At 69.3% G+C, this 54,471-nt stretch carries 59 protein-coding genes and 1 tRNA gene (2 of these 60 running past the window's edge); 19 read left to right on the top strand and 41 right to left on the bottom strand.

The features are described 5' to 3' along the window. Both KBY95_RS04400 and KBY95_RS04405 read right to left on the bottom strand, forming a co-directional pair. Window positions 1-39 carry the start of a TrkA family potassium uptake protein gene (locus KBY95_RS04400; protein WP_254963602.1) on the bottom strand. It extends 1,086 nt beyond the left edge of the window, so 39 of the gene's 1,125 nt are visible here — the first part of the coding sequence; the start codon lies at window positions 37-39; its stop codon lies beyond the left edge, outside the window. A 9-nt stretch (window positions 40-48) separates the two neighbouring features. Continuing rightward, complete coding sequence (locus KBY95_RS04405; RefSeq protein ID WP_254963603.1) at window positions 49-891, bottom strand: glycosyltransferase family 9 protein; 843 nt, start codon at window positions 889-891, stop codon at window positions 49-51. A gap of 37 nt (window positions 892-928) precedes the next feature. Between KBY95_RS04405 and ispD the strand changes: the two genes are divergently transcribed. After that, window positions 929-1,678, top strand: coding sequence for a 2-C-methyl-D-erythritol 4-phosphate cytidylyltransferase (gene ispD, locus KBY95_RS04410; RefSeq protein ID WP_254963605.1), 750 nt, complete (start codon window positions 929-931; stop codon window positions 1,676-1,678). Window positions 1,679-1,686: 8 nt separating this feature from the next. Beyond that, the gene (locus KBY95_RS04415; RefSeq protein ID WP_254963606.1) at window positions 1,687-2,349 is read left to right on the top strand and encodes a CpcT/CpeT family chromophore lyase; all 663 of its coding nucleotides are present in this window, start codon (window positions 1,687-1,689) and stop codon (window positions 2,347-2,349) included. 40 nt (window positions 2,350-2,389) lie between these two features. Here the strand turns inward: KBY95_RS04415 and KBY95_RS04420 are convergent, their stop codons facing one another. Beyond that, the gene (locus KBY95_RS04420) at window positions 2,390-3,313 is read right to left on the bottom strand and encodes an LD-carboxypeptidase (RefSeq protein WP_254963608.1); all 924 of its coding nucleotides are present in this window, start codon (window positions 3,311-3,313) and stop codon (window positions 2,390-2,392) included. Between the two features lie 6 nt (window positions 3,314-3,319). Continuing rightward, a complete protein-coding gene (locus KBY95_RS04425) occupies window positions 3,320-4,213 on the bottom strand; it encodes a 4-hydroxybenzoate polyprenyltransferase (RefSeq protein ID WP_254963610.1) in 894 nt (297 codons plus the stop codon). 134 nt (window positions 4,214-4,347) lie between these two features. On the opposite strand from KBY95_RS04425, the gene KBY95_RS04430 reads away from it, so the two are divergent. After that, complete coding sequence (locus tag KBY95_RS04430; protein WP_254963611.1) at window positions 4,348-6,015, top strand: Ppx/GppA phosphatase family protein; 1,668 nt, start codon at window positions 4,348-4,350, stop codon at window positions 6,013-6,015. On the opposite strand, the gene KBY95_RS04435 is transcribed toward KBY95_RS04430, so the two are convergent. The 8 genes from KBY95_RS04435 to petC form a co-directional block, all read right to left on the bottom strand. After that, complete coding sequence (locus KBY95_RS04435; RefSeq protein WP_254963613.1) at window positions 5,990-6,778, bottom strand: helix-turn-helix domain-containing protein; 789 nt, start codon at window positions 6,776-6,778, stop codon at window positions 5,990-5,992. The genes KBY95_RS04430 and KBY95_RS04435 overlap by 26 nt on opposite strands. Window positions 6,779-6,920: 142 nt before the next feature. Further along, window positions 6,921-6,992, bottom strand: a tRNA-Val gene (locus KBY95_RS04440). 119 nt (window positions 6,993-7,111) lie between these two features. After that, on the bottom strand, window positions 7,112-7,771 hold the full coding sequence (locus tag KBY95_RS04445; protein ID WP_254963614.1) for a hypothetical protein: 660 nt from the start codon (window positions 7,769-7,771) through the stop codon (window positions 7,112-7,114). Window positions 7,772-7,879: 108 nt separating this feature from the next. Further along, window positions 7,880-8,464 carry an alpha-ketoglutarate-dependent dioxygenase AlkB gene (locus KBY95_RS04450; RefSeq protein ID WP_254963615.1) on the bottom strand — a complete coding sequence of 195 codons (585 nt, stop codon included), beginning with the start codon at window positions 8,462-8,464 and terminating at the stop codon, window positions 7,880-7,882. Further along, window positions 8,461-9,225 carry a precorrin-4 C(11)-methyltransferase gene (gene cobM / locus KBY95_RS04455; protein WP_254963617.1) on the bottom strand — a complete coding sequence of 255 codons (765 nt, stop codon included), beginning with the start codon at window positions 9,223-9,225 and terminating at the stop codon, window positions 8,461-8,463. The genes KBY95_RS04450 and cobM overlap by 4 nt, the downstream gene beginning before the upstream one ends. Beyond that, window positions 9,222-10,082: a prolipoprotein diacylglyceryl transferase gene (gene lgt, locus KBY95_RS04460; RefSeq protein ID WP_254963730.1), complete on the bottom strand. Its 861-nt coding sequence runs from the start codon at window positions 10,080-10,082 to the stop codon at window positions 9,222-9,224. Before lgt ends, cobM begins: the two co-directional genes overlap by 4 nt. Beyond that, entirely contained in the window at window positions 10,079-11,020 is a 942-nt protein-coding gene (gene petA, locus KBY95_RS04465; protein WP_254963619.1) for a cytochrome f, read from the bottom strand. The genes lgt and petA overlap by 4 nt, the downstream gene beginning before the upstream one ends. A gap of 58 nt (window positions 11,021-11,078) precedes the next feature. Continuing rightward, window positions 11,079-11,639, bottom strand: a complete 561-nt coding sequence (gene petC, locus KBY95_RS04470) for a cytochrome b6-f complex iron-sulfur subunit (protein ID WP_254951030.1) — start codon at window positions 11,637-11,639, stop codon at window positions 11,079-11,081. A 126-nt stretch (window positions 11,640-11,765) separates the two neighbouring features. Between petC and KBY95_RS04475 the strand changes: the two genes are divergently transcribed. Then, on the top strand, window positions 11,766-12,095 hold the full coding sequence (locus tag KBY95_RS04475; protein ID WP_254963620.1) for a DUF3067 family protein: 330 nt from the start codon (window positions 11,766-11,768) through the stop codon (window positions 12,093-12,095). A 9-nt stretch (window positions 12,096-12,104) separates the two neighbouring features. On the opposite strand, the gene tatC is transcribed toward KBY95_RS04475, so the two are convergent. Further along, window positions 12,105-12,863: a twin-arginine translocase subunit TatC gene (gene tatC, locus KBY95_RS04480; protein ID WP_254963622.1), complete on the bottom strand. Its 759-nt coding sequence runs from the start codon at window positions 12,861-12,863 to the stop codon at window positions 12,105-12,107. Further along, complete coding sequence (locus KBY95_RS04485; RefSeq protein WP_254963624.1) at window positions 12,860-14,563, bottom strand: NFACT family protein; 1,704 nt, start codon at window positions 14,561-14,563, stop codon at window positions 12,860-12,862. Before KBY95_RS04485 ends, tatC begins: the two co-directional genes overlap by 4 nt. A gap of 60 nt (window positions 14,564-14,623) precedes the next feature. Between KBY95_RS04485 and gmk the strand changes: the two genes are divergently transcribed. After that, window positions 14,624-15,199 (top strand): guanylate kinase, encoded by a 576-nt coding sequence (gmk, locus tag KBY95_RS04490; RefSeq protein ID WP_254963625.1) that lies wholly within the window; start codon window positions 14,624-14,626, stop codon window positions 15,197-15,199. 89 nt (window positions 15,200-15,288) lie between these two features. Here gmk and psaJ read toward each other — a convergent pair whose 3' ends face one another. After that, window positions 15,289-15,405: a photosystem I reaction center subunit IX gene (gene psaJ / locus KBY95_RS04495; protein ID WP_015110760.1), complete on the bottom strand. Its 117-nt coding sequence runs from the start codon at window positions 15,403-15,405 to the stop codon at window positions 15,289-15,291. An 11-nt stretch (window positions 15,406-15,416) separates the two neighbouring features. Next, complete coding sequence (locus tag KBY95_RS04500) at window positions 15,417-15,926, bottom strand: Photosystem I reaction center subunit III (protein ID WP_254963627.1); 510 nt, start codon at window positions 15,924-15,926, stop codon at window positions 15,417-15,419. A gap of 73 nt (window positions 15,927-15,999) precedes the next feature. On the opposite strand from KBY95_RS04500, the gene tsaD reads away from it, so the two are divergent. Together tsaD and KBY95_RS04510 are read left to right on the top strand one after the other, a co-directional pair. Next, a complete protein-coding gene (gene tsaD / locus KBY95_RS04505; RefSeq protein WP_254963628.1) occupies window positions 16,000-17,055 on the top strand; it encodes a tRNA (adenosine(37)-N6)-threonylcarbamoyltransferase complex transferase subunit TsaD in 1,056 nt (351 codons plus the stop codon). A 39-nt stretch (window positions 17,056-17,094) separates the two neighbouring features. Continuing rightward, window positions 17,095-17,292, top strand: coding sequence for a high light inducible protein (locus tag KBY95_RS04510; RefSeq protein ID WP_254963630.1), 198 nt, complete (start codon window positions 17,095-17,097; stop codon window positions 17,290-17,292). Between the two features lie 4 nt (window positions 17,293-17,296). Here the strand turns inward: KBY95_RS04510 and KBY95_RS04515 are convergent, their stop codons facing one another. Further along, window positions 17,297-18,376: a type IV pilus twitching motility protein PilT gene (locus tag KBY95_RS04515; RefSeq protein WP_254963631.1), complete on the bottom strand. Its 1,080-nt coding sequence runs from the start codon at window positions 18,374-18,376 to the stop codon at window positions 17,297-17,299. A gap of 239 nt (window positions 18,377-18,615) precedes the next feature. On the opposite strand from KBY95_RS04515, the gene wecB reads away from it, so the two are divergent. Next, on the top strand, window positions 18,616-19,737 hold the full coding sequence (gene wecB / locus KBY95_RS04520; RefSeq protein WP_254963633.1) for a non-hydrolyzing UDP-N-acetylglucosamine 2-epimerase: 1,122 nt from the start codon (window positions 18,616-18,618) through the stop codon (window positions 19,735-19,737). Here the strand turns inward: wecB and KBY95_RS04525 are convergent. Beyond that, on the bottom strand, window positions 19,734-20,930 hold the full coding sequence (locus KBY95_RS04525; RefSeq protein ID WP_254963635.1) for an efflux RND transporter periplasmic adaptor subunit: 1,197 nt from the start codon (window positions 20,928-20,930) through the stop codon (window positions 19,734-19,736). The genes wecB and KBY95_RS04525 overlap by 4 nt on opposite strands. Window positions 20,931-21,010: 80 nt before the next feature. On the opposite strand from KBY95_RS04525, the gene ychF reads away from it, so the two are divergent. From ychF to KBY95_RS04560, 7 genes are all read left to right on the top strand, one after another. Next, window positions 21,011-22,102 (top strand): redox-regulated ATPase YchF, encoded by a 1,092-nt coding sequence (gene ychF / locus KBY95_RS04530; protein WP_254963637.1) that lies wholly within the window; start codon window positions 21,011-21,013, stop codon window positions 22,100-22,102. 10 nt (window positions 22,103-22,112) lie between these two features. Further along, entirely contained in the window at window positions 22,113-22,991 is an 879-nt protein-coding gene (locus KBY95_RS04535; RefSeq protein ID WP_254963639.1) for an NAD(P)-dependent oxidoreductase, read from the top strand. Window positions 22,992-23,127: 136 nt separating this feature from the next. After that, a complete protein-coding gene (locus KBY95_RS04540) occupies window positions 23,128-24,111 on the top strand; it encodes a glycosyltransferase family 2 protein (RefSeq protein WP_254963732.1) in 984 nt (327 codons plus the stop codon). 109 nt (window positions 24,112-24,220) lie between these two features. Beyond that, a complete protein-coding gene (locus KBY95_RS04545) occupies window positions 24,221-24,955 on the top strand; it encodes an ABC transporter ATP-binding protein (protein WP_254963640.1) in 735 nt (244 codons plus the stop codon). Beyond that, window positions 24,952-27,582 (top strand): FtsX-like permease family protein, encoded by a 2,631-nt coding sequence (locus tag KBY95_RS04550; protein ID WP_254963641.1) that lies wholly within the window; start codon window positions 24,952-24,954, stop codon window positions 27,580-27,582. The genes KBY95_RS04545 and KBY95_RS04550 overlap by 4 nt, the downstream gene beginning before the upstream one ends. A 14-nt stretch (window positions 27,583-27,596) precedes the next feature. After that, window positions 27,597-28,748: a lipocalin-like domain-containing protein gene (locus KBY95_RS04555; RefSeq protein WP_254963643.1), complete on the top strand. Its 1,152-nt coding sequence runs from the start codon at window positions 27,597-27,599 to the stop codon at window positions 28,746-28,748. Between the two features lie 34 nt (window positions 28,749-28,782). Beyond that, a complete protein-coding gene (locus KBY95_RS04560; RefSeq protein WP_254963645.1) occupies window positions 28,783-29,004 on the top strand; it encodes a hypothetical protein in 222 nt (73 codons plus the stop codon). On the opposite strand, the gene KBY95_RS04565 is transcribed toward KBY95_RS04560, so the two are convergent. Beyond that, on the bottom strand, window positions 28,978-30,132 hold the full coding sequence (locus tag KBY95_RS04565) for an MFS transporter (RefSeq protein ID WP_254963646.1): 1,155 nt from the start codon (window positions 30,130-30,132) through the stop codon (window positions 28,978-28,980). The genes KBY95_RS04560 and KBY95_RS04565 overlap by 27 nt on opposite strands. Before the next feature lie 56 nt (window positions 30,133-30,188). Here KBY95_RS04565 and KBY95_RS04570 point away from each other — a divergent pair, with 56 nt between their 5' ends. Further along, window positions 30,189-31,769 carry an alpha/beta hydrolase gene (locus tag KBY95_RS04570; protein ID WP_254963648.1) on the top strand — a complete coding sequence of 527 codons (1,581 nt, stop codon included), beginning with the start codon at window positions 30,189-30,191 and terminating at the stop codon, window positions 31,767-31,769. Window positions 31,770-31,795: 26 nt separating this feature from the next. Here the strand turns inward: KBY95_RS04570 and KBY95_RS04575 are convergent, their stop codons facing one another. The 3 genes from KBY95_RS04575 to KBY95_RS04585 all read right to left on the bottom strand — a co-directional run bounded on the left by KBY95_RS04575 (window position 31,796) and on the right by KBY95_RS04585 (window position 35,282). Then, complete coding sequence (locus KBY95_RS04575) at window positions 31,796-32,815, bottom strand: ABC transporter permease (RefSeq protein WP_254963649.1); 1,020 nt, start codon at window positions 32,813-32,815, stop codon at window positions 31,796-31,798. Further along, window positions 32,812-34,395 (bottom strand): ABC transporter substrate-binding protein, encoded by a 1,584-nt coding sequence (locus KBY95_RS04580; protein WP_254963651.1) that lies wholly within the window; start codon window positions 34,393-34,395, stop codon window positions 32,812-32,814. The genes KBY95_RS04575 and KBY95_RS04580 overlap by 4 nt, the downstream gene beginning before the upstream one ends. A 104-nt stretch (window positions 34,396-34,499) precedes the next feature. Further along, the gene (locus KBY95_RS04585; protein ID WP_254963652.1) at window positions 34,500-35,282 is read right to left on the bottom strand and encodes a hypothetical protein; all 783 of its coding nucleotides are present in this window, start codon (window positions 35,280-35,282) and stop codon (window positions 34,500-34,502) included. Between the two features lie 183 nt (window positions 35,283-35,465). Between KBY95_RS04585 and KBY95_RS04590 the strand changes: the two genes are divergently transcribed. Then, window positions 35,466-36,293: a hypothetical protein gene (locus KBY95_RS04590; protein ID WP_254963653.1), complete on the top strand. Its 828-nt coding sequence runs from the start codon at window positions 35,466-35,468 to the stop codon at window positions 36,291-36,293. Between the two features lie 24 nt (window positions 36,294-36,317). On the opposite strand, the gene KBY95_RS04595 is transcribed toward KBY95_RS04590, so the two are convergent. The 11 genes from KBY95_RS04595 to KBY95_RS04645 form a co-directional block, all read right to left on the bottom strand. Next, window positions 36,318-37,634: a homoserine dehydrogenase gene (locus KBY95_RS04595; protein ID WP_254963655.1), complete on the bottom strand. Its 1,317-nt coding sequence runs from the start codon at window positions 37,632-37,634 to the stop codon at window positions 36,318-36,320. 33 nt (window positions 37,635-37,667) lie between these two features. Beyond that, on the bottom strand, window positions 37,668-38,087 hold the full coding sequence (locus KBY95_RS04600) for a SufE family protein (RefSeq protein WP_254963656.1): 420 nt from the start codon (window positions 38,085-38,087) through the stop codon (window positions 37,668-37,670). Window positions 38,088-38,104: 17 nt separating this feature from the next. Next, window positions 38,105-38,578 carry a hypothetical protein gene (locus KBY95_RS04605; protein WP_254963658.1) on the bottom strand — a complete coding sequence of 158 codons (474 nt, stop codon included), beginning with the start codon at window positions 38,576-38,578 and terminating at the stop codon, window positions 38,105-38,107. 7 nt (window positions 38,579-38,585) lie between these two features. Beyond that, a complete protein-coding gene (locus KBY95_RS04610; protein ID WP_254951071.1) occupies window positions 38,586-38,726 on the bottom strand; it encodes a hypothetical protein in 141 nt (46 codons plus the stop codon). A gap of 105 nt (window positions 38,727-38,831) precedes the next feature. Continuing rightward, complete coding sequence (locus tag KBY95_RS04615; RefSeq protein ID WP_254963660.1) at window positions 38,832-39,452, bottom strand: 5-formyltetrahydrofolate cyclo-ligase; 621 nt, start codon at window positions 39,450-39,452, stop codon at window positions 38,832-38,834. After that, the gene (gene ruvC / locus KBY95_RS04620) at window positions 39,449-39,931 is read right to left on the bottom strand and encodes a crossover junction endodeoxyribonuclease RuvC (protein ID WP_254963661.1); all 483 of its coding nucleotides are present in this window, start codon (window positions 39,929-39,931) and stop codon (window positions 39,449-39,451) included. The genes KBY95_RS04615 and ruvC overlap by 4 nt, the downstream gene beginning before the upstream one ends. A 10-nt stretch (window positions 39,932-39,941) precedes the next feature. After that, a complete protein-coding gene (gene bchI, locus KBY95_RS04625) occupies window positions 39,942-41,027 on the bottom strand; it encodes a magnesium chelatase ATPase subunit I (protein ID WP_254963663.1) in 1,086 nt (361 codons plus the stop codon). Beyond that, window positions 41,024-42,481: a DUF3370 domain-containing protein gene (locus tag KBY95_RS04630; protein ID WP_254963665.1), complete on the bottom strand. Its 1,458-nt coding sequence runs from the start codon at window positions 42,479-42,481 to the stop codon at window positions 41,024-41,026. The genes bchI and KBY95_RS04630 overlap by 4 nt, the downstream gene beginning before the upstream one ends. Then, complete coding sequence (locus KBY95_RS04635; protein ID WP_254963667.1) at window positions 42,478-43,542, bottom strand: serine hydrolase; 1,065 nt, start codon at window positions 43,540-43,542, stop codon at window positions 42,478-42,480. The genes KBY95_RS04630 and KBY95_RS04635 overlap by 4 nt, the downstream gene beginning before the upstream one ends. A 47-nt stretch (window positions 43,543-43,589) precedes the next feature. After that, a complete protein-coding gene (locus KBY95_RS04640) occupies window positions 43,590-44,333 on the bottom strand; it encodes an RNA methyltransferase (protein ID WP_254963668.1) in 744 nt (247 codons plus the stop codon). Further along, window positions 44,330-44,722, bottom strand: coding sequence for a cytochrome c (locus KBY95_RS04645; RefSeq protein ID WP_254963670.1), 393 nt, complete (start codon window positions 44,720-44,722; stop codon window positions 44,330-44,332). The genes KBY95_RS04640 and KBY95_RS04645 overlap by 4 nt, the downstream gene beginning before the upstream one ends. A 108-nt stretch (window positions 44,723-44,830) precedes the next feature. Between KBY95_RS04645 and petG the strand changes: the two genes are divergently transcribed. Continuing rightward, window positions 44,831-44,944: a cytochrome b6-f complex subunit V gene (gene petG / locus KBY95_RS04650; protein ID WP_015110794.1), complete on the top strand. Its 114-nt coding sequence runs from the start codon at window positions 44,831-44,833 to the stop codon at window positions 44,942-44,944. Window positions 44,945-44,985: 41 nt separating this feature from the next. Here petG and rsmD read toward each other — a convergent pair whose 3' ends face one another. The 7 genes from rsmD to KBY95_RS04685 form a co-directional block, all read right to left on the bottom strand. Beyond that, window positions 44,986-45,603, bottom strand: coding sequence for a 16S rRNA (guanine(966)-N(2))-methyltransferase RsmD (gene rsmD, locus KBY95_RS04655; protein WP_254963671.1), 618 nt, complete (start codon window positions 45,601-45,603; stop codon window positions 44,986-44,988). Then, complete coding sequence (hisH, locus tag KBY95_RS04660; RefSeq protein WP_254963672.1) at window positions 45,600-46,223, bottom strand: imidazole glycerol phosphate synthase subunit HisH; 624 nt, start codon at window positions 46,221-46,223, stop codon at window positions 45,600-45,602. The genes rsmD and hisH overlap by 4 nt, the downstream gene beginning before the upstream one ends. Continuing rightward, window positions 46,220-47,278 (bottom strand): LOG family protein, encoded by a 1,059-nt coding sequence (locus KBY95_RS04665; RefSeq protein WP_254963674.1) that lies wholly within the window; start codon window positions 47,276-47,278, stop codon window positions 46,220-46,222. Before KBY95_RS04665 ends, hisH begins: the two co-directional genes overlap by 4 nt. Window positions 47,279-47,315: 37 nt before the next feature. After that, window positions 47,316-47,639, bottom strand: coding sequence for a thioredoxin (gene trxA, locus KBY95_RS04670; RefSeq protein WP_015110798.1), 324 nt, complete (start codon window positions 47,637-47,639; stop codon window positions 47,316-47,318). Window positions 47,640-47,921: 282 nt separating this feature from the next. Next, window positions 47,922-49,085 (bottom strand): GuaB3 family IMP dehydrogenase-related protein, encoded by a 1,164-nt coding sequence (locus tag KBY95_RS04675; protein ID WP_254963676.1) that lies wholly within the window; start codon window positions 49,083-49,085, stop codon window positions 47,922-47,924. 72 nt (window positions 49,086-49,157) lie between these two features. After that, a complete protein-coding gene (locus KBY95_RS04680) occupies window positions 49,158-49,730 on the bottom strand; it encodes a CAAD domain-containing protein (RefSeq protein WP_254963677.1) in 573 nt (190 codons plus the stop codon). A 71-nt stretch (window positions 49,731-49,801) separates the two neighbouring features. Beyond that, on the bottom strand, window positions 49,802-50,956 hold the full coding sequence (locus tag KBY95_RS04685) for a homocysteine biosynthesis protein (protein ID WP_254963679.1): 1,155 nt from the start codon (window positions 50,954-50,956) through the stop codon (window positions 49,802-49,804). Window positions 50,957-50,989: 33 nt separating this feature from the next. Here KBY95_RS04685 and gyrA point away from each other — a divergent pair, with 33 nt between their 5' ends. Continuing rightward, complete coding sequence (gyrA, locus tag KBY95_RS04690; RefSeq protein ID WP_254963680.1) at window positions 50,990-53,653, top strand: DNA gyrase subunit A; 2,664 nt, start codon at window positions 50,990-50,992, stop codon at window positions 53,651-53,653. A 15-nt stretch (window positions 53,654-53,668) separates the two neighbouring features. Here gyrA and KBY95_RS04695 read toward each other — a convergent pair whose 3' ends face one another. Continuing rightward, window positions 53,669-54,471, bottom strand: the 3' portion of a protein-coding gene (locus KBY95_RS04695) for a hypothetical protein (protein WP_254963681.1). Its footprint extends 208 nt past the window's final position; only the last 803 of its 1,011 coding nucleotides appear in the window; its start codon lies off the right edge, out of view; it ends in the stop codon at window positions 53,669-53,671.

Here is a 54,471-nt window from a genome sequence, read left to right on the forward strand (position 1 = left end):
GGGGGGGCGCTTCCTGCGGGCGAACCACAGGCGGCTCATGGGCGCCGCTCAGCCCAGGCCGAGGGCCTTGAGGACGTCGCTGGAGGGGAGGTCAAGCAGGTGGCCGGGGGAACCCAGCCCTTGTACTCCGCTGCGGGCCGGCAGGCTGTCGCCCCTGCGACCCAGGGCCACCACCGGTGTGCCGCTGAGCAGGGCCAGTTCGATGGTGACAGGATCGCTGGCCAGCACCACGTCGCTGGCGGCCACGAGGGCGGCCCGGTCGGGCAGATGGGCCGAAGCCGCCGGAGTCACCTGCAGGGAGCGCAGGCTGGGAAGGGTGGCGGCGATGCGGCCGGGCAGCTCCTGCCAGGCCGAGACAGGCCAGTCGTCCGGGCCGCCGCAGGGGGCCAGCAGCAGCATCGGCCCGTCGCCGGCCGGCAACGTGGCGACCGCTTCGTCGAGGGCGTCCTTCGACAGGCTCAGGCGGAAGGCAGCGGCATCCAGGCTCACCCCGATCGGCCGCAGGTAGGCCTCCAGGGCCTGGGCCGGCCAGAGACCCTCGGGCACCTGCACCTTCTCGGTGGCGGAGAAGCCCCCGGCCGCCATGCGGTTGGGGATGTGGCTCATCGAGAGCATCAGATCCACCTGACGGCCGCTGGCCAGGTTGATGCAGGCCTGAAAATCGGGCTCCCGCACGCATCCGAGCAGGTTGGCCCAGTCGGCCAGGGTGGCGCCATCGAAGTTGAAGGGAAGCACCTTCTCCACCGCCGGCAGCAGTTTCCAGAGGGTGATCAGTGACGGATGGCAGGCCACCTGAATCTGGAAGTGGAGTTGCTCGGCGATGGCCGCCACAGCGGGGAGCGCCTGCAACTGGCTGGCGCCATCGCCCGGGATCAGAAACAGTGCTCGCATCGGGCGTTGGGTCGGGCGGGCCTGGCGGCCTGATTGTATGGAGGAGATTCCAGTGTTCCGCCCGGGCGGGCCATCGCTTGTGCATTTGCTGATCGCCGCCGCCGGCAGCGGGCGCCGCATGGGGGCCGCCACCAACAAGCTGCTGCTCCCCCTGGCCGGCCGCCCCGTCCTGGCCTGGACCCTCGATGCCGCCCTGGCCTGCGGGGCGATCCGCTGGATCGGGGTGATGGGCCGGCCGGAGGATGAGGCGGCGATCAGGGCGATCCTGGCCGCCAGCGAGCCCCGCCGCTGCCAGGCCGAACCGGTGGCCTGGATCGTCGGGGGCGACACCCGCCAGGAGTCGGTGCGACGCGGCCTGGAGGCCCTGCCAGCCGATGCGGAGGCGGTGCTGATCCACGACGGCGCCCGCTGTCTGGCGGAACCTGATCTGCTGGAGCGCTGTGCCACGGCCCTGAGGCAGGCCGTGGTGGAAGGAGCCGGCATCATCGCTGCCACCCCGGTGACGGACACCATCAAACAGGTGGATGGCCGAGGCCTGATCACCGCCACCCCCGAACGCAGCGGCCTCTGGGCGGCCCAGACGCCCCAGGGTTTCGGCGTGGCCCAGCTGCGGGAGGCCCACGGGCGGGCTGAGCGCGAGGGCTGGAGCGTCACCGACGATGCGGCGCTCTACGAGCGGCTGGGGCTGCCGGTCCGGGTGCTGGAGGCGCCGCCTTCCAACATCAAACTCACCACCCGCTTCGATCTCACCATCGCCAGCGCGGTGCTGGCGGCCCGCGGCACCTGAGGCCAGCCATGGACAGCGCCGCCCAGCTCGAGACGATCGCCGCCTGCTGGCAGGGGGCCTTCCACAACCAGCGCCAGGTGGCCGCCACCCTGGCCAGGGGCGGCCAGGTGGCTCCCGAGCTCACCCGGGAGTTGCGCACCCTGGAGGTGGAGCGGTTGGAGGCGCCCCAACTCGGTGCGGTGGTGCTCTATTTCCAGGAGTTCCGCGCCAGCGCCCCACAGTTGGCGCACCGCCAGCGGGTGGTGGTGCTGCGGGTGGATCCCCAGCGTGGGGTGGTCCGGGCCGAGCAGCTGTTCTTCCAGGGCGGGCCCACCTACGACCGCCCGCCGCTCGGGACGGTCCGGGTGCAGACCCTGGGGCCGGAGGCCTTCGATCGCCATCCGGGCTGTGATCTGTTCTTCGAGGCGGAGCCAGCCCACGGCCGTTTCCGCGCCCGTATGGATCCCGGCGCCTGCCGCTATCGGCATCCGCAGGATGGTGAGGTCTGCGCTGATTTCGAGATGCTTCTGTATCCCGACCAGCTCTGGTACCGGGACCGCAGCCTGCGCCTGGCCGATGGCTCGGTGCGGGGCGAGGTCGACGGCTTCAGCTGGCTGCTGTTTGACCGCGCCGACGGGGGTCTGGGGGCCGACCTGCCGGCGCTGATGCGGCAGCAGGGTCTGTGGGGGTGAGTCAGGAGCTGAAGGATGGGCAGCAGATCGGCCCACGGCCTTAACCGATGAGGCTCAGACGCCCCCGGTCGCCGTCGATCCGGGCGTGGACCCCCAGGGGCAGGGCGGCATTGACGTCGCCGTGGCCCACCGGCAGACCGGCCAGCACGGGGATACCCAGATCGGCGGTCCGCTCCCGCAGCACCTGCTCCAGGCTGAAGTGGGGCGCGTCGCCGCCGGTGTCCTGGGGGTCATCGCAGCCCTCGAAGCTGCCGAAGCCGATGCCCCCCAGGCGCTGCAGGGCGCCGCAGAGGCGCCAGTGGGTCAGCAGGCGGTCGATGCGGTAGGGCGCTTCCCCCACGTCTTCGAGGATCAGGATCGCCCCGTCCAGGTCCGGCAGATGCGGGGTGCCCAGCAGGTGGGTCGCCACGGTGAGGTTGGCGGCCAGCAACGGCCCTTCGGCCTGGCCGCCCCCCCAGCTCTCCCCCTCCAGGTCGCCCAGGGGCTCGCCGAACAGCAGGGCCCGCAGCCGCTCCTGGCTCCAGGCCGGCTCGGCCGCCAGGGTGGTGAGCAGGGGGCCGTGGATGGCGCCCCCCCGGCCCATCGCCAGCCGGTGCCAGAGCAGGGAGGTGACATCGGAGAACCCCAGCAGCCAGCCGCCTGCCGCCTCCAGGGGGCGCTCCAGTAACCGGGCCGACCCCCAGCCACCCCTCACGCAGGCCAGCAGCGCCGGGGGCACCCCGGGGTCGTCGCTGGTGGGCCGCAGATCACCGGCCCGCTCGGCGTCCCGGCCCGCCAGGTAGCCCCAGCGGCGCGCCGGCAGCCGGGTGGGATCGTCATCCAGCTCCAGGCCCCAGCTGGCCAGCACCGCCAGTCCGGCCTGCAGCCGCTCCAGGTCGGCCAGAGCGGAGCTGGCGGCCACCAGCCTCACCCGGTCGCCGGGCTGGAGGGGAGGTGGCTGGAGGGGGGGAGGTCCGGCGGCCATGGCGGATCAGGCGCTGGTGGAGAGGATCACGGCCAGCAGCAGCAGTGCGCCAAGCCACACCTGGACGGCGAAGTGGCGGCCGTAGGCACTGCGGGGCAGGTCGGGGCGACGCAGCCGGGCTGCCTGCTGCTGCATGGCCAGGGCGGCGACGGCCCAGGGCAGCCAGAACGGCAGACCCGCCCGCCCCTGCAGCAGCACCGCCAGGGCCAGGGCCGCGCAGGTGAGTCCGTAGCAGAGGGCCACCGCCAGGGGCGCCTGGGTCCCCAGGCTCAGGGCACTGCTGCGCACCCCGAGGCTCCGGTCGTCGTCCCGGTCGCTCATGGCGTAGACGGTGTCGAAGCCGAAGGTCCAGCTCACTGCCGCCAGCCAGGTGAGCAGCAGGGGCCAGCCCCCCAGCGCACCCCGCAGGCCCCCCTGGGCGGCCGCCCAGGGGATCAGCACGGCGAAGCCCCAGCACAGGGCCAGCACCAGCTGGGGATAGGCGAACCAGCGTTTGGCGGAGGGGTAGAGCAGCACCAGGGGCAACGTGGCCAGGGCGAGCCCCACGCACAGCACCCTGCTGGTGGCCGGCAGGGCCAGCAGGGCCGCCAGGGCCACCACCAGGCAGAGCAGCAGCAGGACGGTGGCGGTGCCCACCCCGAGGCGGCCATCGGCCAGGGGCCGGTGGCGGGTGCGCTCCACCAGGGGATCGATGCGCCGGTCCCAGAGATCGTTGGCCACGCAGCCGGCGCCGCTCACCGCCAGGCCTCCCAGCACGATCCAGCCCACCAGCAGGCCTGATGGCGGCACCACAGGTCCCAGCCACAGGCCCCAGCCGGAGGGAATCAGAAGGATGAGCCTGCCGCTGGGCTTGTGCCAGCGCAGCAGCTCCAGCCAGGCCTGGGCCCGGCCTGGCGCCATCGGAACGTTCACCGCCTGCAACGGTTGTATTCCGGCACCCTATCCAACTCCTGAGGGCGGCGTTCCCACGCCCAGTGGCAGAGAGGCCCATGCCCAGTGGCAAAGTAGCGCCGCCGCTGCCCGGGCCCACCCCCATGCCCCCGATCCCCGATCCGGCGTCAGCCGCGTTGGCTTCGGTCCCCGCCACGTCCAGCACCGCGGAACGGCGGGTGGCGGCCATCGACATCGGCACCAATTCCATCCACCTGCTGGTCGCGGCGATCGATCCGGTTCTGCGCAGTTTCTCGGTGGTGCTGGCGGAAAAATCCACCACCCGTCTGGGGGAAAGGGACCCGGACTCCGGCGACCTCACACCCGAGGCGATGGAGCGCGCCTACCTGACCCTGCGCCACTGCCGGGACCTGGCCACCAGCCATGGGGTGGAGCAGATCGTCACCGCCGCCACCAGCGCTGTGCGGGAGGCTCCGAACGGCCGCTCGTTCCTGCAGGGGCTCCAGGACCAGCTGGGGCTGGTGGTGGATCTGGTGAGCGGGCCGGAGGAGGCCCGACTGATCTACCTGGGGGTGCTTTCGGGCCTCTCCTTCGGCGATCAGCCCTACTTCATTCTCGACATTGGCGGTGGCTCCACCGAGCTGGTGCTGGCGGATGGCCGCGATGCCCGCGCCCTCACCAGCACCCGCATCGGAGCGGTGCGCCTGCAGCGGGAGTTCTGCCGGGAGGACCCCCTGACGCCGGCCCGCCGTGGTTTTCTCAAGGCCTACATCCAGGGGGCGATGGATCCGGCCGTCGCCGAGGTGAAACGGGAATTGCGGCCGGGGGAGAAGCCGGTGCTGGTGGCCACCAGCGGTACGGCCATGGCGATGGCGGCCCTGGCCTCCGCCCAGGACCCCAATCCGCCCTTGAAGCTCGACGGCTACCGCCTGAGCCGGGCCCGCCTCGATGGCATCGTCGAGCGGCTCGTGGTCATGACCCCGGAGCAGCGCCGCGCCCTCACCGCCATCAACGAACGGCGGGCGGAGATCATTGTTCCCGGCGCCCTGATCCTCCAGACCACCATGGAGATCCTCCAGGTCCGGGAGCTGGTGGTCTGTGAGCGGGCCCTGCGGGAAGGTCTGATCGTCGACTGGATGCTGCGCAACGGCCTGCTCGTCGATCGCTTCAGCTTTCAGAGCACGATCCGCCGCCGCACGGTGCTGCACCTGGCCCGCACCTATGGCGTGGACACGGGCCGGGCCGACCGGGTGGCCAGCCATGCCCTCAGCCTCTACGACCAGACCCGGGGTCTGCTTCACGATGACGACGGCGACGGCCGGGCCCTGCTGTGGGCGGCGGCCCAGCTCCATGCCTGCGGTAAGCACGTCAACATCGCCGCCTACCACAAGCACACCTGGTACCTGATCCGCCACGGGGAGCTGCTTGGTTATTCCGAATCCGAGCACCTGATGGTGGCGGCGATCGCCCGCTACCACCGGCGCGGCCTGCCCAAGAAGCGCCACGAGTCGTGGCAGCTGATTGAGGCCGGCCAGCACCGTCACACCGTGTTCACGATGGGGCTGCTGCTGCGGTTGGCGGCTGCCCTCGACCGCAGGCCCGCCCCCGGCATTGAGGCCATCAGCGTGTCTGCGGACGCGGAGCGGACCGCTCAGACCCGAGGCTTCACGATCAGCCTGCAGCCGCACGCGCCGCAAGCCGGTGAGCCCCCCCAGGACCTGAGCCTGGAGGAATGGAGTCTCCGCTCCTGCGCCGATCTGGTGCTGGAGGCCACGGGCCTGAGGCTCACGGTGCGGCAGGCGACGCCTTGAAGCTGCGCCACACCACCTGATCGATCCGTCCCAGGGACCGGGGACCCTGGCTGCCGGCGGTGGCGGTCACCAGGTCTGGACGGCCGGCCAGCACCTTGAGGCCCTGCCCCATGGGGAAGCGCTTCTCGCCAGTGAAGGTGCCGCGGAACAGCGTGACCCCGTTGGCGTTGCGGACCTCCAACCAGCTGGGCTGGTTGCTCTGCAGCACCAGCGCCTCAGGGGCCTCCTGGGACGGTGCCCCAGCGGCCAGAGCCTGCTTCGGAGCCGTGCTCAGGCCCTGGGCCGTGTTCTGGTTGGTGGCTGCGGCCGGTGATGGGGCCCTAGACGCCTGGGGGGAGAAGATCTTCCCCTGCAGGGCAGCCATTGCGACGGCGCCGGCCCCCAGCAGCAGCGCAGCCGCCCATAGCCAGCCGAGGGGCCTGCCTTGGCTGGAGGGGGCGGCGGGGGTCCCTCGCAGGAGGGGCGTCATGGGGAGCTGGCGCCGCTTGACGCGCATCAAGCGGCTCCCCTGCAGATCGCTGATCTGCTGGCTGACATCGATCCCAAGGGCGCCAGCTACGCGTTTGGCCTGGGCCACCACGAACACCGCTTCCGGCAGGTGCGTGTGGTCCCCCGCCTCGAGTGCCGTCAGCTGCTCGGTTCCAAGCCGTAGCCGGTTGGCCAGCTCCTCCAGGCTGAGGTTCTGGTCGCGACGTGCCTTGCCGAGCGTTTCGCCCAGCTGGACGAGTTGCGGGATCGGTGCGCTCCAGTCCTCTGCGGCCATGGTTGCGGCAGGAGATTTGCACAAGGGCACTGATTCTTGAAGCGCTGCATGGCCAGCAGTATGACGAGCGGAGCCGTAAGCGACCAGCGATCAATAAGTTGCTTGGTAGTGTGCTAAGAAGCGAAAAACTTATTGAAAGACATGGGCGATACTGGATTCGAACCAGTGACCCCTTCCGTGTGAAGGAAGTGCGCTACCGCTGTGCTAATCGCCCATCGTTACTGTCGGCACCTCGGCATCGCCTGAAAGAGAAACTTTCTGCGGCAGGGGTTTCGACCAGGCCCAATGGCCTGAACCCTCCTACACGGTCGCCGATCACACTGTCAAATCCCCTCAGCCGGCGCTGTCGCAGCCGGCGCGCACCCGCTGGAGTGCCATGGGGTCGAACTCGATGCTGGCGGGGGCGGTGAACAGATCGGGCTGGAGCTGTCTGAGGGCCTGGGCGTCCCGGTCGAGCTGCCCTTGGGCGGCTGCGATGCGTTCGACGCGCTGCTGGCGCCACTGGGCTCGCTGGGAGGCCACCTGCTGTTCCCAGGCGCCGAGGGCGGCCTCGTAACGGTCCCGGTCGAGCCGCTGGTCTTCGGGGCGATAGCGGGATTCCTTGCCTGCATCCAGGGGCTCGGGTGGCGCCTCACTGGGGCGGAAGGAGCTGTTACGGGCTGCCGCCAACGCCTGTTCTGCGTTGCGCAGGCTGGCCATCAGGGTGTTGATTTGCCGTTGGCGGTTGCGGCAGCTCTCCAGGGCTTCCCTTCGGGCCGCAGCCGCCTGCTCGTCAGCCGCCTTCTCGGCCGCCAGGCTGGAGTCGGAGCCAGGCAGGCAGCGGACGTAGCTGAGAGCTGCCATGGGGGGATTGCCGGCGGCGGCGCTGAGTTTGCGGCAGCGCTCCCGGCCGGCTTCGCTCACCCCGGTGAACTGACAGCCACCGCTCAGCAGGGTCACGCCCAGCAGCACCGGCAGGAGGCGCCGGTGTCGGCTACCACGGGAACTGGCCATCGCCCTCGGAACTCCGCTCAGAGGTACACGGTCTCCATTGTTGCCGTCCTGCCGGCGCCCGGAGGCCCGCCGCGGCCGCCCTCCGTGGCGGCACCAGCACCCCCGTTTTCAGGCCGGCCATCGCACCAGCCGAAAGGTCAGGTTGAGCCGGGCGGCGTCAACCTTCAGGCGCCGCGGCAGCCCGTGCTGCCAGTGCCGCTGGGTCGGTGGATCCATCAGCAGCAGATCCCCGTGCCCCAGTTCCACCGCCAGCGTGGGGGCCGTGTCCCGCTGGCGGGGACGGAAGCGCAGGGTGCGGCTGGCCCCCAGACTGAGGGAGACGATGCAGGCGTCCGGATCCAGCTCAGGCTCGTCATCGGCGTGCCAGCCCATGGCATCACGGCCGTTGCGGTAATAGTTGAGCAGCAGGGAGTTGAACTCCTGGTCCGCGGCTGCCGCAACGCGCCGGCGGATGGCGCTGATGAGCGGTGTCCAGGATTCGATGGTGTTCTCCAGCCCGGAGTAGCGGTAGCCGCAGCCAGGATCCGCCATCCAGCAGGTGAGACGGGGCATTGCATGGCGACGCCCGTACACGGTGATGCACTCCTGTTTCCAGGGCACCTCCCGCTGCAACTGCTCCAGCCAGCCATCGGCTTCGTCGGCGCCCACCCAGCCCCGCCAGTGGCGCAGGCAGGGCTGGCTGGACGGAGTCACTCGGCTCCGCCGCGGAACAGGTGGTTGTGGCTGGCGGAATAGAGCAGGGATCGGGACTCCTCAGCCGCCCGCAGCGCCGGGCTTACCACATAGAGAGTGGTGCGGATCAGGTTCCGCTCGCGGCTGACCCGGGCCATGCTCTCCAGGGGCACCACCGTGAGCCACTGGTCGGGCCAGCTGACCCGATAGCCGATCGCCACCGGCGTGTCTGCCGGGTAGTGCAGCAGCAGCTCGCTCTGCACCTCCTCCACGTGGCGGGCGCTGAGGTAAAGGCACAGGGAGGCCTGCAGGGCGGCGAGTCGGGCCAGGGATTCGCGCTCCGGTACGCCGGTGCGGCCACCTGCCCGGCTCAGCACGATGGTCTGCACGCGGCCGGGAATGGTCAGCTCGGCGCCGAGGGCGGCGGCGGTGGCCTGGTAAGCACTCAGGCCCGGCACCACCTCCACCGCCAGGCCAGCGTCGGCCAGCCGGCAGATCTGCTCCTGCAGGGCGCCGTACAGGGAGGGATCCCCGTCGTGGAGGCGCACCACCCGCCGACCCTGCCTGGCCCGTTCGACCACCACGGCCATCACCTCCTCGAGGGTGAGCGTGCTGGTGCGGACCGTTTCGCACGCGCTTGGTGCCAAGGCAGCGATCTGGGGATTCACCAGGGAATCGGTCCAGACCAGCACCTCGGCGGCCTCAATGGCTCTGGCGGCCCTCAGGGTGAGCAGGTCCGGGGCCCCGGGGCCCGCTCCGACGATCTGAACAGTGGCTGTCATGCGGTCAGGCCGGAGGGATCAGGGAGTGGACGTTTGAAGCGGTAGAGCCAGAGCAGACCTGCCCCTCCCATGGCGATGAGCAGCAGGCTCATCAGCTGGGCCATGCGCAGGCCACCGGCGCAGAAGGGCGGCTGGGAGAACAGGCAGAGGGGATCGAGCCGGAGCCCCTCGATCCAGAAGCGGCCGGCGCTGTAGGCCATCAGGTAGACGCAGCTCAGGGCTCCGGCCGGCAGCCGCAGCCGGCCCTGGCTGCCCAGGCGGAACAGGAGCAGCAGCAGGACGCAGACCGCCAGGTTCCAGAGGGACTCATACAGAAAGGTGGGGTGAAAGGAGGCCTGCTCCAGGAACTCGGGCGGTCGGTTGGCCATCGGAATGGTCAGGGCCCAGGGGAGGTTGGTGGGCAGGCCGAAGGCCTCCGAGTTGAAGAAATTGCCCCAGCGGCCGATCGCCTGGCCCAGGGCCACGGCGGGAACGAGCACATCGAGCAAGGGCCAGAAGGCCTGGCGACGCCAGCGGCAGAAGAGCAGGGTGACCAGCGTCCCCCCGATCAGGGCACCGTGGATGGCGATGCCCCCCCGCCAGATGGCGAAGACATCGAACCAGTTGTTGTGGAACTGGCGCCACTCCAGCGCGACGTAATAGAGGCGGGCGCCGACCACGGCACCGAGCACCATCAGCGGCAGAAGATCGGCGATCAGGGCGGGCTCGATGCCCCTGATGCGGCCCAGGCGGGTGGCCAGGAGCAGGCCCAGCAGCACCGCCAGGGCGATTAGCAGGCCGTACCAGCGCACAGAAACGGGACCCAGCTGAAAGAGCAGGGGTCCCGGGGAGGTGAAGAGGCCGAAAAGAACGCTCAGAAGCCCTCCGCCGCCTGGACCTTCTCGACCTGGCGCTTCTTGAGCACCAGCATGATCTGGGCCAGGGCCACGGCGGCGAAGAAGGCCAGCAGCCCGTAAATGCGGACCGGGTTCTGGAGCACCACTTCGGCGTCTATCTGACCGAAGCCGCCGACGTTGGGGTCGTTGGTGATCGGGGCACCGGCCTCGACCGCGTCGCCAAGCGCAACGGTGAGGCTGGGCCCTGCGGGCACGGTTTCGGTGACGGTGCCGCCTGCACCGGTGATCTCCACCACCGTGGCTCCGTTCTCACCGGCGCTGATGGCGCTGACCGTGCCGGCCGCAGGGGCGGTGTAGACGGTGTTGTTGGTCTTCTCACCCTCGACGGTCACCTGGCCGCGGCCGCGGTTGGCCCCCACATGCACCTGGTACTTGCCGAAGTGGATGGCGCTGTCGGTGGCGGGATCAGGGGACAGGATCGGGAAGACGATTTCCTGGTGCTGGTCACCCGGGAGGGGGCCGACCAGAAGGATGTTGGGCTGGTCGTCGCTGTACTGGGTGTAGTAGACGCCGGCGGTTTCCTCCTTGAGCTCGTCGCTGAGGCGGTCCTGGGGGGCCAGGGTGAAGCCGTCAGGGAGCATCACCACAGCGCCCACGTTCAGACCGGCGGGGCTGCCGTTGCCGGACACCTGCTGCACCGAGGTGTCGTAGGGGATTTCCACCACCGCCTTGAAGACCGTGTCGGGGAAGACCGCCTGGGGCACTTCCACCCGGGTGGCCTTCTTGGCCAGATGGCAGTTGGCGCAAACGATCTTGCCGGTGGCTTCACGCGGGGAGGCGTAATTCTGCTGGGCCCAGAAGGGGTACGCCCAGCTGGGGCTGGCTCCCAGGAGCAGCGCGCCCACCGAAAGGCTGAGGGTGAGCAGGGTGCCGAACAGGGGAGAGAGGAAGCGGCGCATGGGGGTGGAGGTGGCGGGCGTCGGAGAGGGAAGCGGGGGAGAAAGATTCAGGCGCCGATCAGGCCCACCAGGCCTTCTCGCCGGTGCGGAAGTCGGTTTCGGTCCAGGGGCTGAGAAACACGTTGTCGTTCTCGACACTGACGTGGGCCAGGGCCAGGGAGAGGGGGGCGGGTCCGCGCACCACCTTGCCGGCGGCGTCGTACTGGCTGCCGTGGCAGGGGCAGATGAACCGATTGGCGCCGCTGTTCCAGGGCACGACGCAGCCCAGGTGGGTGCAGATGGCGTTGATGCCGTAGTCGCCGATGGCCTCGCCACCCTCCACCAGCAGGTAGGTGGGGTCACCCTTGAGACCCTGCACCAGGCTGCGGTCGCCTTCCTTGTGGGTCGCCAGCCAGCCGGTGGCGGTGACGCTGTTGCCCAGCTCGTCCTTGGCGGTGACGCCGCCACCGCTGCCCGCGGCCTTCGGCGGGATGAAATAGTTCACCACGGGATAGAGGGCACCCAGGGCCACCCCAGTGACGGAGCCGAAGGTCAGCAGGTTCATGAACTGCCGGCGGCCCATCCCGGGCACATCAGCCGCTCCGCCGCCGTTCGAGGAGGCCGCAGGAATCTGGGTCATAGGGAACGGCGCGGTGTGACCGATTGACGTGGCGCCCATTATGAACCTTGCCCTTCCCGGGCCGGGTCTGAGTCGCGCCTGCCGCAGGCCGGCTGCAACATGCTGTTGTGGAGTGTGCCTGCCGCCATGACCTCAGCTGAGCCGCTTCGCCGGGAGGAACTGATGGCGTTGCTGCGGAGCCGCTGGCAGGCCACCTATGACCTGCAGCTTGTCCAGCGTCGCGGCCGCCTGTATCTGCATGTGATGTGGGGCTACCTGGAGCAGCAGTCCTTCCCGCTCAGCCCCGAGGCCTACGAGGAGCATCTCGAGGCGCTGGTGGGCTCCCTCAATGGCCTTGGCGTGGCGGCCCAGGTGCGCCACTGGCTGCAGACCACCACCGACAAGCCTCGCCTGGGCAAGGCCCTCTCCCTGCCCCTGGAGCTGCCGGCGGGACGCGCCAGCGAGTTCATGCTCTGAGCCGGCGCCTCAGGTGGAGGGCGACGGGGAGGGCCGCAGTCCCTCGGCCAGGGCCACCAGCGCCACCCCCAGCAGGTAGAGGGCCGTGATCGCCCCGGTGAGCAGCAACATCGTGATCGGATCGGTGGAGGGCGTCAGCACCGCCCCAGCCAGGGCCGCCGCCAGCACCACCCAGCGCCAGGCGCCCAGCATCGTGCGCCAGTCGATCAGGCCAAGGGCGCCCAGCAGCAGCTGCAGCACCGGCAGCTGGAAGGCCAGGGCCGTGGCCACCATCAACAGCAGCACGAAATCGAGGTAGCGCTCGATCGACCAGATCGGCTCGACCACGTCGGCGCCGTAGGACACCAGGAAGCGCAGGGCGGCCGGCACCAGGGCCCACCAGGCAAAGGCCAGACCAGCGGCGAAGAGCACCGTGGAGCCGGCGACGGCGGGGGCCACCAGCCGCCGTTCCCGCCGGCTCAACCCCGGCAGCACGAAGGCCAGGATCTCGAACAGCACGTAGGGCAGGGCCAGAGTGAGCCCCGCGTAGCCGGCCACCTTCAACGACACGAACAGGAATTCACCGGGGGCCAGCTGCAGGAAGCGGATCCCTTCCGCCGGCACCTCCAGCAGCTTCACCAAGGGCCGCACACCCACCAGGCAGGCGGCGGCACCGACCACCACCGCCAGCAAGCTGCGCAGCACCCGCCGGCGGAGCTCCTCAAGGTGCTCCACCAGGCTCATCTGCACCTCGCCGGGGAAATTGTCCTCGGGGATGGAGTCGCTCATGGCCGTTCCGATCCCGGCAGCCTAGGGGGCTCCACCAGGAGTCCAGCGGCCCGCTCCGGCACCGCCCACATCACGTCGCCGCCGCGGTGGCGCACCGTTCCGGGGCCGGCGCCGGCGATGCGTTGCAGATCCCCGGTCGGCACCATCACCACCGCCACCCGGCCGTTGGCCCGGCCGCGGCTGAAATGGGCCGCCAGGTCGGCCGCCTCCCGCAGGTCCTCCTCGCTGGGGGTGCCCTCAGAGCCCTTGAGCACCACATGGCTGCCCGGGCACTCCTGGGCATGGAACCAGAGATCGCCGCGCCGGGCCTGCTGCAGGCTGATCCACTCGTTCTGACGATGGTTGCGGCCCACCTGCAACCGCAAGCCACCGCTGCTGCGCAGCTCCAGGGGGCTCGGAGCGCTGCCGGCCGGACCGCGCCGCGTGCGCCGGGAGGAGCCCGCTCCCTTGCCGTGGCGGGAGGGGAGCAGGGCCGGCAGATCCTCCTCGACGGCGGCGAGCTGCGCCTCGTTTTCCGCCTGCTCGACAAAGGTGAGGCTGGTGTCAATGGCGGCCAGCCGCTGCTGATGCAGCTCCAGCCTGGGGGTGATCGCGGCCACCGAACGGCGCAGCTTGCGGGCCCGGCGGTAGAGGCGCTGGGCTTCGTCGATTGCCTCCCGGGAGGGCGCCGGCTGGCTCAGCAGGCCATCGGCCCGGCGCTGCATCGCCTCGCTGCCGGGCACCGCCTCCAGCAGGCTCTGCTGCTCATCGGCATTGCGACGTTCCCGGACGGCGGCGTTCTGGAGGCGTTGCCGCAGGCTCGCCCGCCGCTGCTCCAGCTCCCGACGCCCCAGCCGATCGGTGTAGTAGCTCGCCAGGCCCCGGTTGATCGCCCAGGAGCTGGGCGAGGCGGCCGTTGCAACGGGATCCCAGCAGCGGTAGTCGCTGGGGCCGCCCCAGGCCAGGGCGAAGCGCTCCTGCTCCACCGTCTCCAGCCAGAGGCGCCAGCGCTGCCAGAGCCCCTGCCACTGCTCCGCCTGCAGGGTCTGCACCGGCAGCGGCAGCCAGGCGTCCGCCAGCTGGCGGGCCAGGGCCGGACCGACCCCCTGGTAGGCGCCCATCAGTGCCTGGCCCACCGTCTGGGGCAGCAGGCTGAGGCGCCGGCTCCAGGAGGCGAAATCCTCCTGGAGCCGGGGAGGTTCACCGGCCATGGGCGGCGGCGGCCCGTAGGCATCCCCGGTGCCGATCGGCCGCAGGCGCGAGCGGTCCTGGCGGACCTGGCGGGCCAGGGTGATCACCCGCCCGTCCTCGTCGAGCAGGAACAGGTTGCTGTGGCGCCCCATCACCTCAAGCACCAGCTGCCTGGCGATCGGCTCACCGGGCCTGGGGGCGAAGCCCAGGGTCACCACCCGCTCCCAGCCCAGCTGCTCCAGGCTCACCAGGGCCAGACCCCGCAGGCCATGCTGCAGCTGCTGGGCCAGGGTGCTGCCATCCCCCAGCCGCAGGGGCGGGTCGATGGCCAACAGGCGTGGGGCCTCCGCCAGCCAGCTGAGTTCCAGCCAGAGGGTTCCCTGCAGGCTGCGCAGGCCGAGCTGCAGCCGATGGGCATCGGGCTGCTGGGCCTTCTCAAAGCGACTGGGCAGCAGGCCGCGGCGCATCTCGACCAGCACGGCGCGCAGGCTGGTCACATCCATGGCCTGGATGGGCAGGGATGGGGCCATCGCCTCCACTGTCGCTTCCGTGCGGTCCACCCCTACTGTGCGCCCCAGCGCCAGCGATCCATGTCCTCCCCCCCCCGCCCCGGTCGGCTCACGGTGATCACCGGCCCCAGCGGGGTGGGCAAGGGGACCCTGGTGGCCAGGCTGCTGCAGCGCCATCCCGGGATCTGGCTGTCGGTGTCGGCCACCACCCGATCGCCCCGCGCCGGGGAGATCGACGGCCAGCACTATTTTTTCCTGACGCGGCCCGACTTCGAGCAAAGGGTGTCCAGTGGGGGCTTCCTGGAATGGGCCGCCTTCGCGGGGCACCTGTACGGCACCCCGAGGGACCCAGTGGAGGAGCATCTTGCCCAGGGCCAGCCGGTGCTGCTGGAGATCGAGCTGGAGGGGGCCCGCCAGGTGCGGTGCACCTTCCCGGCGGCTTTCCAGCTGTTGATCAAGCCGCCCAGCTTCGAGGAACTGGAGCGCCGCATCCGGGGCCGCGGCACCGACGCTGAGGAGGCGATCCAGAAGCGCCTGGCCCGGGCCCGGGTGGAACTGGAGGCCGAGGCCGAGTTCGATGCGGTGCTGGTCAACGGCGACCTTGATCTGGCCTTGCAGGAGCTGGAGGCGCTGCTGGGATGTCGCGACGCCGTCTGACACCCCAGCCAGGGGAAAGTGCCGCCATGAAAACGGCGGCCCGTCCAAGTGCCGCCGGGGGGAATTGGGTCAGACCTCTGGTGCAGGCTTCAGAGGGGATGGATGATCAGATCGGGGAAGAAGCGGAAGACCTCGATCGTGATGCCTGCGGTCAGGGTGAACCAGACGGCGGCCACGACGGGTGCGGTGGTGAGGAATTTTTTCATGGCTATTGGAATCAGCGGGGTGAAACGGTCACTTTGGAGTCGGACTCCACCATGGCTCCGCTGGTGAACTCCTTGAGGGCCGCCAGGGGCCAGACAGCGGCAGCCAGGGTGGTTTTGAACGCCAGGGGCAGATCGATCTGGATCTCCCGCATGGTGGCGTCCTTGCTGCCGCGGATGGCGATCAGGTAGCCACGGCCGGCCCAGCCGATCGTGCCGGCGATGTACAGAAAAAGGAGGCCCGGGATCGTGAAGTCGCCGGCGTGGCTCCAGCGGCCGTCCGTGATCAGGTGGGGCAGGCCGTCGGTGCCACAGAGGGCCTGCCCGTAGTACGCGAACCGGGCCTTGGCCTGATCGGTGCTGGCAGCGGCGGCGCGCTGCTGGAAGCGGGGGGTCTCGCTGCAGGGGGTGAGTCCGCCGATGTCGGCCTGGGCCGAAGGAGCGAAGCCGAAGAGCAGGAACGCCGAAGCGAGCAGGGCGAAAAGCCTGCTGGCGAACGGACGGCTGGAAAGAAGACGGCGCATGGAGAGGGGCCGCGGTGGAACTGCCGCGGGGCAGGATGGCTCGTGCGGACAGTAGGGGAGCTCTTCAGGGCGCATGAGCACGGTTCTGGCCCTCGAAACAAGTTGTGACGAGTCGGCGGCGGCGATCGTGTCCGGACGGCGGGTGTTGGCGGGGGCCGTCGCTTCCCAGATGGAGGAACATGCCCGCTGGGGTGGGGTGGTGCCGGAGATCGCCTCCCGCCGCCATGTGGAGGCGTTGCCGGGCCTGATCGCCCAGGTGCTGGAGGAGAGCGGTCTGGCCATGGCCGACCTCGATGCCATCGCCGCCACGGTCGCCCCCGGCCTGGCGGGGGCCCTGCTGGTGGGGTCGGTGACGGCCCGAACCTTGGCCCGACTGCATGCCAAACCGTTCTTGGGTGTGCACCACCTGGAGGGCCATCTCTGCTCGGTGCACCTGGGTGACCCCCTGCCGGAGGGGCCCTACCTGGTGCTGCTGGTGAGTGGTGGCCACACCGAGCTGGTCAAGGTGGAGGCTCCGGGGAGCTACGCCCGCCTGGGCCGCAGCCGCGACGATGCCGCCGGAGAATGCTTCGACAAGGTGGCCCGGCTGCTCGGGCTGGGCTACCCGGGCGGGCCGGCGATCGAGGCGGTGGCCGAGGACGGGGATCCAGGTCGCTTCCGCTTTCCCAAGGGGAGAGTTTCCCTGCCCCAGGGGGGCTACCACCCCTACGACTTCAGCTTCAGCGGCCTCAAGACGGCGGTGCTCCGCCAGGTGCAGACCCTCAGCCGCGACGGCGGCAGCCTGCCGGTGGCCGACCTGGCGGCGAGCTTCGAGCAGGTGGTGGCCGAGGTGCTCGTGGAGCGCAGCTGCCGCTGCGCCGTCGAGGCGGGGCTGAAGACCGTGGTGCTGGTGGGGGGCGTGGCCGCCAACCGACGGCTGCGCCTGCTCATGGCCGCGGCCACCGCCGCCCGGGGCCTCTGCTGGCGCGTTGCGCCCCTGACTTACTGCACCGATAACGCCGCCATGGTGGGCCTGGCCGCGATCGAGCGCTTCGAGGCGGGGGGGCGCAGCGGGATCGCCCTGGGGGTGGCGGCCCGGCTGCCCCTGGAGCAGGCCGGCACGCTCTATGCGCCACAACCTCCCTTTTGATGCCCTTAATGTGGGCTGATCGCCTCAAGGTCTGGCCCCATGGCCCCCGCGAATCCCCTGCCCATCGAGCAGATTGATCCAACGCTCAGCGACACGGAGCCTGTGTCCCAGCAGGAACTCAACTCCTGGCGTCGCGGTTTCACCCCCCAGGCCGAGATCTGGAATGGCCGTCTGGCCATGCTCGGACTTTCCGTCGGTCTTGGCGTTCTGTTGCTGGTTCGTCTGGTCGGAGGCTGAGGGCTCAGGTCCGCCCCCGCAGGGTCTGGGCCAGTTCGTCGGGCTTGAGGCTGGCGGCGAGGGCTTCTTCAGGATGAACCTTCCCGGCTGAAACCAGATTGGCCAGGTATTGGTTGGAGGTGATCATGCCGTCAAAACCACTGCGGGCCATGATGGCTTCAACCTCATCAAGATTGGCGCGCATGATGTAGTCCTTGCAGGCGTCGGTGTTGATGAAGACATCGTGATACGAGGCCCGTTTCCCATCCACGGTCTTGATCAGGCCCTGGGAGATCACCCCCAGCAGCGAATCAGCCACGGACCGCCGAATGATGTCCTGTTCATCGGGGGGGTACATCCCCAGCATCCGCTCCACGGAGCGCACCGCTGAATTGGTGTGCAGGGTCCCCAGCAGCAGGTGCCCAGTCTGGGACGCTTCGATGGCGGTGGTAAGGGTGTCCTGATCGCGGATCTCCCCCACCAGGATCACGTCGGGATCTTCCCTCAGGGCGGCCCTGAGAGCGGTCTTGAAGTATTTTGTATGGGTGCCAAGTTCTCTCTGGCGGATCAGGGACTGGCGACTCTGATGCACGAATTCCACCGGATCCTCAATGGTGAGGATGTGGCGCTTCATCGTGCGATTGATGTGGTCAATCACCGCAGCCAGGGTGGTGCTCTTGCCAGAACCGGTGGGTCCGGTGACCAGCAGCATTCCCTTGGGCCGTTGGGCCAGATCCTTCAGCACCTGCGGCAGGCTGAGCTCGTCGATGGTGGGAATGGACTGGGGAATCAACCGCAGCACCATTGCTGGACCCTGCAGCGACTCCAGCAGGTTGATCCTCACCCGCACGAAGCTGAAGGCGAACGATCCGTCGTGTTCCTTGTGCTGGACGAAGCGGTCGATCTGGGAGGGTTCCATGATCTCCCGCAACCAGTCTCGGAATGTGCCGGCATCGGTGACACCCAAGCCGGCCAGAATCATGTCGCCGCGATGGCGAAATCTGGGTTGTTCACCAACGCCGAGGTGAACATCGGAGAAATTGCGCTCGAAGGCCACCCGAACGATCTGCTCCAGCGTCGTCGGAGATGCACCATCCGAGGCCATCGGCGGGGTCTGAGCCGACCGCGCTCCTACCCCTTCCACCGGTGGGGGTGGTGGTGGTGCTTGGGCGTGTGACGTGGAAGAACGCTGCAAATCGGATGGGCGACCCAGCTGAAGGGTTCGGCTATCCGACAAATCCTAGGTGCGGATTCGCTGCTTGGAACATCAGCGTGGAGCGGTGACCTCCGCATGGGGGAGGGTCGATCGGGGGCTCCCTAGGATCGCTGGACCTGCTTCGGCCCGTGTCCCCACAGCCCCTGGTCAGCATCGTTCTGGGCACGCGCCCGGAGGCCATCAAGCTGGCGCCGGTGATCCTGGCTTTTCAGCGGGCCAAGGAATTCCGTACCCGGGTGGTGCTCACGGGGCAGCACCGCGAGATGGTCACCCAGGTGATGCGCCTGTTCGGCCTCAGCGCCGACCATGACCTGGCCCTGATGGCTCCCAAGCAGACCCTCACCCATGTTACCTGTGCGGCATTGCAGGGCCTGAAGGAGGAGTTTGAGGCGCATCGCCCGGATCTCGTCCTGGTGCAGGGCGACACCACCACGGCCTTCGCCAGTGCCCTGGCTGCGTTCTACGAGCAGATTCCCGTCGGCCATGTGGAGGCCGGCCTGCGCACCAACGACCTGCTCGATCCGTTTCCGGAGGAGGCGAACCGGCGTCTGATCTCCCAGCTGGCCCGGCTCCACTTCGCCCCCACGGCCCAGTCGGCGGCGAACTTGAAGGCCTCAGGGGTGGTGGGCGAGATCCTCACCACCGGCAACACGGTGATCGATGCCCTGCTGTTGATGGCCCGCACCGCTCCCGAATGGGACCTGCCCGGGCTCGACTGGCAAAACCAGCGGGTGCTGCTGGCCACCGTGCACCGTCGTGAGAACTGGGGAGAGCGGCTGCTTGAGATCGGCCAGGGCTTCCTGGCTCTGCTGGAACGCTTTCCTGACACGGCCCTGCTGCTGCCGCTGCACCGCAATCCCACGGTGCGTGAGCCCCTGCAGGCCCTGCTCGGCACCCATCCCCGCGCTTTCCTCACCGAACCCCTCGACTACGACCGCCTGGTGGCGGCGATGCGCGGCTGCACCCTGTTGCTCACCGATTCCGGTGGTCTGCAGGAGGAGGCGCCTGCCCTGGGCAAGCCCGTGCTGGTGCTGCGCCGCACCACCGAACGGCCCGAGGCGGTGGCGGCCGGCACGGCGAAGCTGATCGGCACCGACAGCGCGGTGATCCTGGCGGAGGCCAGTCGCCTGCTGGACGATCAGGAGGCTTACCAAGCCATGGCCCACGCCCACAATCCCTTTGGCGATGGTGCGGCCAGCGGCCGGATTGTGGAGGCGGCACGCCGCTACCTGGGGGTCGCCGCCGCTTAGGGACGCTTCTTCGCCCAGGGGGGCAGATCAATGAACACCCTGGTGCCGCTCTCCAGGCCCGTGAGGATCTGGGTGTCCTTGCCACTGCTGGAGCCGAGCTCCACCGGCTGGAAGGTGGGTTCCTGACCCTTGCCCACCAGCAGCACCCCAGGGCGGCCGTCCTCGGTGACGATCGCGACGGTGGGCACCACGGTCCTGGCCTGGAGGGTGCCGGTCTGGAAGTCGATGTCGGCGGTCATGCCGATGCGCAGTTCCGGGGCTGGATCGACGAGCTGGAGCTTCACCTCGAAGGACGTGACGTTGTTGGTCTTGACGGCCCTGGGGGCGATCTGACGCACCCGGGCGTCAAAGCGCCGGTCAGGGAAGGCATCGACGCGCACGCTGGCGGGCAGGCCCACCTTGAGCCTGCCGATGTCGCTCTCGGGCACCTTGGCAACCACTTCCAGGCCCTCGGACAGTTCCACGATCGAGGAACTGGTGGCGCCGGCGGTGGCCGACGCGGTGGTGGTGGGGGTGACGAAGGCGCCGGGCTCGGCGTAACGCTGGCTGATCACCCCGTCGAACGGGGCTCTCACGGTCAGCTCGCTTTTCTCCACCTGCCGTTGTTCGAGCCGTTGCTGGGCCGCAGAGGTGGCCAGCCGTCGGACTTCCGCGTCGGCCCGGAAGCGGTTCATGTCGTTGAGGCTGATCGCCCCCTGGCGGAACAGGGGTTCGTTGCGGCGCAGCTCGCTGTCGCTGCGGCGTTGTTCGGCCTGCGCCGACAGCACGTTGGCCTGCAGTTCGGTCAACCGGTCGAGCAGGTCGCCGTCGTCCATCAGGGCCAGGGGCTGGCCCTTGCGCACCGTGTCTCCCTCGTCGACCAGCAGCTCCACCAGGATGCCCTGCCGCTTGGGGCTGACATTCACCCGCTGGACGGCATCCAGTTCACCGCTGGCGGTGATCACTCCGGGCAGGGATCCTTCGCGGGCGACCACGGTGAAGGGGGCCAGGTCGCGCCCCGTCTGCAGCCGTTGCCGCTGCCAGAGTCCGGCTGAGGCGAGCAGGGCCAACCCCACCACCAGGCCAATCCAGACGCGACGACGGACACGACGCTTGGCCCCGACGGGGGCGGCCGGTGGCGACGGGCTCCGGGTGGGAGCTGGAGCCGGCGGCAGGGGGGTGATGGCGGGAATGGGCCGGCGTTTCGCTGCCATCAGTTTCGCTCGCCTGGGCCGCTGTTGTGGACGGGGGGAGACCGAAAGGGGCCTGGCACGGTGACCCCTAGATTTCGCCGATGCTCAAAGCCGGAATCGTCGGGCTGCCCAACGTGGGCAAGTCGACCCTCTTCAACGCCCTGGTGGCCAACGCCCAGGCCCAGGCGGCCAACTTCCCGTTCTGCACCATCGAACCCAATGTGGGGGTGGTGGCGGTGCCGGATGAGCGCCTGCAGAAGCTCTCCGATCTCTCCCGTTCCAAGGAGATCGTGCCGACGCGCGTGGAATTCGTGGACATCGCCGGGCTGGTGCAGGGGGCGAGCCAGGGGGAGGGGCTGGGCAACAAGTTCCTGGCCAACATCCGCGAGGTGGATGCGATCGTCCACGTGGTGCGTTGCTTCGACGACGACGACGTGATCCACGTCTCCGGCAGCGTCGATCCGGAGCGGGATGCCGAGATCATCAACCTGGAACTGGGGCTGGCGGACCTGGCCCAGATCGAGAAGCGGCGCGACCGTCTCAAGAAGCAGACGCGCACCAGCAAGGAGGCCGCCGCCGAAGATGCGGCCCTGGCCAGACTGCAGGCCGAACTGGAGCAGGGCGGTGCCGCCCGCCGGGTGTCCCTGAGCGAGGAGGAGCAGGCCCTGGTGCGCAACCTCGGCCTGCTCACCGCCAAGCCGATCATCTACGCCACCAATGTGAGCGAGGACGACCTCGCCAGCGGCAACGCCTGGGTGAGCGCTGTGGAGGCCCTGGCCGCCCGGGAGGGGGCCGAAGCCGTTCGCATCTCCGCCCAGGTGGAGGCCGAACTGGTCGACCTGGCCGCTGAGGAGCGCTCCGACTATCTGGCCGGGCTGGGGGTGAACGAAGGCGGCCTGCAGAGCCTGATCCGCGCCACCTATCGCCTGCTGGGTCTGCGCACCTACTTCACCACGGGCGAGAAGGAAACCCGGGCCTGGACGATCACCGCCGGCATGACCGCCCCCCAGGCCGCCGGCGTGATCCACACCGATTTCGAGCGGGGCTTCATCCGTGCCCAGACCATCTCCTACGGCCAGTTGCTGGAGGCCGGCACCCTGGCCGAGGCCCGCAACCGGGGCTGGCTGCGCAGCGAGGGCAAGGAGTACGTGGTGGCCGAGGGGGATGTGATGGAGTTCCTGTTCAACGTCTGACCACCAGGCCATGTCCCTACCCGTCGGTTTCATCGGCCTGGGGGCGCTGGGAGCTCCGATGGCGGCCAACCTGCTGGCGAAGGGTTTTGCGCTCACGGTTCATAACCGCCAGCGGGACCGGGAGCTGCCCCTGGCCGCCGCCGGGGCCCGTCGCGCGGCCACACCGGCGGCGGCGGCCCAGGGCGCCGCTGTGCTGGTGCTCTGCCTGAGCGACGACGTGGCGGTGGCGGCGGTGCTGCTGGGTGAGGGGGGCGACAACGGCGTCGCCGCCCTGGCGGGCCTGGTGCCCGGGTCCCTGGTGGTGGATGTCTCCACCATCGCGCCGGCGACCTCCCGTGCCATGGCCGCTGCCCTGGCCGAGCGCGGCGTGGCCTATCTCGATGCGCCGGTGACGGGTGGCACCGAGGGGGCCCAGGCGGGCACCCTCTCGGTGCTGGTGGGTGGAGCGGCCGCCGACCTGGAGCGGGCCCGGCCCCTGCTGGAGGCGGTGGGCCGGACGATCACCCACCTCGGCCCGGTGGGGGCCGGCCAGGAGGCCAAGGCCGTCAACCAGGTGCTGGTGGCGGGCTGTTATGCGGCGGTGGCGGAGGCCTTGGCCCTGGGGCAGCGTCTGGGGCTGCCGATGGAGGAGGTCCGTCAGGCGCTGGTGGATGGGGCCGCCGGCTCCTGGGCCCTGGAGCACCGCGGTGGTTTGATGCTGCGGGGCGAATTCCCGCTCGGCTTCCGGGTGCGCCTGCACCGCAAGGATCTGGCGATCGCCCTGGAGTCCGCCGCCGCCGCTGGCCTGGAGCTGCCGGTGGCGCGCCAGGTGGCGGCGATGGAGGACGACCTGATCGCAGCCGGGCACGGCGATGAGGACGTGTCGGCCCTGGCCCGCTGGTTCCTATGACAGTCCAGGGACAAATGAAGGGTGATCCGCTCTTTCCCCAAGCGGCGGAGTCGGAGATTGCTTTCGGCCTGTCTTAGCTTTTGTCTGACGCTATTGCTGAGGAGGTGACAAGGGAGTTATGAACATCGCATGCGTGATGATGCAGAAAAACGAATCCATTCTGCTCGAAGCATGGATTCGTTATCATGCTGAGATGGTCGGTAAGGAGAATTTATTCATTTTTGATAATGGCTCGACCATCTCTTCTGTGATTCAAGTTCTCAAAGAAGCAGAGAGTAGTGGAGTCAGGATCTTCTGGGAGTATTCAACGGTTAGGAACTTCCTTGAGAAGGGAGCTTTGATCGCTGATTTGATTCAGAGGTTAGACCGCGAAGAGGACTTTGATTTCTACTTTCCGCTTGACTGCGATGAATTTCTCGCTTGCCAAACGGAATCCGGACCATCCTGTTGTCGAAAGGATATCGAAGAGGCATTGCGGCCTTACAAAGGCAGTGCGGACGTGCTTGTTATTCAGCACAAATATTGGAATCATCCTTACCGACAAAACTTCTACTCAATCCCGACGTCTAGCCGGAAATGCTTTTTTGCCAATGGAGCTTGTGATTATCTTGATCTGGGTTATCACAAGGGACGTTCGCGACTTGGGGCCGGTCAGGCGAAAACTGCAATTATCTATTTTGAATTCCACTATTTACCCTATCGTTTTCATAGGCAATACTGCAGGCAGAAGCTTTCCGGTCGCTTGACAGACTTTTCAAGGAGATCATTGCGAGCCTACGAGGCCAAGCAAATGGGCGGCTTTCATAACGCAGGTCATCTCCTGGAGGGCAAGTACGATTATGTGCGATCATTCCTCCGATCAGAATATCAACTGGAGATACCCACGATCCTGTGTTCGTTTGATCGTCTTGGGATTGATCACGGCTCATTGTGTGAGCCTGAACCGCCTATCCCCAGACTCTTGTGGCTCTTTCTGCTGAGATCAAGGCAGACCTTCATGCATCGAATCGATGACATCATCGACGCACTTCACCGAGCCCCCGGGGAGCTGAAGAGACTCATGGTGAGGTCCTTCAAGTCGTTGATCCGTCTGCTCCGTAGGCTATGGCAGCCAGGCTGACCGAGGCTTTCCCACTTCGGATTGCCCTGATTCCTTTCGCACGATGGAGCTGATCAGATGCCTACCTTGATGTGGCCCATCCAGTAACTCAAGACTCAAGCCTGTCCCAATGTCCGATTTCTGCTCCGAGGCCGTCAACCCCACGCCCGCCATTGAGTTGCAGGCCCTAGTCAAGGCCTTTCAGGAAGGCGACACGGAGCGGACGGTGCTGGAGGCTGTCGACCTGGTCGTCGACCCTGGTCAGTTCGTTGTTTTGCTGGGCCAGAGCGGCAGCGGTAAGAGCACCTTGCTGCATCTGATCGGTGGCATCGACACCCCCTCCTCCGGCAGTGTCTGCATCGGCGGGGTGGACCTCACGGCACTCGACGAGAGACGCCGCACCCTCTTTCGCCGCGATCGCATCGGCTTCATCTTCCAGTTCTTCAACCTGATTCCCACCCTGTCGGTGCTGGAGAACGTCACCCTGCCCAGCGAGCTGGCGGGCTTGCCCCGCCCGGCCCTGGAGCAGGCGGCCCTCGATCTGCTCGGACAGGTGGGGCTGGCGGACCGGGCCGACACCATGCCGGATCGGCTGTCCGGGGGGCAGCAGCAGCGCGTGGCCATCGCCCGCGCCCTGCTGCACCAGCCCCTGCTGATCCTGGCCGACGAGCCCACCGGCAACCTCGATGAACACACCGGCGAGCAGGTGCTGCGGCTGTTGATCGCCCTCACCCGCCAGCAGGGCCGCACCCTGATCATGGCCACCCACAACGGGGCCATCGCGGCGCAGGCCGACCGGGTGCTGCGGGTGCAGGAGGGCCACCTGCTGGAGGCCGGTGCCCCCACAAGGCCGGTGACGGCGTGAGCGAAGGACATCCTTTGGCCGTGGTCCGTAACGGCCCCCTCTGGCGCCTGGCGGCCCGTCGCTGGCGCCGCCGTCCCTTGCAGTACCTGCTCTGCATCCTGGGCATCGCCCTGGGGGTGGCGATGCTGGTGTCGATCGATCTGGCCAGTGGCTCGGCCCAGCGGGCCTTCTCCCTGTCCACTGACGCCATCACTGGCCGCACCACCCATCGGTTGGTGGCGATCGGGCCCGGTGGCGTTCCCGAGACCACTTTTGTTGAGCTGCGCCGCCGCTTCCCCGAGATCCCAGCCGCACCAGTGATCGAGACCTACGGCCGGGCCCAGGAACTGGACGGTGAGCTGATGCGGGTCGTCGGCGTTGATCTGTTCAGTGAAGCGCCCTTCCGCGGTCTGCTGGGAGGCGGTGGCGGTGGTGAACGGGGAGGTGGCGGTGGCAAGGGTTTCGTGCCCTTCCTCACCGAACCCGGCACGGCCGTGATCGCCACCGAGACCGCCGAGCGCTACGGCCTCCATCCCGGCGCCGCCGACGGCTCCGGCACGTTGCATCTCGATCTGGCCGGGCGCATGTCTGAGCTGCAGCTGGTGGGCAGTGTCAGCAGTGACGCGGCCCTGGAGCGCCGCGGCCTTGAAACGCTGCTGCTGGTTGACATCGCCACCGCCCAGGACCTGCTCAACCCCGCCGGTGCCAAGGCGGTGCCGGCGGTGGGTCACATCGATCTGATCCTGGAGAGCCCCGCCCAGGAGGCGGCCCTCAGCGAATGGCTGCCCAGCGGGCTCAAGCTGGAGACGGCGGCAGCGCGCGGCAACGCTGTGCAGCAGATGACGGCCGCCTTCGAGCTCAACCTCACCGCCATGAGCCTGCTGGCGATGGTGGTGGGCATCTTTCTCATCTACAACACGGTCACGTTCAGCGTCGTGCAGCGCCGCAGCCTGTTCGGGGTGCTGCGCTGCCTGGGGGTGACCCGGGGCCAGCTGTTTACCCTCATCCTGGGCGAGGCGGCCCTGTTCAGCCTGGTGGGGTCTCTGCTGGGCCTGGTGCTGGGGGTGGTGCTGGGGCGCACCGTCGTGGGTCTGATCACCCAGACGATCAACGACTTCTATTTCGTGGTCTCGGTGCGACAGATCAGCCTGTCAGGGATCACCCTGGCCAAGGGAATGCTGGTCGGGGTGGCCTCCGCCCTGGTGGCCTCAGCCCTGCCCGCCTGGGAGGCGATGGCTACCCCACCGCAGATGACCCTGCAGCGCTCCAGCCTGGAGGCTGGCTGGCAGCGGCTGCTGCCCTGGTTCCTGCTGGCGTCCTTGCTCAGCGCCGGCCTCGGGGTGTTGTTGCTCCGCTGGGACAGCAGCGGTCTGGTGCCCGCCTTCGCCGGCGTGTTCGCCGTGCTGATGGGCGCCGCCCTGTTGATGCCGCCGGTGCTGGTCGCCGCCATGGAGGCTCTGGGCCGGGCCAGCCGCGGCCTGGGGGTGGTGGCCCGCCTGGCTCCCCGCGACATCCTGCGCTCCCTCAGCCGCACCGCGGTGGCCGTGGCGGCCCTGATGGTGGCGGTGTCGGTGATCGTGGGCCTTTCGATCATGATCGGCTCCTTCCGGGGCACGGTGGTCACCTGGCTCGACCAGACCCTGCAGGCTGATCTGTTCGTCTCCCCCCCCAGCACCACGGCCAACCGGGTGCTGGGCAAGGTGGATCCCGCCATTGTTGAGGCCATCGCCGAGCGCCCCGACCTGCGGGCCATGGTCACCTACAACAACTTCGATGTGCACCTGGTCGACCAGGACCGGGACATCACCCTGATCGCCGCCGGCGGCGATGTGTCCGCCGGCCGCCGGCCCTACGCCTGGATCCGCCCTGGGCTCGGCGACCCCTTCGCCGCCCTGGAGGCCCGCGAGGGGGTGATCCTCTCCGAGGCCGTCTACCGGCGCGATGGCCACAGCGCCATCCCCGAGCAGGTCAGGCTTGAAACCCCCGAGGGCGAGCAGAGTTTTCCGGTGATCGCGGTCTTTTACGACTACTCCTCCGATCGCGGCAGTGTGCTGATGGACCGCTCCCAGGTGGCGGAGCTCTGGCACGACGACAGCGTCGCCTCCCTGGGCCTGTTCCTGGCCCCCGGCGCCGATGCCGAGACGGTGGCCGCCGAGCTGCGCCAGGGCTTCGGCTCCCGCCAGACGCTGCTGGTGCAGACCAACGGCTCCCTGCGCCAGGGCTCGCTGGAGATCTTCGATCGCACGTTTGCCATCACCGGCGCCCTGCAGTTGCTCACGGTGCTGGTGGCCTTCATCGGCATCTTCAGCACCCTGATGAGCCTGCAGCTGGAGCGGGGCCGGGAATTCGCCGTACTGCGGGCCACCGGCATGACACCCCGCCAGCTGGGGCGCCTCACCCTGCTGGAGACGGGCCTGATGGGTCTGCTGGCCGGGGCCTGCTCGATGCCCCTGGGCTTCGTGCTGGCCTGGGTGCTGGTGCATGTGATCAACGTGCGCTCCTTTGGCTGGACCCTCCAGATCGCGCTGGAGCCGCGCTTCTTCATCCAGTCGTTGTTGATCGCCGTGGGGGCGGCCGTGCTGGCGGGCCTCTATCCGGCCCGGCGCCTCGGCCGGATGAACATCAGTGAGGCGTTGCGGCAGGAATGAATCACCGCCATCCCGTGCGCGCCCTGCTGGCCCTGGTGGTCGTGTTGCTGCTGGGCCTGGTTGGCCCCAGCCCAGCTGGAGCCAGCAGCCGCATCCAATGGGGGGAGACGCCGGTGCCCCAGGGCTTCGCCCGGGCCCTCACCCCTCGCCAGTGGCGCTTTCCCGCCGATTTCGGTGCCCATCCCGACCACCAGACCGAGTGGTGGTACTACACGGGCAACCTGGAATCCGCTGACGGACGGCCCTTCGGCTATCAGTTCACGATTTTCCGCCAGGCCCTGGTGCCCACGGGGCCCTCGGCCCAGGCTTCCGGGGGCGCCGCGTCGGCCTGGCGCACCCCCCAGGTGTATTCCGCCCATTTCACGGTCAGCGACATCGCCGCCGACACCTTTCTGCAGGAGGAGCGCTTCGCCCGCGGCGCCCTCGGCCTGGCCGGGGCCGAGGGTGATCCCTATGCGGTCTGGCTCAACGACTGGCGCATCAGCGCCGAGGGGTCCGACCAGGTGAGGCTGCGGGCCGCCACCGGCGCCATGGCCATCGATCTGACCCTGCGCCAGAGCCGGCCCCCGGTGCTCCAGGGCCAGGACGGCCTCAGCCGCAAAGGGCCGGAAGCGGGCAACGCCTCGCACTATTACTCCCTCGTGCAGCAGCCCACCGAGGGCACAATCACGGTGGCAGGCCGCGACCATGCCGTTCGCGGTGTCAGCTGGAAGGACCATGAGTTCTCCACCAGCGTCCTGAGCCCGGGCACCGTCGGCTGGGACTGGTTCTCCGCCCAGTTCGAGGACGGCTCCGCCCTGATGCTCTACGGCCTGCGCCGGGAGGACGGCGGCAAAGAACCGTTCAGCGGTGGCCGCTGGATCGATGGCGACGACGAGCTGGAACTGGGCGCCGAGGACTACGACCTCACGGTCATGGCCACCTGGCGCAGCCCCCACAGCGGCGCCCGCTACCCCGCCGCCTGGAGGCTCACCATTCCACGGCTGGACCTGGAGCTGGTGATCACGCCGCAGATGGCGGATCAGGAGCTGAGCACGTCGTCGGCCACCTATTGGGAGGGAGCTCTGCGCTACAGGGGCCATCGCGGTGAGCAAGAGCTCCGGGGCCGGGGCTACGGCGAACTCACCGGTTACGCCGACCGCCTCGACAGCCTGCGGGGTGGGTGATCGGCGAGGATGGATCCAACAGGAGCGCAGGGCCATGGCAGCAACGGACCACCCCAACACCCCGTCTCCCCTGCCGGATGCCGCGGGCGAAACCTCCGAGCATCCCCATAACTTCGAGGCCCAGAAGGAGATCCATCGCCGCATCCGCAATGATCCGGACTACGACGACTGGGAGTACGGCACCGAGCCCCTGCCCCATGAGGCCTGGGTAGAAAAGCAGGCGGCAGCGTCAGCCGAACGTCCTGCGGGGGCCTAGGTCCCGCACCAGCAGCAGACCCCCCAGACAGGCCAGGGCCATCAGCAGCCACAGGCCGGTGCCATGGCCCTGGCCATCCAGCAGCCGGCCGGCGAGCAGCGGTGCCCCGAAGCCGCTGATGGCGAAACACTGGGAGAGCAGGGCCATGCCCAGTCCCTGGTGCTCGAGCGGGCAACGCTCCACCACCGCTTCGGTGGCGGTGGGCAGGAAGGCGGTCACCCCGAGGGCCAGCGGCAGCTGGGCCAGCAGCAGCAGAGCCAGGCCGCGTTCGCTGAGCGCGGAGGCCGCCAGCAGCAGGTTGCCGGCGGCAAAACTGAGCAGGCTGAGGTTCAGGCCGGCCGTCACCGGCCGCCGGGCCAGGGCCTGACCCACCGGCCACTGGAGCAGCAGCACCAGGCCCAACTGCAGGCCGATGGTGAGGGCGCCGAGGCTCACCGGCAGGGCACGGCGCTGCAGGCTGCCCCGCACCAGCTCCAGCGGCAGGGCGCTTTGCATCAGGGCCGGCATCGCCGTGGCCAACACCGCAATGGCCAGCAGTGGCACCAGGCCAGGGATCCACTGGCCCCAGGGACTGGGGTGGGCCAGGGACTCCCTGGGCCTGGGATCCGGCAGGCCCTGCCGCAGCAGCACCAGCAGCAACAGGAGCATGCAGCCGATGTCCACGGCATAGATGCCCCGCAACCATCCCCGCCAGGCGAGCCCGGCCCCCACCAGCGCCCCGGTGGCGATGCCGAGGGCATCGGCGCTGCGGGTCAGGGCGAAGGCCCGCCCCGAGCTCACCGGCGCGCAGCTGAGCGGCACCGCCAGCTCCATCGCGGGCCAGTAGAACCCCATGGCCATACCGAGCAGCACCTGCCCCTGCAGGTAGCCAGCGAAGGACCCGGTGCCCATCAGTCGGGTGTCGCCGGCGATGGCCATCAGCGCCGCCAGCAGCACCGGCACCGAACAGTTCAGTCCCCGATCCAGCAACACGCCACTCAGGAACCGGCCCAGGGTGCCCGCCACCGCCGCCAGGGCCAGCCCCTCGGTGACCCGGCCGGCGCTGAACTGCGCCTGGTGGAACACCATCGGCGTCAGATACAGCACGCCACCGGCCCCGAGCATGGCGATCGTGCGGATCAGGGCCACTTCGCGCAGGGCTGCTGGAAACTGGGTGAACCAGGACCGCGCCCTGGCCCTCCCCTGTGCCTGTCTCACACCGCCGCCGCCAACTCAAGGGCCTGCTGGCCAGTCTGCTGATCGCCGTGCCCGGCCTGGTGCCCGCGGCCATGGCCGCAGAGGTGCTCGAGCTGCGGTTCGATGGCCTGGAGCTGCCGGTGAATCTGGAGCAGCTCGATGGTTGGGCCAGGAGCCCCGGTGGGCGGTCCGGCGGCGGCGGCGACCTGGCGGTCTGGCTGGATCTGCTGGATCCCCGCAGTCGCCAGGACTTGAAAATCCTGCTGCGCGCCCCCCTGCTGCGGGACACCAGCTTCGGCCAGCAGCTGCTGGACAGCTGGACCGGGAGTCAGATGCTGGCTCGCCTGGGCGACCTGCTCACCACCTCCGAGGGCCGCAGCACCACGGCGGTGCTGCAGACCACCCTGCGGCGGATGCTGGAGACGCGTCAGGACGTCTCCACCATCGGCCTGTTGCGGGCCCTGCCGGTGCAGCGGCTGAGCCTCCAGCTCGATGGCCTCTACGACCTGGCCCTGCAGTGGCGCCAGCAGATCGACCTGCAGCGCCAGGCTCTGCGGCGCCTCCAAGCCCTGGCGCTGCCGGAGCGCCGCACCGTTCCCTTCGCCTTCGGTGAACGCACCTCCCTGCGGCCGCGCCGGCAGTTGCTGGCGGTGGCGCACCGTTCGCAGCCCCTGCCCCTGGAGATCTGGCCGGCGCTGGCCCCGGCGAATCGGCCCTGGTTGCTGATGATGCCCGGCTTGGGGGGCAATGCCGACCAGTTCGGCTGGCTGGCCAGTGAGCTGGCCGAACGGGGCTGGCCGGTGGTGGTGATTCAGCACCCCGGCAGTGACGGCCCTGCGCTCAAGGCCGCCCTCGACGGCCAGCGGCCCCCGCCGGGCGCCGAGACCCTGGCCATCCGGCTGGCCGACATCACCGCGGTGCTGGCGGCCCAGCGGCGCGGTGATCTGCCGGTGCAGGGCAAGGGCGTGGTGCTCCTTGGCCATTCGATGGGGGGCCTCTCCGCCCTGCTGGCGGCTGGTGTGGTGCCGGAACCCGGCCTAAGTGAGCGTTGCCGCAAGGCCCTCGACCGCCTGCCGATCGCCAATCCCTCCCGGCTGCTCCAGTGCCAGTTGTCCAGCACGGAACTGCCGGAGCGCTCCTCCCCTCCCGCGGACCTGCGGGGGCTGGTGCTGCTCAACGGCTTCGGCAGCCTGCTCTGGCCCCGTCGGGGCCTGGCCTCGCTCGGGGTGCCGGTCCTGATGGTGGGGGGCAGCCTCGATCTGGTCACGCCGCCCCTGGAGGAGCAGCTGCGCCTGTTTCTGCAGGGGCGGGATCCCCGCAGTCGCCTGGTGATGGTGGAAGGCGGCAGCCATTTCTCGCCCGTGCGGCTGATGCCCACCGACGAGGTGCTCTTTCGCCTCGATGAGGAGCTGGTGGGGGTGGATCCGGCCCGGGTGCAATCGGCGCTGCTGCGTCTCACCACCGAGTACCTCCACACCCTGGAGCAGCCCCTGCTGCTGCCTGCCCAGCGGCGGGTGCAGCAAGGGGTCACCCTTGATGTGCTTGATGCCGCCGCTGCCCGGCGCTGGAAAGCTGGCCTGAAGCCCTGATTCCGGGGGCCAGTTCCGGCTTGGACTCAAAAGCGGATGCGTGGATCCAGCAGAGCCACCACCAGGTCGACCAGCACAGACACCAGCACCACCAGGGCTGCCACCACCACCACGATCCCCTGCACCAGGGGGTAATCGCGTTGGGCGATCGCTTCCTGCAGGCGGAAGGCGATGCCGGGCCAGGAAAACGTGACCTCGATCAGCAGGGCGCCGCCGATCAGGGAGGCCACCGTGATGCCGGTGATCGTGAGCACCGGCAGCAGGGCGTTGGGCAGGGCGTGGTGCAGCACCACGCGTCGTTCACTGAGGCCGCGGCTGCGGGCGGCCTCCACGTAGTCGGAGCCGAGGGCACGGCGCAGATTGAGCCGCAGGGCATTGGTGAAGATGCCGCTGAGCAGCAGGCCCAGGGTGGCCGCTGGCAGCACGAGGTGGCGCAGGCTGCCGCCCAGCTGCTGCCAGTCGCCGGCCCTGAGGCTGTCGAGCAGGTAGAAGCCCGTGCCCTGCGGCGGCATCAGGGTGGCGGGATAACGCCCCCCCACCGGCAGCCAGCCCAGCCAGACGGCGAACACCAGCTGCACCACCATCGCCGCCCAGAAGGGGGGCAGGGCGTAGGTGCCGATGCCATAGAGGCGGCCGGCCAGATCGAGGCGCCCCTCGGGGCGGGCGATCCCGCTGAAGCCCACCGCCAGACCGACGATGGCGGCCAGCAGCAGCGCCACCACCCCCAGCTCCAGGCTGGCCGGCAGGCTGTCCTGGATGAGGCGGGTCACCGGTTCGCTATTGGTGAGCGACTGGCCCAGATCGCCCCGCAGCAGGTGGCCCAGGAAGCGGCCGTACTGCTCGGCCAAGGGGCGATCCAGGCCGAGCTGGGTCCGCAGGGCGGCGCGGGCCGCCTCCGGGGCGCGGGTGCCCAGCAGGGCATCGATCGGATCGCCGGGGGCCACCCGCAGCAGCAGGAACACCAGCGAAGCGATCAGCCAGAGCATCAACGGCGCCAGGGCCAGCCGGGAGGCCAGGTAGCGCGCCAGGTCGGAACGGCGGCTCATGGCAACCGGGCTCCGTCGGCGGCGCTCAGACGGCGCAGCTCGCCCAGCAGCACCCGGCCGGATCCGTCGAAGCGGGGCTGGCTGACACCCAGACCGCCCCAGGCCGCCGGGGCGCTGAGCCACACCGGCAGGTAGGGGCTGGCGGCGGCGACGCGGCGTTGGATGGCCACCAGCAGGGCGACCCGCTCGGGGCCGTCCAGCTGGCTGCTGCGCAGCAGCTCCGCCTCCAGCCCCGGCGCCGTCCAGAAGCTGCCGCCCAGGACGCTGTTGCCCTTGAGGCAACGGTCCCCCTCGGCCTTGCTGCAGGACAGCAGCGGCATCAGGAAGTTCTCCGCATCGGGATAGTCACCGATCCAGTCGTAGAAGAGCATCGTCAGGGCGCCCTTGTCGAGCTGGGAGTAGGCCGTGGTGGCCTCCATGCCGGTCACCTCCAGGGTCACGCAATCGCCCAGGTCGCGGCGCAGCTGGGCCTGCCAGGTGAGGGCAAACAGACGGTCGGTGGGGATGTCGGAGCGGTAGGTGAGCGGCAGGGTGAGCACCTTCCCCTGGCAATAGCCCGCCTGGCGGTAGAGGACGCGGGCTTGGGCGGGGTCGTAGGCGGGCCAGGCGCTGGGATCGGAGCCCGGCAGGTCCGGAGGGATGAGCTGGCGCTGGGGGGAGCGCAGCCCCAGGGTCACCCGCCGGACGATGGTGGACCGATCCAGGCTGCGGGCCACGGCCTGACGCAGAACCGTGCGGTTCAGCGGCGGCTGGTCGCTCAGCAGCGACACCAGGGCGATCTCCTGGGACGGACCGATGGCCTCGCGCAGGCGACCGGCGGCGGCGTCCCGGTGCAGGGCCTGCTGATGGTCGATCTCCAGACCGCTGTTGAGCAGAAGGTCGACCTCGCCGCTGCGCAGGGCCCCGAACAGGGCCGTGGAGTTGCTAAGGGTCACCAGGTCGATGCCCGCGTTGGCCGGCCGCCTGCCCCAGTAGCGGGGCCAGGGGGTCAGCCGCTGCTGCTGGCCGCCGAAGAAGGCCAGGGCGTAGGGGCCGGTCCCCACGAAGCGGTCGTTGAGGGGCTTGTCGCGGTGCCTCCGGTAGGCGGTGGGGGACACCGGGGTCAGGAAGATGGCGCTGAGCAACCGCGGCAGCGGGCTGAAGGGGCGCTTCAGCACCAGCTCGATCTCGTAGGGAGCGGTGACCCGCACGCTTGCGACCCGTTCGCCCAGCTGGTAGCCGAGGGTGCCGATCGCCATGAAGCGGCGCAGAGAGAACGCCATGGCGTCGGCATCGAAGCGGGTGCCGTCGTGGAAGAGCACCCCCCGGCGCAGGGGGATCCGGGCCCGCAGCCGATCGCCGCTCAGCACCGGCAGGGCGGTGGCCAGCCGCGGCTCGAGGCGGCCATGGCTGTCGATCGCGTAGAGGGGGTCGCCGAGGCCGCTGAGCACCTGCATCACGCCGATGCGGGAGGCCTGCACCGGATCGAGGGAGTCGATGCGACTTTTGGTGGCCACGATCAGGGACGGGCTGGTCCGCCTCGGCTGACAACCCGCCAGCAGCGGCAGAGCCAGCAGCAGGGTGGTGAGGCTCGCCGCCATGGCGAACGGTGTTTGGCCTGTTCTCCCCCTGGACGTCGGCAAGACCCTGCGATCCGGTGGGGCCCATTCAAGCGGCCTGCCTGCGGTGGGCTCGGTGGCGGTGGTCAGGGGGCGCGTCGGTTCGACTTCGGGCGTCGCCCGAGCAGGATCTCCAGCCGCCTGCCCAGCTGCTGGAGCAGGGTGAGCGAGGCCCCCGGCCGCTGGGCACCGGCGGCAAAGGCCACGGAAAAACCCAGCGCGGCGATGCTGACCCTGGCCACCCCCTGGCCGAGGGCCCAGACGTCGGTGGGGGCGGGGCCGCCGATCCTGCCGGTGGCGCGGGTCTCGGTCCGCTGGAGTTCCTCGAGCAGGCTGCGCTTCAGTTCGCCGAGGGGGAGGCTGAGGGCCGCCGCAGGCAGCTGGGGGCGGGGGCCCTGGAGTCGGGAGAACCGGGCCTGCAGGTCCTGGGGGCTGGTGGCCGCTTCGATGGCCTGCCGGATCATCGTCACCCGCTCGCCGAGCCTGGTGCGCTGCATGGCCTGGGTGCCCTGCGCCTGGGAGAGGACCCGCCAGGTGGCGAAACCCTGCAGGGGCACCAGCAGCAGGAAGGCGACCACCACGACGATGGCCCACTGGCGGGCGGTGGCCAGCTGGGCCCGCAGGAAGCCGTTGGCCGGTTCGATGTAGAGCCCCAGGTGCAGCAGCAGAAATCCCACCAGCGCCAGCAGGGAGGTGTTGATCATGCGGTTGGTGAACCGCAGCTGCCAGGCGGGATTCAGCGGTTGCAGGGGCAGGGAATCGACCAGAACGAAGGCCAGAAACACCAGCAGCAGCCCGCCTCCGCTCCAGGCGAACAGGCGGCCGAAACTGGCGATGTGGTCCTCGCGACTGGAGGAATAGTCAGGCATCCGGGGTCGGTACGCGGAGGGGGAACAGGGCAAGCCAGCGGCCCAGACCTTAGGGGGGCTGACCGGCGTCGTCAGCAGCGTTGCGCCAGAGCCCCCCACGACCACCCTCCCAGCGCCACTTAAGGAGGATGGCGCGCTTCCTGAGTGCTGCCTGATAGATTGGTGAAACTTCTTTAGGTCTCCATGGCGCGCCCCGTCACCCTCGGTGCCCACTCCCTGGGGCGTTTCCGCCCCTCCGTCCACCTTTACCCCCCGCTGCTGCTGCTCACCTGCCTGGTCGCCAGCACTGCCGCCCCCGCCGTGGGCAGCCTTCCCCACGAAAGCCTGGGAGCCCTGGAGGAGCTGCGCGAGCTCCTGACTCCGGGATTCGGCGCCTCTCCGGAGTACCTCGTCGGGTCCGGCGGGATCGGCCTGGCCAACCCCGTCACGGGCCTGGTGGTGCCGCCCTTCCAGTACAGCGTTGCCCCTTACGAGGTGAGCGTCGATGGCTTTGTTGTGCCCTCCGGCGTCTTCCTGGCCCGTTCCGGCATCCCCGCAGGCGGCAGCCTGTTCCGGTTGAGCAGCCCCCTCTCGTTCCGCTGGTCCGGCACCGCCTCCACCCCTGAGGCGCGGCTCACCTGGCAGGCGGGCACCCTGTTCGACAACGTCTTCAACGGGGCCACCGGCGGCTTTGTTCCGTTCCGGATCGTGGCCGGCGGCTCCTCGGAGCTGGACGAATCCTCCTCTGACGTCCTGGAGCTTGCCATTGCCGCCGAGCCCGCCGGCGAGGATCCCGGCGAGCGGCAGGTTGGGGATGTGTTCGAAACCGCCCTGCTGCCCCCGGGGACCGAGCTCCCCCCAGGAGCTCCCACCGACCAGCTGCCCGGCGACCTTCCCGATGGTCCCGGCGAGGGGCCCATCGCTGAGGGTCCCGATCCAGCCTCGGTGCCCGGCCCCCTGCCCCTGGCCGGTGTGGCCGTCGCCTTCCGTTTCAGCCGCCACCTGAGGCAACGGCTTCGCCAGGGGCGCTGAACGGCGGGTCGGTTCAGCTGCCGTTCAGAGGGTCCGCAGGCAGGCGGCCACCCGCTCCACCCCCTCCAGCGCCTCGATCGCGGCCAGGGCTTCGCGGAACCGGTCTTCCCGCACTTCGTGGGTGATGACGACGATCTCCGCCTCCCCTTCCCTGGCGTCGAGCTGCACGATCGACTGGATCGACACCTCGGCCGCTCCGAAACAGGTGCCGATGCGGCCGATCACGCCGGCCTCGTCGCGGGTGCTGAGCCGCACGTAGTTGCGGTGACGGCTCAGGGAGCCGTCGACCAGGGTGCAGTGGCGCCAGCTGCTGGCGGCCAGCAGGGGATCGAGGCCGGCCTGGGGGCCGCCCACCTGGCGGATGCCGGCGATGTTGAGGATGTCGGCCACCACCGCCGAAGCGGTGGGACCCGCCCCGGCACCGGGGCCGAAGAACATCACCTGTCCCACCGGATCCCCCTCCACCAGGATGGCGTTGTTGACGCCATGGACCCCCGCCAGGGGGTGGTGCTTCGGCAGCAGGGTGGGATGCACACGCACGTCCAGGGACACGCCGTCCGGCGGCCCGGCCGGGGCGTCGTCCTGCACCCGTTCGGCCACCGCCAGCAGCTTCACCACGAAGCCGAGCTGGGCGGCATAGGCCACGTCACGGGCCTCGAGCCGGTCGATGCCCTCGGTGGCGATGCCTGCCCGTTCCACCGGACCGCCGTAGGCCAGCCCCGCCAGGATGGCGATCTTGTCGGCCGCATCTCCCCCCTGCACATCGGCGGCGGGATCGGCCTCGGCGTAGCCGAGGCGCTGGGCGTCTGCCAGCACCTCGGCGTAGGCCGCCCCCTCATCGGCCATGCGGCTGAGGATGTAGTTGGTGGTGCCGTTGATGATGCCGCTGACCCGCTGGATGCGGTTGCCGCCCAGGGACTGCTTGATCGGCTCGATGATCGGAATGCCACCGCCCACGGCGGCTTCGATCAGCACGTAGACGCCCTGGCTGGCGGCGGCGGCGGCGATCTCCTGGCCGTAGCGGGCGATCACCGCCTTGTTGGCCGTGACCACGGGCTTGCCGGCGGCGATGGCGCGCAGGATCAGGCTGCGGGCCGGCTCCAGACCCCCCATCACCTCCACGATGATGTCCACCTTGGGATCGTCGATGACCGCCTCAGGGTCGGTGGTGAGGCGCTCCGGCGGCAGGGTCAGCGGGCGGGGGCGCTGGAGGTCGCGCACCGCCACCCTCTCGAGCACCAGGTCGCCGACCAGCGGATGCCGGCCCTGGGGACTGGCCAGGATCGCCGCCACGCCGCTCCCCACCGTGCCCAGCCCGAGCAAGCCGATGCCGATGGTCATGGGCTGCAACCCCACAAACCACCATCCTAGAAATCAATCGGCCTGCAACTGCCTGGCCTGGGCCTGCATGGTGCGCAGGATGTTGAGAAAACCGTTGGCCCGCGAAGGCGTCAGGCTCCCCTGCAGGCCCGTCGCGGCGATGAAGGCTGGATCGAGATCGGTGGCCTGCTCCGGGGTCATGCCCTCCAGCCCCTCAATCAGCAGGGCCAGCAATCCCTTGGTGATCTGGGCATCGGAATCGCCGCGCCAGTGGAGCTTTCCCTCCTCGAGGTGGCCCACCACGTACACCTGGGAGACGCACCCCTTGACCTTGAAGGCGTCCAGGCGCAGGTCGTCCGGGAAGGGTTCCAGCTTCTTGGCCAGCCAGAGCACGTACTCGTAACGACGGCGCGGGTCGCTGGTGCTCCCCAGCCGTTCCACGATCCGGTCGAGAGCGGGACTGCCGGTGGCCATGGAAGACAAGGAGGGGACTAGGACGGACGGCGCGGCCTCAGCATCCCGGCCAGTCCGGCCACGGCGAGCACGCCGAGGGGAGGCACGAAGGCCCAACCCTCAGCTTGAGCGTAGGGATGGGATCGGCTCACCCGTGCGGGCAACGAAGGGGTCGCCGTGGCCTCGGGCAGTTCGAGGTAGTCGCGGTGGCCGGGGCCCGCATCCACCTGCACTTCCCACTGGCGGCTGGCCTGGGGCGGCAGGGTGAAGACAAAGCGTCCGCCAGCATCGGTGCGCCCCAGTTCGATCGCTGGGCCGCCATCGGGGGGGACGATGCGGACGGCGGCATCACGCGCCGGCTCGCCGCTGGAGAACTGGCTCTCCAGGCTTAAGGAGTCGGTGAGGCCCGTGAGCCGCTCCAGGCTGCTTTCGATCGCGTGGGCCCTGACCTGCACAGGAGCCACCACAAGACTGACGAGGCCGAGCAGCCCGGAACAAAGAAGGGGCTTCATCCGTGAATCAGGTGGATTTCCAGCGACTATCGCTGCTTTTTCCTGCCTGCACCATCCTCGCGACCGAGCTGACCATCATCGAGAGGGCGTCGCTGGAGGCGCCACGGGTTTGAAACTCGGAGGTCATCACCCGCTCGGCGGCCGTCATGGGACGGTTCTGGAGCGATGAGAGGATCAAATCCAAGGACGGCACGGATGCACTGCGCCGATCCTGGCAAACGAACAGGCCATTGGCTCGACAGGACGGCGTTCGTTAAGAGCTTGCAATCTTCTGCCACCCCGCTTCGGTGAGGTGGCAGTCCCATTCATCGATCCAGCCGTCGAAGGGGATGTCCCAGGGATCACGGGGCAGGGTCGCCGCTGTGCAGGCTGCGGGGAGCACCGCCAGCGCCGGGACCGCCGCCCAGAGCGGATCGGCCCGCAGCCGGTCGTACCAGCCACCGCCCGAGCCCAGCCTCAGACCGCAGGGGGCCACCGCCAGGGCGGGCACCAGCAGCAGGGCCATGGCGCCTGGCGATCGCTCCTGGCCGTGCCGCTGGCCCGCTGCCAGTGCGAGAGGTGCCGGAATGCCGCAGGCGTCGTTGGCCAGGGGCTCGCCCGGAACCCAGGCCCGGTACACCAGCGCACCGTCAGCTACCGCCGGCAGGGCCAGCCGGCCGCTCCAGGCCTGGACCAGGGGACGCAGGTCGGGCTCGCTGCCGATGGGCCAGTAGAGCCCGAGATCCCCCCCACGCCCACCCAGCAGGGTCCCCAGGTGCCGTTGCGCCGTCGCCAGGATTCCGGGGGCCGCTTCCGGCAGGCTCTGCCGCCGCCGCTGGCGGAACAGGCGACGCAACTCCTGCTTGGTGGCTCCACCGGCGGCTGGCGCCCTCACCGCTGGAACCACCCGGTCAGGGCCACCGCCAGGGCGTCGGCGGCGTCGTCGGGGCGGGGGGGGATCTGCAGATCCAGCTCCCGCATCACCGCCGCCAGCACCTCGTCCTTCTCGGCGTGGCCCGATCCAGCCAGTGCCAGCTTGATCTGCATCGGCGGGAACTCCACCACCGGGATGGCGAAGCGGGCCAGGGTCATCATCACCACCCCCCGGGCCTGGACCACCGCGATGGTGGTGCTGGAGCGGTAGAAGAAAAACTTCTCCACCGCCGCCAATTCGGGCCGCCAGCGGCGCACGATCACCCGCAGGTCGCGGGCGATTTCCACCATGCGGTCGCCGTCGCTGCGACCGGGTTCGGTGCGGATCATGCCGCAATCGAGCAAGTGCTGGTGGCCACCGCCTGCAGCGGAGCGACCCTCCACATCAATCACCCCATAGCCGACGCGGGCGAGGCCGGGATCGATGCCAAGGATCCTCACACCGCGCTCCTCACCCCGTCAGGGCCAGCTGGAAGGCGGCGGGGTCGCCTCCGGCGTGGTCAAAGACCTTGCAGAACATCTTCACCACCCGATCGCCGGAGTCGATCTGCTCGAGGGGGTCCTTGCGCAGCCGGTGACGCAGGCAGCAGGCCACCACGCGGGCCACGTCGTCGTCGCTCACCTCGAGATGGCCCTCGAAGGCTGCCAGGGCCCGGGCCGCCCGGTTGGTGACGATGTCGCCCCGCAGCCCGTCCACGTCGAGTTCGCCGCAGACCGCCGAGATGCGAATGCGCAGATCGTCGTCGATGCGCACCTGGGGCAGCCGTTCCTGGGCTTCCACCACGCGGGCTTGCAGGGCCTCCTGGGTGCTCTGCAGCCGGTCGCTGAAGCTGTCGGGGTCGGCATCGAAGCCGGTGCGCTGGTCCACCACCTGCACCCGCAGCTCGGGATCGCGCACCGTGCGCACCTCCACGCTCATGCCGAAGCGGTCGAGAAGCTGGGGGCGCAACTCCCCCTCCTCCGGGTTGCCGGAGCCGATCAGGACGAAACGGGCCGGGTGGCGCACCGATACGCCCTCGCGCTCCACCGTGTTCCACCCTGAAGCGGCCGAATCGAGCAGCACGTCGACCAGGTGGTCGTCGAGCAGGTTCACCTCGTCGACGTAGAGCAGGCCCCGGTTGGCCTTGGCCAGCAGGCCCGGCTCAAAGGCCCGCACGCCTTCACTGAGGGCCTTCTCGATGTCGATCGTGCCGCAGAGCCGGTCCTCGGTGGCCCCCAGGGGCAGGTCGACCATCGGCACCTGGCGGGCTTCCACGGGCAGCTGTTCCCCCCGTTCCGCCCTCTGGCGCACCTCGCTGCTCTGCAGGTCGGGGTCGCTCGGCGAGCTGTTGTAGGGATCCCCCTCCACCACGTCGATCGCCGGCAGCAGATCGGCCAGGGCCCGAATGGTGGTGGATTTGCCCGTGCCCCGGTCGCCCATGATCATCACCCCGCCGATGCGGGGGTCGATCACGTTGAGCAGCAGCGCCAGCTTCATCTCCTCCTGCCCCACGATGGCGGTGAAGGGGAAGACCCTGCGCTTCCTGGTTGGCGTCACGGGCTGGTTGCGGGCGGTGCCACGGATTGTTTCACAGCCGCCCCTGGGGCCGCGCCCGGGGCCACCGGGATCAGCGACAGCACCTGGGGCGGCGTGGCGTCGGCTGGATAGATCAGCCGCACCCGCAGTTGCCGTTCCTGGCCGGGGCGCAGGCTGACGGTGCCCAGAGTCGGCCCCTCCTGACCGGCCCGCAGCACGAGGTGAAAGCTCCGTCGCCCGCCGGGGCCGCCGGCGGCATTGTCGAGGCCGCTGACCTCCACGGTTCCCCGGAACATCACCGCCCGCGCCGGCTTGGTGTTGAAGCGCAGGCCCCCCAGGGGCTGGTCGGTCTTGAGCGGAGATTCCAGGGCCACGGCGAGCCGCGCCGGTTGGCCCGTGTCGTTGCGCAGCGGCAGGCTGAGGTCGTAGGCAACGCCATAGTTGCCGTGGGCGGCCCAGGCGGTGCCTGGATAGAAGGAGAGCAGGGGGGCCGTCTGCACCTGGCCGGTGCCCAGGGTGCCCCGCTCCAGGGAACTGATCGGCCAGGAGATCGGCGCCCGACTCACCGACAGGGTCGGACGGCCTGGATCGGTGATCCGCCCCTGCCAGGCGCTGCCCACCTGCACCCCGCTGACCCGGGAGTAGATCATCGGGCCGCTGGCCCCCCTGGGGCTGGGAGTGTGCTCCTTCGGGCTGAGGCCACCCTGCAGCAGCCGCTGCCAGACGGCAGCGTCCGGCGGCCGGTCCACGGGGCCGAAGGCCGCCAGGGTGGCCACGTCCACCGGGCCGTCGCTGTTGAGGCGCAGCTGCAGGTTGAGGCCGTTGAGCAACGGATCGAGGCCGCGCACGGGCAGCGGCAGCACCATCAGGGTGCTCAGCTGTCCCGGCGGCAGGGTCCAGCCCTCCGGCACCAGGGGGCTGCGCTGCCGTGCCAGCAGTTCGGTGGCCACCCGGCTGCCGGGGCCAGCCCAGATCGGCGTGCTGCCTTGCTCCATCAGGGCCGGCAGGGGCAGGAAGGGGGCCGACGGCTGGTCGGCGTTCAGCGACTGGGACAGGGCGGTGGACCCTGCCACCGTCCGCAGCTTCACCGGAGCGTTGCCCCGTGGCGCCGCCACCACCGCCAGCCAGAGGGTGGAATCGAGGCTTTCCGGGCTGCCCGCGTAGATGTGATGACTGAACAGCTCAAAGGGGCCGTTGACCGCAGTGTTCAGGTGCGCCGAGGGGTCACCCAGGGGGCGGCCGGCGTAGCCCCGCTGGCCATCAAAGGTGGAGAGCAGGATGCCGGGCCCCTTGATCACCTCGGGGTTGTTGTCATTCAGCATCGGCACGGCGTCCAGCTGACCGGGCAGGGGTGCCACAGTGCCCGGCCGGAGCACCGGTGGCGGCGGGGCGGCAGCGGGCTGGGGCTGGGCGAGCAGGGGCGCGGCCAGGACGGACAGCCAGGGCAGCAGCAGGGCAGGAGCGACGGCTTTCATGGGCCTTTGACGAGGGTTTTGGTGACGGCGCCGGCCATCGACCGGATCAGTTCGGCGGAGCGGGGGTCATTGAAGGGACCTTTCACCATCAGGGCCAGCACGGCCCTCTGGCCGTTGGGGAGCTGGATCAGGGCGGCGTCGGAGTAGGCGATGCCGATGTCGCCGGTCTTGTTGTAGACGGTGATGCCCTTGGGCAGCAGCTCGCTGTCGGGATCGGAGGAGTCCTTGCCCATCCCCATCAGCAGGCCAAGGGGAATCAGGGTGTTGGTGCGAGACGTGGCCATGATTTCCCGGAACAGATCCCGGGCCCGCGGGGTGAGCTTGTCACCGGTGTCCACCAGGGCAATGGAGCGGGCCAGGTCGCGGGAGCTGGTGGTGTTGGTGCCGTCGAGATCCGGCAGCCAGTTGTTCACCACCGTGGCCGTCAGGCCGAGGTCGCGGAAACGTCCGTTGAGGGTGGTCTTGCCCCCCAGGCGGCGGATCAGCAGGTTGGTGGCGGTGTTATCGCTCACCCGGATCATCTCCGTGGCGGCTTCGAAGAAGGGGAAGCGGGTGCCCAGCGGCTTGTTGGCCATCCAGCCGGCCCCACCGCCCACCACCTCCTTGGTGAGGGGCATGGGTTCGTTCCAGCGCAACTTGCCGTGATCGAGATCCTCCAGGCCCGCCAGCAGGATCGGCACCTTGATGGAGCTGGCCGCCGACAGGGGCAGGTCAGGTTGCAGCTGGGCGAAACGGCCGTCGTCGAGCACCAGCAGGAAGGCGCTGGCGGTCAGATCCTTCTGGGCGGCGGCCATCCGGGTCCACTGCTGGCTGAGACCGACGAGCTCCTGGCGCGGCTCAAACCGTCCCAGGGCCATCGCTCCGGTGCCCGGTTTCTTCACCACCGGGGTGTCCGGCGCTGGTGTGCCGAGCGCCCCCTGGACAAGGCGGGGCTCCAGCAGCTTGAGGGCCGTGCCCACGATCACGCCCAGACCCACCCCCAGCACGATCAGCCGCAGCACCAGGCCCACGGGGCGAAGCCAGGGGTTGCTGGGGGGACGGGATGGACGGCCGGCACTCACGGAATCAGGACCCTGGGGCAATGGTTCGACGGTTCGACTGTTCGACGCTAGTGGTCCTGGGACGAAGGGAAAGGGCGACGACTCGCCCAGCGCAACTGGCACACCAGGCCACGCAGCAGGGCCACCTCCGGGCCACTGACCTGGCCGCGCTGCAGCAGGGCCCGCAGTTTGGCCATTCGGGCATGGGCCGTGTGGGGCAGCAGGAATCCGACCTCCAGCAGCAACTCCTGGGCGTCGCTGAGCATGGCTTCGAGCACCCCCCGGGAGCAGGAGGCCGGGGGGCCGGCGGCCACCGCCGGAGCCGGGGCCTGCCGTACCAGTCGGTGCAGGTCGTGCAGCACCACGGCCACCGCGTGGGAGAGGTTGAGGGAGCCGTGGGGCGTGGGGGTCGGAATCTGCAGCAGCCGGCCAGCCTGCAGCAGCTCGTCATTGCTCAGACCCCGGTCCTCCCGGCCGAACACCAGCGCCGACGGCAGGGCCTGGTCGCCGGCCAGCAGCCAGGTCAGGGCGTCATCGGGGTCCTCGAGCGGCAGGGGCTCCCCCTCCGGACGGCCGCTGGTGGCCACCACCCGCCCGCAGTCGGCCAGGGCGGCGGCGAGGGTGGGGAACACCTGCGCCTGCAGCAGCAGGGGGAACCCCTTCACGGCCATCAGCCGGGCCTCGTCGCCCAGGGGATCGCAGCGCGGCGCGACCAGCCGCAGATCCCCAAGGCCGTAGGTGCGGCAGAGCCTGGCCACGCTGCCCACGTTGAGGGGGCCGGCGGGTTCGACCAGGACCAGCTTGAGGCTCAAGGCAGCGAATGCAGAAACGCCAGCAGATCAGCCATGGCCTGGGGTTCCGGCTGGAAGCTCGGCATCGGTGGGGTCCGGCCGCTGACCACCTGCTGGATCAGCTGGCGATCGTTCTTGCGCCGGTCAACACCATGCAGATTCGGGCCCACCAGGCCCTGGGCCGCCAGGCCATGGCAGCCGGCGCAGTTGAGCCGGAACAGGCGGCCACCGTCCGTGGCCGAGCCGGTGAGATCCAGGGTCTGGCGAATGTAGGGATCGCTGCGGGCCGCCGGCAGCACCACCACCACCAGCAGGATGCAGGCCACCGCGGCCAGGGTCGCCAGGGCTGCCGCGAGGCTGCGGCGCTGGGCGGCGGGCTGGTTGGCCTCGCTGATGGTGGCGGGCGTCACGGTGGCGGGGGTGGTGGGGGACGGGCTGATCACAGTGCTGCGGTGGGTCTCGCGTGGTCGGGGGGAGTCGTGGAAGAATTGTGCATCGCCTGAAGCTTCTGCCCCTCCATGATCGAACCCCTTCTCTGCGGCATCGTGCTTGGACTGATTCCCGTCACCCTGGTGGGGCTGTTCGTGGCGGCCTGGAACCAGTACCGCCGCGGTAGTGCCCTCGGGGGCTGATCCAGGGGCTTTGATCCCGGGCTGGGCAACGGAGCAGAAGGTCAAGGTGGGGATCCCTCCGGGTGAGGGGGTCCGCCTTGGGCAGGGAGCTCATGGAGTAACACCAGCGTAGTGCTGCCATAGCGGCGACAGTCCCGCCGTTGCCAACCCGGGGGATCGGGCGGAACCCCGTCCGAGGCGCATTCCCACAGCAGGGTTCCGCCCGGCGCCAGCCAGCCTCCCGATCGAACCGCTGCAGCGATCGGTCCGTGCAGTCCGGCCGCGTAGGGCGGATCCACGTAAATCAGATCGAACCTGATGGGCGCAGCCGTGCCCTGCCGGGTCTCCAGCCAGCGCATCACATCCGCCTGGACCACCTGCACGTGCTGGGCCTCCACCCCTTCAGGGACTGTCCGTCCGCCCAGGGTCGCGTCCAGGTTGCTTCTGGCCACGGCGGCGATGCGGCGATCCCGTTCCACTGCCACCACCTGCGATGCGCCTCGCTGCAGGGCCTCACAGGCCATCACGCCGCTGCCGCAGCACAGATCCAGCCAGCGGCTGCCAGGGATCTCGGCGGCCAGCAGATTCATCACCGCCAGCCTCACCCGGGCTGAGGTGGGCCTCGCGGTGCTGCCGGGGGGGCTCTGCAGGCGGCGCCCCCCGCTCACCCGCAGGGTCACGGGGACGCCACCCAGTCGAGCCAGCGGCGCAGCATCGCTTCCCCCACCGGCCCTGACTTCTCCGGGTGGAACTGGCAGGCGGCGATGCTGCCGCTCCAGACCGCCGCGGTGACCAGGGTGCCGGCGTAATCAACCAGGGCCGTGGTGGCTTCCGGCAAGGCGGGTGCGGCGGCGAAGGAGTGCACGAAGTAGACCCAGGCCTCCGGGGTGCCGGCGTCCAGCAGTGGGCTGGCGGTGGCCGGGATCAGGGGAGCCCAGCCCATGTGAGGCAGGGGATGGCCCGCCACCCGCGGCAGGGTTGTGACCCGGCCGGCCAGCACCCCCAGTCCTTCGGCCTGGCCCTCCTCGCTGGCTTCAAACAGCAACTGCAGCCCCAGGCAGATCCCCAGCAGGGGCCGTCCACTGGCGCAGGAGCGGCGCAGAGCCAGCTCCAGCCCCGCTGCGCGCAGCCGCTCCATGGCTGGATCGAAGGCCCCCACCCCCGGCAGCACCAGGGCGTCACAGGCTTCCAGGTCGGCCGGGCCGTGCACGCAGACCAGCTCGGCGCCGAGCCGGGCAAAAGTGCGTTGCACCGAATGCAGGTTGCCCATGCCGTAGTCGATCAGGCCGATGCGGCTCATGGCTGGCTGCCGGTGGGGACCCGTTCAGCTGGATGCTCCAGGGCCGATGAGGCAGGCAGATCGAGGCCGTTGAGGTGGTCGATGAACTGGTAAAGACGGCCGACGCGGCGTTTGTCGAAGCGCAGCTGCAGGCAGGGACGCAGCAGGCCGTTGTCGTCGACCCCCTCGCCGCTCTGGATGGAGCCTTGATCCAGGAGGTCGGCGAAGCTGCGGTTCAGCTCCGGCAACAGGGCGCGCGGCACCTCGGCGTTGAGCAGCAGCTCGATGCGGTCCTGACCCAGCTGGGCGCTATGGAACACCCGGTAGAAGCGGCAGATCTGGGCCACCGCCTCCGCGGCGCTGGAGGCTTCCACCATCAGATCCACATCCTCCGGTGAGATCAGTTCCCGGGTGGCGAGTTCCTGGTGCACATTCCGCTTCCAGACCTTCCAGAAATCGTCGCCGGGAGGGCAGAGCAGCACCAGGGGGATCGGTGAGGTGCGACCCGTCTGGATGAGCGTGAGGCACTCGAACAGTTCATCCAGGGTGCCGAATCCCCCCGGCATCACCACGAGGGCATCGCTCTCCATCAGGAAGAACAGCTTGCGGGTGAAGAAATAGCGGAAGTAGAGGAGGCGGTCCTCGCAGGCGCTCACGTAGGGGTTGGGATGCTGCTCGAAGGGCAGGTCCACGTTGAGGCCGATGCTGTGTTCACAACCGGCGCCGCTGTTGGCGCCCTCCATGACGCCCGCTCCTGCTCCAGTCATCACCTCAAAACCGGCTTCCACCGCCTGCCGAGCCACGGCTTCGGCCAGGAGGTAGCAGGGATCGCTCTGGCGGGTGCGGGCCGAGCCGAAAACGCTGATCTTGCGGGCGCTGCGGCGCGGACGGAAGACTTCCAGGGCTTCGCTGATATCGGCCAGACAGCCGGCGATCAGGCGCCATTCCTCCTCTTCTTTCTCCTGACGCGCCACCTGGAGCAGGGACACCACTGCCCGCTCGATCTGGCGACGCTGGGGGTGCCCGTGGAGCTCGTCGGCGAGGGCCTGCAGGGGGCTTCTGCCCGCCGCCGGCACTGGGTTCGGGGAAAGGGGCGGCGTCAGCGGAACGGGGTCAGAGGTATTTGGAGATGGTGCCGGACAGGGTGTTCTTGGGAACGGCACCGACGACGGTGTCAACCTTCTGGCCGCCCTTGAACAGCATCAGCGTGGGAATGCTGCGGATGCCGTACTGGCTGGCGACGTTGGGGTTCTCGTCGGTGTTGAGCTTGTAGACGCGGATCTTGCCTTCGTATTCCTTGGCGATCTCATCGACGATCGGCGCCACCATGCGGCAGGGACCACACCAGGGTGCCCAGAAATCAACCAGCACGGGCACATCACTCTTGAGCACGTCTTGCTCGAAGGAGGCGTCGGTGACGGCAGCGGCGCTGGACATTCCTTGCAGACTCGGGATGAAATGAATCTAGCAACCGGGTTCGGCCGCTCTCCCCTGGGAAGGAGTCAGCGTTGCAGGCCGTAGCGGAACCGGAGGCTCCAGGGAGCAGAGCTACGGGTCGAACGGCGGGGAAAGACAAAAAGCCCGGACACGCCGGGCCGGGGGGTGTGAGGAGTGTGCGAGCCGGAGCCCCCACACCAAGAGGTTAGCCTCCATCTCGCCTTGAGGCAGCGTTGTCCAGCTCTGCGACGGCCCTGCCGGGTCCGGCTGGACTGCGCTGTGCTACTTGCCCATGCCCAGCTGTTGGGCCTTCTGGTAGACCTTGCCTTCGGTCAGCAGGGACGGCGCCACCACCACCTCCACCTGGCGCATCTCCTTGAGGGTGCGGGCCCCCAGGGTGCCCATGGAGGTGCGGATGCAGCCCAGCAGGTTCTGGGTGCCGTCATCAAGACCGGCAGGGCCGCGCAGGATCTTTTCGAGGCTGCCGGTGGTGCCCACTTTGATGCGGGTGCCGCGGGGCAGCACGGGGCTGGGGGTGGCCATGCCCCAGTGGAAGCCGCGGCCAGGCGCTTCGGAGGCCCGGGCGATCGGGGAGCCGATCATCACCGCATCGGCGCCGCAGGCCAGGCATTTGCAGATGTCCCCGCCGGTGACGATGCCGCCATCGGCCACCACCGGCACGTAACGCCCGCTTTCACGCTCGTAGTCGTCCCGGGCGGCGGCGCAGTCGGCCACGGCCGTGGCCTGGGGAATGCCGACACCGAGCACGCCCCGGGAGGTGCAGGCGGCGCCGGGACCAATGCCCACCATCACGCCGGCAGCTCCCGCCCGCATCAGTTGCAGGGTCACGTCGTAGGTGACGCAGTTGCCTATGACGACGGGCACGCCCAGGTCGCGACAGAGGGAGGCCAGGTCAAGGGTCTGGCGACCTTCGGGGCCGACGTGTTCGGTGGAGACCACCGTGGCCTGGACGAAGAACAGGTCGGCGCCCGATTCGGCCACCGCCGCCCCGAAGCGCAGGGCCGCCGCCGGGGTGGCGCTCACCGCCGCGATGCCGCCGCCTGCCTTGATTTCAGCGATCCGTTGCCGGACCAGGTCTTCGCGGACCGGCTGGCTGTAAAGGTCCTGCATCAGACCCACGAATTCGTCGCGGCCCACCGAAGCGATCCGATCCAGGATCGGTTCGGGATCGTCGTAGCGGCACTGGACGCCCTCCAGGTTCAGCACCCCCAGGGCCCCCAGCCGGGTGAGTTCGATGCACATGCCCACATCCACCACCCCGTCCATGGCACTGGCGATGATGGGAATCTCCCTCTGGATGCCCCCGAGGCTCCAACTGCTGTCGGTCACCTCAGGATCGACGGTGCGGCCGCCGGGGACCAGGGCAATTTCGTCGATGCCGTAGGCGCGGCGGACGGTCCTGGAGCGACCGAGCTGAATGTTCACCGTTGGACGGACACAGTGGGCACAAACTATCAACCGGTCCGCGGCGGGTCCGACCGCCTCAGGTGCTGGGAATCACTCCCTGCCGCGGAAATCGTTCCAGCGGCGGCTCCAGTCAGCGAAGACCTGCTCCCGGTCGCTCTTGCGCACCAGCCTGGTGACGGTGAAACGGCTCACGGCGATCAGGCCGGCCAGCTCCAGCAGGCCGCCCACCAGGGGCAGGCTGTCGAGGGTGCCGATCAGGGACGCATAGACACGCAGCAGCAGCACGACCCCGATCAGGATCGCCAGCCCCTTGAGGGGTCCGCGGAAACGCTGCCATTGGGCCTGGAGCTCACCGCTGCTGAGCCAGTCCTTGATCTTCTGCAGCAGCAGATCGAATTCCCCGCCGCCTTCGCTGGCCGGATCAGCAGATCCCTCCAGGGGGGGCACTTCAAAGGTGGCCACGATGCCGGGCTCCGGCGCGCTCACCAACGCATCTGCGGGGTCCGTCACTGACTCCGGGGGGTCCGCCTCGGGATCCGGCCCGGCCAGGACCGGCTCCGACTCAGGGGTGATGGGATCGGGGGGCGTCTCGGTCGCTTCCATTGGCCACGGCTGCGGCTCAGGGCTGGATGGGGGCTCGGGGCTGAAGGGGGTCTCGGCCATGGCTGGCGCCGGTAGCTCACGGCGGAGCTTACGGCCGTTTGCCGCCACCGCTGCCCAGGTGTGCAGGGATTTCAGCTGTCGAGGGGTATCAGGCCACCGCGCCCCGAGAGCGGACGGACCGGCAGGCGCAACGGAAAGCGACCATCCTCGAGCCAGGTGATCAGCTCCGCACCAATCGCTTCGGCCAGCCGTGGGCTATGGGCCGGAGCGGCAGTGACGCGGCGCCCCTCCACCTGGATCAGGCCGGATTTGAGCCGGGCGTAGCTGACGGAACCGAAGCGGGGCCGCAGGCGCCGCGGGATCGCCACATCCAGCACGGGCGCTTCCAGGTCCTCGTCGCCGCAGGCGGCCTGGCGGGCCACTGCCTCGCTGAGCAGGGGGATCGGTGCCGCCAGGCCCACCAGCAGGCCGGCCCCGTGGCCCTCGAAGAAACAGGGCCGCAGCCATTCGGGTCGCAGGCCATGCAGGTCCACGCTCACCGCCGCCACCGCTCCTGGGCTGAGGGCGTGGCCGCCGGCGGAGCGAGGCACCCCCGGCTGGTGGCCGCTGCCACTGCCCACCACCCAGCCGATGGCCCCCGCCACCAGGACCGCTGAGCCCGGCCCCAGCAGCCCTAATCCGGGCATGGTGAGCCCGATGCTGCCGGCGCCGCCGCAGCCGTAGAGTGCATTCCCGAACGGCCCCAGCACGGGTCCCCAGGGGCTGCGCAGCACCCCATCGGCACTGCTCACGGCCACCACGCCGTTTTCACTGATGGCCCGGTGCAGCAGCAGCCGGCCGGAACCGATCCGTTCCAGATCGAGCTGGGCCTGCAGATCCCGGCGCGGGTGCAGGGCGGTCACCTCCCCGGTGGCGGTGAGGCCCAGGGAGCCGCCCTTGAGCAGCCGGTCGAGCAGATGGGCTCCCCCCTGCCGCTGGGCCTCCCCGAGGCCGCCGCCGATGGGCAGCACCAGGTCGCCACCGCCACCGCCGCCCTGGGCCCCGAGGCCCTCGAGCTGGGCCTCCCGGAAGCGGATCGGTGGATCGCTGGGGCCGATGTTGAGGTGCAGGCTGCCCTGATCGGTGAATTCGGCGTTGGCGGCCACCACCACGTCGGTGCTGTCGTAGGCCTCCGCCAGTCCGGCCTCGGCCACCAGGGCGCGGAAGTCGGCGGCGGCCCGCACCCGCAGGACGCCCTTGCGCTGACGCTGGCGCAGGGCCGATTCACGACGGGCCGGCAGGGTCATCATTAGAGTGGGCTGTGCCCCATACGGTCTTGCATGGCGGATCCAACCGGACCCGGTGAATCCGACGGACGGATCATCCAGACCGACTTGCGCATTGAGATGTCGCGCTCCTATCTGGAGTATGCGATGAGCGTCATCGTGGGCCGGGCCCTGCCCGATGCCCGCGACGGCCTCAAGCCGGTGCACCGGCGCATCCTCTACGCGATGTACGAGCTCGGTCTCACCAGCGACCGGCCCTACCGGAAATGCGCCCGCGTTGTCGGGGAGGTGCTCGGTAAGTACCACCCCCACGGCGACACGGCTGTCTATGACGCCTTGGTGCGCATGGCCCAGGACTTCTCCATGCGCATGCCCCTGATCGACGGGCACGGCAACTTCGGGTCGGTCGACAACGATCCGCCGGCCGCGATGCGGTACACCGAGTCGCGCCTGCAGGCCCTGACCACCGACAGCCTGCTGGAGGACATCGAGGCCGAGACCGTCGATTACATCGACAACTTCGACGGTTCCCAGCAGGAACCCACCGTGATGCCGGCGCGGGTGCCGCACCTGCTGCTGAATGGCTCCTCGGGCATCGCCGTGGGGATGGCCACCAACATCCCCCCCCACAACCTCACCGAGCTGATCGACGGTCTGCTGGCCCTGATCGACGACCCGGAGATCGAGGATCGCGCCCTGATGGCGATCATCCCCGGCCCCGATTTCCCCACCGGCGGCCAGATTCTCGGCAGACGGGGCATCCGCGAGACCTACACCACGGGCCGTGGGTCGATCACCATGCGGGGTGTGGCCTCCATCGAGACGGTGGAAGCCAAGGGTCGCCCCGACCGTGACGCGGTGATCATCACCGAGCTCCCTTACCAGACCAATAAGGCTGCCCTGATCGAACGTATCGCCGAGCTGGTCAACGACAAGAAGCTCGAGGGTATTGCCGATATCCGCGACGAAAGCGATCGCGACGGCATGCGCATCGTGATCGAACTGCGCCGCGACGCCTACCCCCAGGTGGTGCTGAACAACCTGTTCAAGCTCACGCCCCTGCAGAACAACTTCAGTGCCTACATGCTGGCCCTGGTGAAGGGGGAGCCCGTGCTGCTCACCCTCGGCCGCATGCTGCGGGTGTTCCTCGATTTCCGCATCGGCACGATCGAGCGGCGCACCCGCTATTTCCTGCGTAAGGCCCAGGAGCGGGATCACATCCTGCAGGGTCTGCTGCTGGCCCTCGACCAGCTCGATCCGATCATCGCCCTGATCCGGGCCGCCCCCGACACCGCCACGGCCCGGGCCCAGTTGCAGGAGCGCCATGGCCTCAGCGAGATCCAGGCCGACGCCATCCTGCAGATGCAGCTGCGGCGCCTCACGGCCCTGGAGGCCGACAAGATCCGCCTCGAACACGACGACCTCGTCGCCAAGATCGCCGACTACACCGACATCCTCGGCCGCAAGGAACGGGTGCTGGGGCTGATCCAGGAGGAACTCCATGTTCTGCGCAGTCGCTACGACTCCCCCCGCCGCACCGAGATCCTGGATCTTGAAGGCGGCCTCGAAGACATCGACCTGATCGCCAATGAGCGGTCGGTGGTGCTGCTCACCGAAAACGGCTATCTCAAGCGGATGCCGGTGAGCGAGTTCGAGGCGACCAGCCGCGGCACCCGTGGCAAGGCCGGCACCCGCAGCCAGGGCGAGGAGGCGGTGAAGCTGTTCATCAGCTGCAACGATCACGACGCCCTTCTGCTGTTCAGCGACCGGGGCGTGGTGTACTCCATCCCTGCCTACCGGGTGCCGTTCAGCAGCCGTTCCGCCAAGGGAACCCCGATCGTGCAGCTGCTGCCGATTCCCCGCGAGGAGGCGATCACGTCCCTGTTGGCGGTGAGCGAGTTTGAAGACGACGTGCAACTGGTGATGCTCACCAGCGGCGGCTACATCAAGCGCACCCGGTTGTCGGCCTTCAGCAACATCCGCTCCAACGGCCTGATCGCCATCTCCCTCGAGGAGGGTGACGCCCTGCGCTGGGTGCGCCTGGCCCTGCCCGGCGACAGCGTGCTGATCGGCTCCCTCAAGGGGATGACGATCCACTTCCGCCTCAGCGACGAGGAACTGCGTCCCCTGGGCCGAACCGCCCGCGGCGTGCGGGCCATGAATCTGCGCGCCGGCGATGAGCTGGTGAGCATGGACGTCCTCACGGCGGAACTGGCGGACCGTGTGGCCAGCACGGCGGATGCCGCCGCTGGCGACGACGAGGACGGTGACGAGGTTGCCCCCAGCGAGGGCCCCTGGGTGCTGGTCGCCAGTGCCAGCGGCCTGGGCAAGCGTGTTCCGGTGGATCAGTTCCGGCTGCAGCGCCGCGCCGGCATGGGTCTGCGGGCGATCAAGTTCCGCCGGGACGGCGACGTCCTGGTGGGCCTCAAGGTGCTTGGCGCCGGTGAGGAACTGCTGCTGGTGAGCGAGCGGGGGGTGATCGTGCGCATGAAGGCCGATGCCATTCCCCAGCAGTCCCGGGCGGCCACCGGGGTGCGGTTGCAGAAGCTGGATTCCGGCGATCGGCTCACCGAAGTGGTGCTGGTGCCGCCAGCCGCCGAGGAGGAGGAGCTGGCCGTTGGGGTGGTGCCTGAGGCCACCCCTGAGGCGACGGCGGAAGTCCCCCCCGAGGCCTCGGGGGATACAGCGCCAGCCGCTGACGAGACCCCAGACGACTGACTCCCCTGCAGGGAGTCAGCGCTGGCCCCAGGCCCAGAGCAGTAAGACCCCGTAGCCGGCCAGGCTGGCCAGCTGCAGGCCCAGCTCCAGGCGCTCAATCCGGCGTTCGAGCCCTGATCGGCCCTGGGAGCTGCTTTCCATGGCGAGCCGCTCCAGACGGTTGGCACACCAGATGAATTGGCAGAAGAACACCAGCGTCACCAGATAGGAGAAGGCGTAGAGCCCATCCAGCACGGTGAGGTAGGGCAAGGAGGGCAGCGAATCGCGGTAGGCCTGCTGCATGAACACCAGTGTCAGCAGGATCACCGGCGGGATGGCCAGGCGCTCGGAGCTGAAGCTGGCCCGCAGGTTTGGGGTGAGCAGCATCACCACCATCGTGATCGTGAGGGGCAGCAGCCACTTCACCAGGGCCGCCCAGCCGATGGGCTCATAGCGCAGCTCCATCTCCACGCCGCCGCGGTGGTGGAACAGCCGCCAGCTGCTGAGCCGATAGCCATTCATGTTGCTGCGGGCGCTGACACCGGACGCGCCGCTGTCGGCCACCAGGCGGATCCGGGGCGGATGGCTGATCGCCGCAGGAAAACTCGGATCGGCCACCAGCCGGATCTGCAGGGGCAGGCTGCCGAAGGGATAACCCCGATAGTCGATCTCATCGGAGTAGAAGTTGCCGTTGAAGCGGTAGTCACGGCCCAGATCCGTACCCAGCCGAAGCGGACCGCTGCTGGCCTCCAGCAGGGAGTTCCAGGGCTCCACCAGGTTCTGAAAGCGCACCAGCTCGAGCGGATCCACCCCCGCCGCCAGCCATTGCCGCACCGTCG

This window comes from Cyanobium sp. Aljojuca 7A6 (genome assembly GCF_024346455.1).
In the GTDB taxonomy this organism is placed as follows: Bacteria; Cyanobacteriota; Cyanobacteriia; order PCC-6307; family Cyanobiaceae; genus Cyanobium.

Coding starts and splice junctions, on each gene's coding strand:
- KBY95_RS04405 (WP_254963603.1), bottom strand. CDS start 891: ATGCGAGCACTGTTTCTGATCCCGGGCGATGGCGCCAGCCAGTTGCAG.
- ispD (WP_254963605.1), top strand. CDS start 929: ATGGAGGAGATTCCAGTGTTCCGCCCGGGCGGGCCATCGCTTGTGCAT.
- KBY95_RS04415 (WP_254963606.1), top strand. CDS start 1,687: ATGGACAGCGCCGCCCAGCTCGAGACGATCGCCGCCTGCTGGCAGGGG.
- KBY95_RS04420 (WP_254963608.1), bottom strand. CDS start 3,313: ATGGCCGCCGGACCTCCCCCCCTCCAGCCACCTCCCCTCCAGCCCGGC.
- KBY95_RS04425 (WP_254963610.1), bottom strand. CDS start 4,213: ATGGCGCCAGGCCGGGCCCAGGCCTGGCTGGAGCTGCTGCGCTGGCAC.
- KBY95_RS04430 (WP_254963611.1), top strand. CDS start 4,348: ATGCCCCCGATCCCCGATCCGGCGTCAGCCGCGTTGGCTTCGGTCCCC.
- KBY95_RS04435 (WP_254963613.1), bottom strand. CDS start 6,778: ATGGCCGCAGAGGACTGGAGCGCACCGATCCCGCAACTCGTCCAGCTG.
- KBY95_RS04445 (WP_254963614.1), bottom strand. CDS start 7,771: ATGGCCAGTTCCCGTGGTAGCCGACACCGGCGCCTCCTGCCGGTGCTG.
- cobM (WP_254963617.1), bottom strand. CDS start 9,225: ATGACAGCCACTGTTCAGATCGTCGGAGCGGGCCCCGGGGCCCCGGAC.
- petA (WP_254963619.1), bottom strand. CDS start 11,020: ATGCGCCGCTTCCTCTCTCCCCTGTTCGGCACCCTGCTCACCCTCAGC.
- petC (WP_254951030.1), bottom strand. CDS start 11,639: ATGACCCAGATTCCTGCGGCCTCCTCGAACGGCGGCGGAGCGGCTGAT.
- KBY95_RS04475 (WP_254963620.1), top strand. CDS start 11,766: ATGACCTCAGCTGAGCCGCTTCGCCGGGAGGAACTGATGGCGTTGCTG.
- tatC (WP_254963622.1), bottom strand. CDS start 12,863: ATGAGCGACTCCATCCCCGAGGACAATTTCCCCGGCGAGGTGCAGATG.
- KBY95_RS04485 (WP_254963624.1), bottom strand. CDS start 14,563: ATGGCCCCATCCCTGCCCATCCAGGCCATGGATGTGACCAGCCTGCGC.
- gmk (WP_254963625.1), top strand. CDS start 14,624: ATGTCCTCCCCCCCCCGCCCCGGTCGGCTCACGGTGATCACCGGCCCC.
- psaJ (WP_015110760.1), bottom strand. CDS start 15,405: ATGAAAAAATTCCTCACCACCGCACCCGTCGTGGCCGCCGTCTGGTTC.
- KBY95_RS04500 (WP_254963627.1), bottom strand. CDS start 15,926: ATGCGCCGTCTTCTTTCCAGCCGTCCGTTCGCCAGCAGGCTTTTCGCC.
- tsaD (WP_254963628.1), top strand. CDS start 16,000: ATGAGCACGGTTCTGGCCCTCGAAACAAGTTGTGACGAGTCGGCGGCG.
- KBY95_RS04510 (WP_254963630.1), top strand. CDS start 17,095: ATGGCCCCCGCGAATCCCCTGCCCATCGAGCAGATTGATCCAACGCTC.
- KBY95_RS04515 (WP_254963631.1), bottom strand. CDS start 18,376: ATGGCCTCGGATGGTGCATCTCCGACGACGCTGGAGCAGATCGTTCGG.
- KBY95_RS04525 (WP_254963635.1), bottom strand. CDS start 20,930: ATGGCAGCGAAACGCCGGCCCATTCCCGCCATCACCCCCCTGCCGCCG.
- ychF (WP_254963637.1), top strand. CDS start 21,011: ATGCTCAAAGCCGGAATCGTCGGGCTGCCCAACGTGGGCAAGTCGACC.
- KBY95_RS04535 (WP_254963639.1), top strand. CDS start 22,113: ATGTCCCTACCCGTCGGTTTCATCGGCCTGGGGGCGCTGGGAGCTCCG.
- KBY95_RS04540 (WP_254963732.1), top strand. CDS start 23,128: ATGATGCAGAAAAACGAATCCATTCTGCTCGAAGCATGGATTCGTTAT.
- KBY95_RS04545 (WP_254963640.1), top strand. CDS start 24,221: ATGTCCGATTTCTGCTCCGAGGCCGTCAACCCCACGCCCGCCATTGAG.
- KBY95_RS04560 (WP_254963645.1), top strand. CDS start 28,783: ATGGCAGCAACGGACCACCCCAACACCCCGTCTCCCCTGCCGGATGCC.
- KBY95_RS04575 (WP_254963649.1), bottom strand. CDS start 32,815: ATGAGCCGCCGTTCCGACCTGGCGCGCTACCTGGCCTCCCGGCTGGCC.
- KBY95_RS04580 (WP_254963651.1), bottom strand. CDS start 34,395: ATGGCGGCGAGCCTCACCACCCTGCTGCTGGCTCTGCCGCTGCTGGCG.
- KBY95_RS04585 (WP_254963652.1), bottom strand. CDS start 35,282: ATGCCTGACTATTCCTCCAGTCGCGAGGACCACATCGCCAGTTTCGGC.
- KBY95_RS04590 (WP_254963653.1), top strand. CDS start 35,466: ATGGCGCGCCCCGTCACCCTCGGTGCCCACTCCCTGGGGCGTTTCCGC.
- KBY95_RS04595 (WP_254963655.1), bottom strand. CDS start 37,634: ATGACCATCGGCATCGGCTTGCTCGGGCTGGGCACGGTGGGGAGCGGC.
- KBY95_RS04600 (WP_254963656.1), bottom strand. CDS start 38,087: ATGGCCACCGGCAGTCCCGCTCTCGACCGGATCGTGGAACGGCTGGGG.
- KBY95_RS04605 (WP_254963658.1), bottom strand. CDS start 38,578: ATGAAGCCCCTTCTTTGTTCCGGGCTGCTCGGCCTCGTCAGTCTTGTG.
- KBY95_RS04610 (WP_254951071.1), bottom strand. CDS start 38,726: ATGACGGCCGCCGAGCGGGTGATGACCTCCGAGTTTCAAACCCGTGGC.
- KBY95_RS04630 (WP_254963665.1), bottom strand. CDS start 42,481: ATGAAAGCCGTCGCTCCTGCCCTGCTGCTGCCCTGGCTGTCCGTCCTG.
- petG (WP_015110794.1), top strand. CDS start 44,831: ATGATCGAACCCCTTCTCTGCGGCATCGTGCTTGGACTGATTCCCGTC.
- hisH (WP_254963672.1), bottom strand. CDS start 46,223: ATGAGCCGCATCGGCCTGATCGACTACGGCATGGGCAACCTGCATTCG.
- trxA (WP_015110798.1), bottom strand. CDS start 47,639: ATGTCCAGCGCCGCTGCCGTCACCGACGCCTCCTTCGAGCAAGACGTG.
- KBY95_RS04680 (WP_254963677.1), bottom strand. CDS start 49,730: ATGGCCGAGACCCCCTTCAGCCCCGAGCCCCCATCCAGCCCTGAGCCG.
- KBY95_RS04685 (WP_254963679.1), bottom strand. CDS start 50,956: ATGACCCTGCCGGCCCGTCGTGAATCGGCCCTGCGCCAGCGTCAGCGC.
- gyrA (WP_254963680.1), top strand. CDS start 50,990: ATGGCGGATCCAACCGGACCCGGTGAATCCGACGGACGGATCATCCAG.